The sequence below is a fragment of the Actinacidiphila sp. bgisy160 genome, assembly GCF_965342435.1.
Lineage (GTDB): Bacteria > Actinomycetota > Actinomycetes > Streptomycetales > Streptomycetaceae > Actinacidiphila.
This window is the reverse complement of sequence record NZ_CBDRCM010000039.1, coordinates 1-57,671: the sequence shown is the minus strand read 5'-3', so window position 1 is coordinate 57,671 and position 57,671 is coordinate 1. Positions and strand designations below refer to the sequence as shown.

At 72.3% G+C, this 57,671-nt stretch carries 40 protein-coding genes, 1 tRNA gene and 3 pseudogenes (1 of these 44 running past the window's edge); 15 read left to right on the top strand and 29 right to left on the bottom strand.

Annotation, left to right across the window (positions count from 1 at the left end):
• Positions 1 to 1,153, bottom strand: partial view of an ABC transporter substrate-binding protein gene (locus ACRWNP_RS26270; RefSeq protein ID WP_431965467.1) — the 5' portion only. The gene continues 8 nt to the left of window position 1, outside the view; 1,153 of the gene's 1,161 nt are visible here — the first part of the coding sequence; its start codon is at positions 1,151 to 1,153; the stop codon falls past the left edge of the window.
• Between the two features lie 278 nt (positions 1,154 to 1,431).
• Here ACRWNP_RS26270 and ACRWNP_RS26265 point away from each other — a divergent pair, with 278 nt between their 5' ends.
• Positions 1,432 to 2,199: a GntR family transcriptional regulator gene (locus ACRWNP_RS26265; protein ID WP_431965465.1), complete on the top strand. Its 768-nt coding sequence runs from the start codon at positions 1,432 to 1,434 to the stop codon at positions 2,197 to 2,199.
• Here ACRWNP_RS26265 and ACRWNP_RS26260 read toward each other — a convergent pair.
• Together ACRWNP_RS26260 and ACRWNP_RS26255 are read right to left on the bottom strand one after the other, a co-directional pair.
• Positions 2,174 to 3,562, bottom strand: a complete 1,389-nt coding sequence (locus tag ACRWNP_RS26260; protein WP_431965463.1) for an ATP-binding protein — start codon at positions 3,560 to 3,562, stop codon at positions 2,174 to 2,176. The genes ACRWNP_RS26265 and ACRWNP_RS26260 overlap by 26 nt on opposite strands.
• 14 nt (positions 3,563 to 3,576) lie before the next feature.
• Entirely contained in the window at positions 3,577 to 4,287 is a 711-nt protein-coding gene (locus ACRWNP_RS26255; RefSeq protein ID WP_431965461.1) for a response regulator transcription factor, read from the bottom strand.
• A gap of 289 nt (positions 4,288 to 4,576) precedes the next feature.
• Here ACRWNP_RS26255 and ACRWNP_RS26250 point away from each other — a divergent pair, with 289 nt between their 5' ends.
• From ACRWNP_RS26250 to ACRWNP_RS26230, 5 genes are all read left to right on the top strand, one after another.
• A complete protein-coding gene (locus ACRWNP_RS26250) occupies positions 4,577 to 5,353 on the top strand; it encodes an amino acid ABC transporter ATP-binding protein (RefSeq protein WP_431965459.1) in 777 nt (258 codons plus the stop codon).
• Positions 5,354 to 5,392: 39 nt separating this feature from the next.
• Complete coding sequence (locus tag ACRWNP_RS26245) at positions 5,393 to 6,316, top strand: glutamate ABC transporter substrate-binding protein (protein ID WP_431965457.1); 924 nt, start codon at positions 5,393 to 5,395, stop codon at positions 6,314 to 6,316.
• A 111-nt stretch (positions 6,317 to 6,427) separates the two neighbouring features.
• Positions 6,428 to 7,075 (top strand): amino acid ABC transporter permease, encoded by a 648-nt coding sequence (locus ACRWNP_RS26240; protein ID WP_431965455.1) that lies wholly within the window; start codon positions 6,428 to 6,430, stop codon positions 7,073 to 7,075.
• Complete coding sequence (locus ACRWNP_RS26235; RefSeq protein ID WP_431965453.1) at positions 7,072 to 7,920, top strand: amino acid ABC transporter permease; 849 nt, start codon at positions 7,072 to 7,074, stop codon at positions 7,918 to 7,920. The genes ACRWNP_RS26240 and ACRWNP_RS26235 overlap by 4 nt, the downstream gene beginning before the upstream one ends.
• 105 nt (positions 7,921 to 8,025) lie before the next feature.
• Positions 8,026 to 9,681 carry an FAD-dependent monooxygenase gene (locus tag ACRWNP_RS26230; RefSeq protein WP_431965451.1) on the top strand — a complete coding sequence of 552 codons (1,656 nt, stop codon included), beginning with the start codon at positions 8,026 to 8,028 and terminating at the stop codon, positions 9,679 to 9,681.
• 5 nt (positions 9,682 to 9,686) lie between these two features.
• Here ACRWNP_RS26230 and rny read toward each other — a convergent pair whose 3' ends face one another.
• From rny to ACRWNP_RS26205, 5 genes and pseudogenes are all read right to left on the bottom strand, one after another.
• Positions 9,687 to 11,174, bottom strand: coding sequence for a ribonuclease Y (gene rny / locus ACRWNP_RS26225; RefSeq protein WP_431965449.1), 1,488 nt, complete (start codon positions 11,172 to 11,174; stop codon positions 9,687 to 9,689).
• Positions 11,175 to 11,267: 93 nt separating this feature from the next.
• Positions 11,268 to 11,972, bottom strand: a pseudogene (gene recX / locus ACRWNP_RS26220) (recombination regulator RecX); the annotation flags it as partial.
• On the bottom strand, positions 11,867 to 13,003 hold the full coding sequence (gene recA / locus ACRWNP_RS26215; RefSeq protein WP_431965447.1) for a recombinase RecA: 1,137 nt from the start codon (positions 13,001 to 13,003) through the stop codon (positions 11,867 to 11,869). The gene recA and the pseudogene recX, both read right to left, overlap by 106 nt.
• 191 nt (positions 13,004 to 13,194) lie before the next feature.
• Positions 13,195 to 14,385, bottom strand: a complete 1,191-nt coding sequence (locus ACRWNP_RS26210) for an AI-2E family transporter (protein WP_431965499.1) — start codon at positions 14,383 to 14,385, stop codon at positions 13,195 to 13,197.
• A gap of 134 nt (positions 14,386 to 14,519) precedes the next feature.
• Positions 14,520 to 14,714: a DUF3046 domain-containing protein gene (locus tag ACRWNP_RS26205; RefSeq protein WP_431965445.1), complete on the bottom strand. Its 195-nt coding sequence runs from the start codon at positions 14,712 to 14,714 to the stop codon at positions 14,520 to 14,522.
• A gap of 338 nt (positions 14,715 to 15,052) precedes the next feature.
• On the opposite strand from ACRWNP_RS26205, the gene ACRWNP_RS26200 reads away from it, so the two are divergent.
• The gene (locus ACRWNP_RS26200; RefSeq protein WP_431965443.1) at positions 15,053 to 15,634 is read left to right on the top strand and encodes a TMEM165/GDT1 family protein; all 582 of its coding nucleotides are present in this window, start codon (positions 15,053 to 15,055) and stop codon (positions 15,632 to 15,634) included.
• Positions 15,635 to 15,696: 62 nt separating this feature from the next.
• Here the strand turns inward: ACRWNP_RS26200 and ACRWNP_RS26195 are convergent, their stop codons facing one another.
• From ACRWNP_RS26195 to ACRWNP_RS26175, 5 genes and pseudogenes are all read right to left on the bottom strand, one after another.
• Complete coding sequence (locus ACRWNP_RS26195; protein WP_431965441.1) at positions 15,697 to 16,308, bottom strand: HdeD family acid-resistance protein; 612 nt, start codon at positions 16,306 to 16,308, stop codon at positions 15,697 to 15,699.
• 55 nt (positions 16,309 to 16,363) lie between these two features.
• Positions 16,364 to 16,783, bottom strand: a complete 420-nt coding sequence (locus ACRWNP_RS26190; protein ID WP_431965439.1) for a PLDc N-terminal domain-containing protein — start codon at positions 16,781 to 16,783, stop codon at positions 16,364 to 16,366.
• A 93-nt stretch (positions 16,784 to 16,876) separates the two neighbouring features.
• Complete coding sequence (locus ACRWNP_RS26185; RefSeq protein ID WP_431965497.1) at positions 16,877 to 17,053, bottom strand: hypothetical protein; 177 nt, start codon at positions 17,051 to 17,053, stop codon at positions 16,877 to 16,879.
• Positions 17,054 to 17,319 (bottom strand): annotated as a pseudogene (locus ACRWNP_RS26180) (ATP-dependent Clp protease ATP-binding subunit); the annotation flags it as partial.
• A 136-nt stretch (positions 17,320 to 17,455) separates the two neighbouring features.
• The gene (locus tag ACRWNP_RS26175) at positions 17,456 to 20,095 is read right to left on the bottom strand and encodes a Pls/PosA family non-ribosomal peptide synthetase (RefSeq protein WP_431965437.1); all 2,640 of its coding nucleotides are present in this window, start codon (positions 20,093 to 20,095) and stop codon (positions 17,456 to 17,458) included.
• 317 nt (positions 20,096 to 20,412) lie between these two features.
• Here ACRWNP_RS26175 and ACRWNP_RS26170 point away from each other — a divergent pair, with 317 nt between their 5' ends.
• The gene (locus tag ACRWNP_RS26170; protein ID WP_431965435.1) at positions 20,413 to 22,260 is read left to right on the top strand and encodes a Na+/H+ antiporter NhaA; all 1,848 of its coding nucleotides are present in this window, start codon (positions 20,413 to 20,415) and stop codon (positions 22,258 to 22,260) included.
• 267 nt (positions 22,261 to 22,527) lie between these two features.
• Here the strand turns inward: ACRWNP_RS26170 and ACRWNP_RS26165 are convergent, their stop codons facing one another.
• Positions 22,528 to 22,836: a hypothetical protein gene (locus ACRWNP_RS26165; protein ID WP_431965433.1), complete on the bottom strand. Its 309-nt coding sequence runs from the start codon at positions 22,834 to 22,836 to the stop codon at positions 22,528 to 22,530.
• A gap of 167 nt (positions 22,837 to 23,003) precedes the next feature.
• Between ACRWNP_RS26165 and ACRWNP_RS26160 the strand changes: the two genes are divergently transcribed.
• Together ACRWNP_RS26160 and ACRWNP_RS26155 are read left to right on the top strand one after the other, a co-directional pair.
• Complete coding sequence (locus ACRWNP_RS26160) at positions 23,004 to 23,669, top strand: response regulator (RefSeq protein WP_431965431.1); 666 nt, start codon at positions 23,004 to 23,006, stop codon at positions 23,667 to 23,669.
• Positions 23,666 to 24,766 (top strand): sensor histidine kinase, encoded by a 1,101-nt coding sequence (locus ACRWNP_RS26155; protein ID WP_431965429.1) that lies wholly within the window; start codon positions 23,666 to 23,668, stop codon positions 24,764 to 24,766. The genes ACRWNP_RS26160 and ACRWNP_RS26155 overlap by 4 nt, the downstream gene beginning before the upstream one ends.
• A 171-nt stretch (positions 24,767 to 24,937) precedes the next feature.
• Here ACRWNP_RS26155 and ACRWNP_RS26150 read toward each other — a convergent pair whose 3' ends face one another.
• Together ACRWNP_RS26150 and ACRWNP_RS26145 are read right to left on the bottom strand one after the other, a co-directional pair.
• Positions 24,938 to 27,031, bottom strand: a complete 2,094-nt coding sequence (locus tag ACRWNP_RS26150) for a SpoIIE family protein phosphatase (RefSeq protein ID WP_431965427.1) — start codon at positions 27,029 to 27,031, stop codon at positions 24,938 to 24,940.
• A gap of 123 nt (positions 27,032 to 27,154) precedes the next feature.
• The gene (locus ACRWNP_RS26145) at positions 27,155 to 29,602 is read right to left on the bottom strand and encodes a SpoIIE family protein phosphatase (RefSeq protein WP_431965425.1); all 2,448 of its coding nucleotides are present in this window, start codon (positions 29,600 to 29,602) and stop codon (positions 27,155 to 27,157) included.
• 273 nt (positions 29,603 to 29,875) lie between these two features.
• On the opposite strand from ACRWNP_RS26145, the gene ACRWNP_RS26140 reads away from it, so the two are divergent.
• Positions 29,876 to 30,778 carry a hypothetical protein gene (locus ACRWNP_RS26140; RefSeq protein ID WP_431965423.1) on the top strand — a complete coding sequence of 301 codons (903 nt, stop codon included), beginning with the start codon at positions 29,876 to 29,878 and terminating at the stop codon, positions 30,776 to 30,778.
• Positions 30,779 to 30,784: 6 nt separating this feature from the next.
• Here the strand turns inward: ACRWNP_RS26140 and ACRWNP_RS26135 are convergent, their stop codons facing one another.
• Both ACRWNP_RS26135 and ACRWNP_RS26130 read right to left on the bottom strand, forming a co-directional pair.
• A complete protein-coding gene (locus ACRWNP_RS26135) occupies positions 30,785 to 32,038 on the bottom strand; it encodes a PucR family transcriptional regulator (RefSeq protein WP_431965422.1) in 1,254 nt (417 codons plus the stop codon).
• Positions 32,039 to 32,072: 34 nt separating this feature from the next.
• Positions 32,073 to 32,258: pseudogene (locus ACRWNP_RS26130) on the bottom strand (AzlD domain-containing protein); the annotation flags it as partial.
• A 126-nt stretch (positions 32,259 to 32,384) separates the two neighbouring features.
• Between ACRWNP_RS26130 and ACRWNP_RS26125 the strand changes: the two are divergent.
• The 3 genes from ACRWNP_RS26125 to ACRWNP_RS26115 all read left to right on the top strand — a co-directional run bounded on the left by ACRWNP_RS26125 (position 32,385) and on the right by ACRWNP_RS26115 (position 38,757).
• Positions 32,385 to 37,094, top strand: coding sequence for an ATP-dependent helicase (locus tag ACRWNP_RS26125; protein WP_431965421.1), 4,710 nt, complete (start codon positions 32,385 to 32,387; stop codon positions 37,092 to 37,094).
• An 18-nt stretch (positions 37,095 to 37,112) separates the two neighbouring features.
• Positions 37,113 to 37,922, top strand: a complete 810-nt coding sequence (locus tag ACRWNP_RS26120) for a DNA-formamidopyrimidine glycosylase family protein (RefSeq protein ID WP_431965420.1) — start codon at positions 37,113 to 37,115, stop codon at positions 37,920 to 37,922.
• A gap of 655 nt (positions 37,923 to 38,577) precedes the next feature.
• Positions 38,578 to 38,757 (top strand): SDR family oxidoreductase, encoded by a 180-nt coding sequence (locus ACRWNP_RS26115; protein WP_431965418.1) that lies wholly within the window; start codon positions 38,578 to 38,580, stop codon positions 38,755 to 38,757.
• Positions 38,758 to 39,287: 530 nt separating this feature from the next.
• On the opposite strand, the gene ACRWNP_RS26110 is transcribed toward ACRWNP_RS26115, so the two are convergent.
• The 9 genes from ACRWNP_RS26110 to ACRWNP_RS26070 all read right to left on the bottom strand — a co-directional run bounded on the left by ACRWNP_RS26110 (position 39,288) and on the right by ACRWNP_RS26070 (position 53,457).
• Positions 39,288 to 39,758 (bottom strand): Dps family protein, encoded by a 471-nt coding sequence (locus tag ACRWNP_RS26110; RefSeq protein WP_431965416.1) that lies wholly within the window; start codon positions 39,756 to 39,758, stop codon positions 39,288 to 39,290.
• Positions 39,759 to 39,918: 160 nt separating this feature from the next.
• Positions 39,919 to 40,302, bottom strand: a complete 384-nt coding sequence (locus tag ACRWNP_RS26105; RefSeq protein WP_089228334.1) for a helix-turn-helix domain-containing protein — start codon at positions 40,300 to 40,302, stop codon at positions 39,919 to 39,921.
• A gap of 94 nt (positions 40,303 to 40,396) precedes the next feature.
• Positions 40,397 to 40,939: a CinA family protein gene (locus tag ACRWNP_RS26100; RefSeq protein WP_431965414.1), complete on the bottom strand. Its 543-nt coding sequence runs from the start codon at positions 40,937 to 40,939 to the stop codon at positions 40,397 to 40,399.
• Positions 40,936 to 41,673 (bottom strand): CDP-diacylglycerol--glycerol-3-phosphate 3-phosphatidyltransferase, encoded by a 738-nt coding sequence (gene pgsA / locus ACRWNP_RS26095; protein ID WP_431965412.1) that lies wholly within the window; start codon positions 41,671 to 41,673, stop codon positions 40,936 to 40,938. The genes ACRWNP_RS26100 and pgsA overlap by 4 nt, the downstream gene beginning before the upstream one ends.
• Positions 41,670 to 43,154: a 30S ribosomal protein S12 methylthiotransferase RimO gene (gene rimO / locus ACRWNP_RS26090; protein WP_431965410.1), complete on the bottom strand. Its 1,485-nt coding sequence runs from the start codon at positions 43,152 to 43,154 to the stop codon at positions 41,670 to 41,672. Before rimO ends, pgsA begins: the two co-directional genes overlap by 4 nt.
• 114 nt (positions 43,155 to 43,268) lie before the next feature.
• A complete protein-coding gene (locus tag ACRWNP_RS26085) occupies positions 43,269 to 44,069 on the bottom strand; it encodes a helix-turn-helix domain-containing protein (protein ID WP_431965408.1) in 801 nt (266 codons plus the stop codon).
• Between the two features lie 220 nt (positions 44,070 to 44,289).
• A complete protein-coding gene (locus ACRWNP_RS26080) occupies positions 44,290 to 46,926 on the bottom strand; it encodes a DNA translocase FtsK (RefSeq protein ID WP_431965406.1) in 2,637 nt (878 codons plus the stop codon).
• A 114-nt stretch (positions 46,927 to 47,040) separates the two neighbouring features.
• Positions 47,041 to 47,721 (bottom strand): response regulator, encoded by a 681-nt coding sequence (locus ACRWNP_RS26075; RefSeq protein WP_431965404.1) that lies wholly within the window; start codon positions 47,719 to 47,721, stop codon positions 47,041 to 47,043.
• Between the two features lie 258 nt (positions 47,722 to 47,979).
• Positions 47,980 to 53,457: a HAMP domain-containing protein gene (locus tag ACRWNP_RS26070; protein ID WP_431965402.1), complete on the bottom strand. Its 5,478-nt coding sequence runs from the start codon at positions 53,455 to 53,457 to the stop codon at positions 47,980 to 47,982.
• Positions 53,458 to 53,741: 284 nt separating this feature from the next.
• Here ACRWNP_RS26070 and ACRWNP_RS26065 point away from each other — a divergent pair, with 284 nt between their 5' ends.
• A complete protein-coding gene (locus tag ACRWNP_RS26065) occupies positions 53,742 to 56,345 on the top strand; it encodes a SpoIIE family protein phosphatase (protein WP_431965400.1) in 2,604 nt (867 codons plus the stop codon).
• Between the two features lie 72 nt (positions 56,346 to 56,417).
• Here ACRWNP_RS26065 and ACRWNP_RS26060 read toward each other — a convergent pair.
• Positions 56,418 to 56,490: transfer RNA gene (locus tag ACRWNP_RS26060), tRNA-Thr, on the bottom strand.
• A gap of 83 nt (positions 56,491 to 56,573) precedes the next feature.
• The gene (locus tag ACRWNP_RS26055; RefSeq protein ID WP_431965398.1) at positions 56,574 to 57,548 is read right to left on the bottom strand and encodes a DegT/DnrJ/EryC1/StrS family aminotransferase; all 975 of its coding nucleotides are present in this window, start codon (positions 57,546 to 57,548) and stop codon (positions 56,574 to 56,576) included.
• Positions 57,549 to 57,671 lie beyond the last annotated feature (123 nt).

Below are 57,671 nucleotides of genomic sequence, written 5' to 3'. Positions count from 1 at the left end.
AGACGGCCTTGCCCCAGCCCTGGGCCAGCACGCCCTTGGCCTTGTTCTGCTGGTCATCGGTCGGGAATGACGGGGTGCCGGTGACCGGGGGGAGCTTGGCGGCGGCGGTCCTGTCGAGGGTGCCGGCCTTGTCCATGGCGGGCATCAGCACGGGACGGGCAAAGCCGGCGAGCCACAGGTTCTGGCCCTCGGCGCTGTACAGGTACTCCTGCCACAGGCGGGCGGCCGCCGGGTGCGGGGCGTCCTTGTTGATCGCCTGCGCGTAGAACTGGGCGTACTGGCCGTCGCTGGGGACGGAGACCTTCCAGTCCACGCCCTTGCTCGCGAACTCCTCGGCGTAGCCGGCGTTGAGGTAGTCCCAGTCGATGCTGATGGGCGTCTCGCCCTTCTCGACCGTGGCCGGGGTGGACTCGACGGGGTTGTAGTTGCCGTTCTTCTTCAGCTTGCCGAAGAAGTCGATACCGGGCTGGATGTCGTCGAAGGAGCCGCCGCCCGCGAGCGCCGCCGCGTAGACGCCGCCGAAGGCGGAGCCGGACTTGGTCGGGTTGCCGTTCAGCGCGACCTGGCCCTTGTACTCGGGCTTGAGCAGGTCGGCGAAGGTGGTCGGGCAGTTCTTGACGCGCTTGGCGTCGCAGCCGATGGAGACGTAGCCGCCGTAGTCGTTGTACCAGCGGGCCTGGGCGTCCTTCTGGGCGGCCGGGATGTCGTCGTAGGAGGCGACCTTGTAAGGGGCGAACAGGCCCTGCTGCGCTCCGCTGATCGCGAACGCCGCGCCGAGGTCGAGGACGTCGGGGGCGCGGTCCTGGCCCTTGCGGGAGGTGACGGCGTTGATCTCGTCCTGGCTGGAGGCGTCCGGGGTCTCGTTCTGGACCTTGATGCCGTACTTCTTGGTGAAGCCGTCGATCAGCGCGCCGTAGTTGGCCCAGTCGCGGGGAAGGGCGATCGCGTTGAGCGTGCCCTCCTTCTTGGCGGCGGCGACCAGGGCGTCCATGCCGCCGAATTCCTCGGCGGAGGTGGCGGTTGCCGCGCTCTTGCCGTTCTTGCCGTCGGCGGAGGTCTGCGTGGTGGGGGCCGAGCCGCAGGCGCTGAGCGCCAGCGCGGTCACGGCGAGGCCGGCGGCGACTGCGGCCGCCTTCGGGAGGGACGCGGGCACGGAAGTCTCCTGGAGGGGAAGTCGGGTCCTGAAGGCCAGGGAGGTCGGGAGCGATTCGACTTGTCCGAACAAGTTGGCCTCCAGTAGGCCGTGCGTCAATGACCTTTCCGTAAACGGCAGGAAAACCTCGGCAAGCCCGCAGAGGGCTGTCGTCCCTTTTCGGCCAAGGACTCGGTGACCACCTGCCGGGGCCGTGAACCCATGCGCGCGATCGGTGCCCGGCTCGTCTACCCTGAGCGGTGTTGTGCGCAGACAGTGAATGAACGGAAGGGGGCACGGTGGCGGCGCGGCACGAGGAGATCGCCGAGGAGCTCCGGCGGGCCATCGACGACGAGGAGTACACGGTCGGTGCGCTGCTCCCCCCTGAGACGGAACTGGCCGCCCGGTACGCCGTCTCCCGCGGCACCGTCCGTCAGGCCGTCGCCGCGCTGACCGCGGAGGGGCTGATCGGCTCCCGCCAGGGCGCCCGCCGTGTCGTGCTGGCCAGCCGGCGCAGCCAGAGCTTCGCGGAGCTGCGCAGTTTCGCCCAGTGGGCACGGGCGATGGGCCGCGCCGCCTCCGGCGCCGTGGTCCGCACCGAGATCCGGCCGGCCACCGCGGAGGACGCCACGCGCCTGCACCTGCGCGCGGGGACGGACGTGCTGTACGTGCTACGGGTGCGCGAACTGGACGGCGAGCGCGTCCTGGTGGAGCGCACGGTCTACGCCGACTGGATCGCCCCCGCGGTGCTGCGCATAGAGCCGGATTGCGAGTCGGTCACCCAGCGGCTGTACGACGACACGGGCCTGGTCTTCGCCTACGGGGAGCACCTGATCGACGCGGTCGCGGCGGGCACCCGGGACAGCGAACTGCTGGGCGTGCGGCGCGGCAGCCCGCTGCTGCGGGTACGCCGGGTGACCACCACGCAGAAGGGCCGCCCGGTGGAGTGGTCGGACGACCGCTACCGCTCGGACGCGGTCAACTTCAGCATCCACAACTCGATCGGCTCCAACCCGCTGGCCCGCCAGGCCGGCCCCGGGCTCAGGGAGCCGTACGCGGCACCGTGAGGGTGACCCGCAGCCCGTGCGGCTCGTTCGGCGCGTAGGCGATGCTGCCGCCGCCCTGGGTGAGCAGCACCCGCGCGATGGACAGTCCGAGGCCCGAGCCGTCGACGTTCTGATGGCGCGGGCTGCGCCAGAAGCGGTCGCCGATGCGGGCGAGTTCCTCCTCCGTGAGCCCCGGGCCGCCGTCGGCCACGGTCACGTCGATCGCTCCGGGGCGGCCCGGCAGCTCGGTGGTGACCCGTACGCACTCACCGTCCGGGGTGAACTTCACCGCGTTGTCGATCACGGCGTCGAGGGCGCTGGACAGCGCCACCGGGTCCGCCCAGCCGGTCACGGCCGCGGCACCCCCGTAGGTGAGCTCCACGCCGTCGCGCTCGGCGACCGGCCGCCACGCCTCGACGCGTTCCGCGGCGAGGGCGGCGATGTCGGTGAGGGCGAGGTTGGCCTCCGCGTGCTCGGCGGTGGCGAGGCCCAGCAGGTCGTCCAGGACCGAGGCCAGGCGCTTGCCCTCCTCCCGGACCGAGGCGATCTCCTCGTGCCCGTCGGGCAGTTCCAGGCCCAGCAGCTCGATCCGCAGCAGCAGCGCGGACAGCGGGTTGCGCAACTGGTGGGAGGCGTCGGCGACGAAGGCCCGCTGCTGGTCGAGGACCTCTTCGACGTTGTCGGCCATCTCATTGAACGACCGCGCCAGGCGCCGCAGTTCGGGCGGTCCACCGGACACCGCCACCCGGGACTTCATGCGGCCGGTGGCGATGTCGTGGGTGACCCGGTCCAGCACCCGGACCGGGCGCAGCACCCAGCCGGTGAGCCGGAAGGCGGCCATGACGGCCACGATCATGGCGGCCAGTTCACCGGCCGCCAGCAGCAGCCAGCCGCGCAGGATGCGCGAGCGCATGGCACCGGTGGGCGAGTCGGTGAGCACGACCGCGACGACGTCGCCGTCCCGGACGACCGGGGAGGCGACCGGCAGCGAGCGGTCCTGCCAGGGCCAGATCTGCTTGGGGTCGTGGCTGCGCCGCCCGGCGAGGGCCTCGCTGTACGCGGCGAAGGCCTCACCGCCGGTGGGCAGCTTCCAGCCCTTCGGGGCCGAGGCGATCGGATGGCCGTCGCGGTCGAAGACGCCGGCCCTGATGCCGTACACCTTCTGGTACTGCAGCAGCTCCGTCCTCAGCGTGCTCTCCCGTTCACCGCCGCCGTCGGTGCTCACGTACTGCGCCAGCGCGGCGAAGCGCGCGGTGTCGTCGATGCGGTCCACGACGACCCGCTGCTGCTGGGTGGCGGCCAGGCTGGCGGCGAGCGGGAAGCCGAGGGCCAGCAGCACACCGGCCATCAGCACGATGAGCAGTGGCAGCAGCCGGGTATGCACGGAGCGACGGCCTCCTAGCCGGAGGGCACGACGAGGCGGTAACCGACCCCGCGCACGGTCTCGATCAGGGACGGCAGGCGCAGTTTGGACCGCAAGGACGCCACATGCACCTCAAGGGTGCGTCCGGTCCCCTCCCAACTCGTCCGCCACACCTCACTGATGATCTGTTCACGGCGGAAGACCACTCCGGGCCGCTGCGCGAGCATCGCGAGCAGGTCGAACTCCTTGCGGGTCAGCGCGACCGGCTCGTCGCCGACGGTGACCTTGCGGGTCTCCAGCTCCACCCGGACCTGCCCGAGGGCGATGACGCCGCCGTCGGCCTCCGCACCCTCGGCCTCGGGCCCCGCGGGCGCCTCCTGCGCCTTGCGGCGGCAGACGGCGTGGATGCGGGCGAGCAGCTCCCCGGTGTCGTACGGCTTCACCACATAGTCGTCGGCGCCGAGGTTGAGGCCGTGGATGCGGGAGCGCACGTCGGCGCGGGCCGTCACCATGATCACGGGGGTGGCGGTGCGCAGCCGGATGCGGCTGCACACCTCGAAGCCGTCCTGGTCGGGCAGGCCGAGGTCGAGCAGGACCACGTCGAAGCCGGGACCGTGGTCGGGCAGCAGCGCGTGCAGCGCCTCCTCGCCGCTGCGGGCGTGGGTGACCTGCAGCCCGTGCTTGGCCAGCACGGCCGACAGCGCGGCGGCGACCCGGTGGTCGTCCTCCACGAGCAGCAGTCTCATCCGTTCACCTCCCACGGCTCGGCCCCGCACGCCCCCACGGCGTGCTCTACCACGGAATACACGCCGATGGGCCGCCCGCGCGTCAAGCGCAGCCCGGCCCTGTGTGGCGACTGTTACGGAGCCGGTACGCTGCACAACCGGCCGGGCTCACCCACGGTGCCGGATTTGCGCCAGTCGGTGACCGGATCGTAATGCTCAAGTTCCCCTCAGATGTACTGACTCGGTTTGCCAAGCGTCAATAGGGTGATCACCAAGGTCTGGTCAACCGACGAGGATGGAGCACACGCCGATGACCGAAGTCCCGGTGACCGAGGACGCCGCTCCGGCGGCCGACGACCTGGTCGTGCTGAAGGACGTGAACAAGCACTTCGGCGCGCTGCACGTGCTCCAGGACATCAACCTCAGCATCGGCCGCGGCGAGGTCGTGGTCGTCATCGGCCCCTCGGGGTCGGGCAAGTCCACGCTGTGCCGGGCCGTCAACCGCCTGGAGACGATCGACTCCGGTCTGATCACGATCGACGGGAAGCCGCTGCCCCAGGAGGGCAGGGAGCTGGCCCGGCTGCGCGCCGACGTCGGCATGGTCTTCCAGTCGTTCAACCTCTTCGCGCACAAGACGGTCCTGGAGAACGTCACGCTCGGCCAGGTCAAGGTGCGCAAGGCCGGGAAGAAGGCCGCCGAGGACCGCGCGCGCGCCCTGCTGGACCGGGTGGGCGTGGGCAGTCAGGCGGACAAGTACCCGGCACAGCTTTCCGGAGGCCAGCAGCAGCGCGTGGCCATCGCCCGGGCGCTGGCGATGGAACCGAAGGTCATGCTCTTCGACGAGCCGACCTCGGCGCTCGACCCGGAAATGATCAACGAGGTGCTGGAGGTCATGCAGCAGCTCGCACGCGACGGGATGACGATGGTTGTCGTCACCCATGAGATGGGCTTCGCCCGGTCCGCCGCCAATCGCGTCGTCTTCATGGCGGACGGACGGATCGTCGAGCAGGCGACGCCCGACCAGTTCTTCAGCAATCCCCGGAGCGACCGGGCCAAGGACTTCCTTTCGAAGATCCTTCACCACTGAGAGCGACACCGACGGTTCGCCGACCTAAGGATGATCACGATGAGGTTCCGTACCACTGCCGCCGCCGCTCTGGCCGTCCTGGCGCTGACCGCCACCGCCACCGCGTGCGGCAAGGAGGGCTCGCCCTCCTCCTCCGGCACCCCTGACAAGGACGGGTCCAGCAGCGCGGCCACCGCCGAGCTGCCCAGCTACACCGTCAAGACCGGTGTGGACCTGGCCGGCTCCAAGACCTGGGACCGGATCAAGAAGAACGGCAAGCTCGTCATCGGCGTCAAGGCCGACCAGCCGAACCTGGGTTACCAGGACCCCGGCAGCAAGAAGTACTCCGGCTTCGACATCGAGATCGCCAAGATGATCGCCGCCGACCTCGGCTTCGACGAGAGCAAGATCGAGTTCAAGACGATCCAGTCGGCCAACCGCGAGACCGCCCTCTCCGGCGGCCAGGTCGACTACTACGTCGGCACCTACACCATCAACGACGAGCGCAAGAAGTCCGTCTCCTTCGCCGGCCCGTACTTCGTCGCGGGCCAGGACCTCCTGGTCAAGAAGGGCAGCAACATCAAGAGCACGGACGACCTCAAGGGCAAGAAGGTCTGCTCGGCGACCGGCTCCACCTCCATCCAGCGCATCAAGGACGGCGGCTACGGCGCCGAGCCGGTCGAGTACGACTCGTACTCGCTGTGCGTGCAGAACCTCGCCTCCGGCCAGGTGGACGCGGTGACCACGGACGACGCCATCCTCAAGGGCTACGCCGCTCAGGACCCGGCCAACCTCGAGGTCGTCGGCAAGCCGTTCTCCGAGGAGCCCTACGGCGTGGGCCTGCTCAAGGACGACAAGGTGCTGCAGGACGCGATCACCAACGCCCTGAAGAACCACGAGGACAACGGCGACTGGAAGAAGGCGTACGACGCCACGCTCGGCAAGTCCGGCGTGAGCGCCGAGATTCCGCAGCTCCAGTCCTGAAGCGGTCGGGACCCGGCCTGACCCGGGTCCCGACCCCCTTCCCCGGCACAGCCCGAGCCTGATGCGCCGGCGGCCTGGAGCGGCCGTCGGCGCACCCCTTTCGGAGAATCGATGAACGTACTGCTGGACAACTTCGCGCTCTTCCGCGAGGGGTTCCTCGGCACGGTGGAGCTGACCGCGCTCAGCGGGGCGATCGCCCTGGTGCTCGGGGTGATCATGGCCGCGTTCCGGGTGTCCCCGGTTCCGCCCCTGCGTGCCTTCGGCACCGCGTGGGTGACGCTGCTGCGCAACACCCCGCTGACCCTGCTCTTCTTCATCGCGGCGCTGGTGCTGCCCCGGCTGGGGCTGAACACCTGGAGCTTCTTCCGGCTCGCGGTGCTGGCCCTGAGCTGCTACACCTCGGCCTTCATCTGCGAGGCCGTGCGCTCGGGCATCAACACCGTCCCGCTCGGGCAGGCCGAGGCCGCCCGCAGCCTCGGGATGACCTTCACCCAGACCTTGCGGCTGATCATCCTGCCGCAGGCCACCCGGACGGTGCTGCCGCCCATCGGCAGCCTGCTGATCGCGCTCACCAAGAACTCCGCGATCGCCGGTGGCTTCAGCGTCTTCGAGCTGTTCAGTGTCCAGAAGACGCTCGGCGAGGAGGGCTACAACATCTTCGCGATCTTCATCTGGGTGGCGCTCGCCTACCTGATCATCACCCTCTTCATCAGCGCGGTCTTCCGACTGCTCGAGAACCGGCTGGCGGTGGCCCGATGAGCGCGAACGTCCTCTTCGACGCGCCCGGCCCCCGGGCCAGGATCCGCAACCGGGTCGTCGGCGCGGTCGCCGCCCTGGCGATCCTCGTCCTGCTCTGGTTCGTCTACCGGCGGCTCGACGAGTCGGGGCAGTTCGCCTCGTACCTCTGGGAGCCCTTCCAGTACACCGATATCCAGCAGCGCATCGTCGACGGCCTGCTCGCCACGCTGAAGGCGTTCGCGCTCGCCGCGGTCTTCTCGCTGGTGCTGGGCGCGGCGCTGGCGGCGGGCCGGCTGTCGGACCACGCCCCGGTGCGCTGGGTGGCGACCGTCGTCGTGGAGTTCTTCCGCGCGATGCCGCTGCTGATCATGATCTTCGCGCTGTACGTCGGCGTCTTCACCTCCGCCCCGCTGTGGGCGCTGGTGATCGGCCTGACCCTCTACAACGGCTCGGTGCAGGCCGAGATCTTCCGGGCCGGCATCAACGCCGTACCGAAGGGGCAGCGGGAGGCGGCGTACGCGATCGGGCTGCGCAAGACGCAGGTCATGGTCTTCGTGCTGATCCCGCAGGCGACCCGGGCCATGCTGCCGTCGATCATCAGCCAGCTGGTGGTCACCCTGAAGGACACCTCGCTCGGCTACATCATCACGTACGAGGAGCTGCTCTACACCGGCAACCTCATCGCGAAGAACAGCGCGGGCTTCCCCTTCATCCCGATGATCATCATCGTGGCGCCGATCTACATCCTGATGTGCCTGGCGCTCAGCGCGCTGGCCAACTGGATCGAGCGGCGGGGCCGCCGCAGCCGCAAGGGCGCGCCGCCGAAGGCCGGCGACATCAAGGCGGTGGAGGCCGCCGCGGAGTGACGGTGCGCCAGGCGCGCCGCCGCGCGGCAGGTGTCGTCACTTGACGCACGCACGCGCAGTAGGTTGCATACGCAATGTGACTGCACAACTTCCCGGGACCGCGCAGTGGACCCGGTGATCATCGCGGGGGCGGGTCCGGTCGGGCTCGCCCTCGCGCTCTGCCTGGCCCGGCACGACGTGCCGAGCATCGTCCTGGACGAGCACGACCACGCGCCCGCACTCTCCGCGGAACGCACGGCCGTCCTGAGTCCCGAGACCGCCGGGCTGCTGGTCCGGCTGGGCCATCGAAGGCTCTACGAGTCCGGCGCCACCTGGGACGCGTGGCGGACGCTGCGCCGACGGCAGGAGACCGTCCGCGTGGAGTTCGGAGACCGCGCCTCCGGCGGTCAGGGGCCCTCCCCGCTGCACATCGGGCAGGAACGCCTGGAGCACGGGCTGCGCGGGGCCCTCGCCGAGCAGGCGCTGGCACGGATCGTCCCGGGGGCGCGCGTCGACTCTGTGGAGCCGGACGAGCGCGGGGTCAGCGTCCGCACCAAGGGCGCCAACGCCACCTGGTGGCGCGGGAGCTACCTGATCGGCTGCGACGGCCCGCGCTCCACCGTGCGCAAGCTGCTGGGGGTGCGCTTCCCCGGCCGCACGGCCGTCGACCGGCACGCCGTCGCCGCCCTGCGGGTCGCACTGCCGGACGAGGGCGTGGCGCTGCTGCACCGCGAGCCGCCGGGGCCGGGCGCGGGCCTGGAGGTGACGGCCCGTCCGCTGCCGGACGGAGTGTGGCGGCTGGACTGGCTGCTGCCCGCGCGCGGTGAGCCGCTCACCTCCGACGAACTCGTCTCGCGCATCCGCGGCACCCTCACGGCCTGGTGCGGAAGCGTTCCGTCGTACGAGCTGCTGGGCTCCGCCGAGTACCCGGTGCACCAGCGGCTGGCCCGGCGCTGGCGCGCCGGACGCGTCTTCCTGGCCGGCGACGCGGCGCACCTCATGGGCGCGCTGGGCGCGCAGGGCCTGGAGGAGGGCCTGCGCGACGCCGACAACCTCGCCTGGAAGCTCTCCCTGGCCTGGCACCACGGGGCCTCGGACACCCTTCTCGACAGCTACCAGGCCGAGCGGCGCGGCGCGGTGGGCGCCCGGCTGCGGGCCACCGACCAGGTGCTGCCGCTGCTGCGGGCGAGCGGAGTCTGGCACACGGTACGGCGCTCCGTGCTGTCCGGCTCGGCCCGGCGGTATGCCGAACTGCTCACCGACGGCCACCTCGGCCGCGGCCCGCTCGGCGCGCCGCCGGTCTACGCCCGCTCACCGCTCGCCCTTCCCGCCCCCCGCGGGGCGGGGGCGGCGGCCTCGGCCTCCTCGGCGGCCGCGCCATCGCCGCTGCTGGGGTCCTGTGCCACTCCCCCGGGCGGTGCGGTCGTCGACGTGCCGGTCACGGCACTGGACGGCTCCAAGGCGCGGCTGTACGAACGCCTCGGGCGTGACCTGCTGGTCGTCCTCGTCGCGCCGGGCACCGGTGTGTGGGAGAGCCGGCACTGGCTCACCGCGGGCCTGATGCCCCGGCTGGCCAAGGCGGTGGCGGCCCTGCCCACCCGGGCGGAACTGCTCGTGGCGGAGGCCTATCCGGGGTCCACGGCGCACAGCGTGCTGCTGATCCGCCCGGACGGCCACCTGGTGACGGTGATGACCGGCTGCCGCCCGACCGAGCTGTACGCCTACGCCGACCTCGCCCGCGGCGGCCCTCCGAGCCCCGTCCAGGACCGCGTCGCCCACTGACGGGCTCAGCGGGCGAACTCCGTTGCGCGGGACTCCCGGACGACGGTGATGCGGATCTGGCCGGGGTAGGTGAGTTCCTCCTCGACCTGCTTGGCCACGTCGCGGGCGATGACCTGCGCCTGGATGTCGTCGACGTCCTCCGGGTGCACCATGACCCGGACCTCGCGTCCAGCCTGCATGGCGAAGACCTTGGCCACGCCCGTGTGCGCGGCGGCGATCTGCTCCAGGCGCTTGAGCCGGCGGACGTAGCTCTCCAGGGACTCGCGCCGCGCGCCGGGACGGCCCCCGGAGATGCCGTCGGCGGCCTGGGTGAGGACCGCCTCGACGGTCCGGGGGGCGACCTCGTTGTGGTGGGCCTCGATGGAGTGGACGACGTCCTCGGACTCGCCGTGCCGCCGCGCCAGGTCCGCGCCGATGATGGCGTGGCTGCCCTCGACCTCGTGGGTGAGGGCCTTGCCGATGTCGTGCAGCAGCGTGCCGCGCTTCACCACGACCGGGTCGATGCCGAGTTCGGCGGCCATCATGCCCGCGATGTGCGCGGACTCCAGGAGGTGGCCGAGCACGTTCTGGCCGTAGGAGGTGCGGTAGCGCAGCCGCCCGAGCAGCGTGACCAGTTCGGGGTGCATCTCGGTGATGCCGATCTCGGTGAGCGCGTCCTCGCCGTGGCGTACGCAGAGCTGCTCGACCTCGGCCTGCTTGCGCTCGTACACCTCCTCGATGCGGTGCGGGTGGATGCGGCCGTCGGTGACGAGCGCGTCGAGGGCGAGCCTGGCGACCTCCCGGCGCACCGGGTCGAAGCAGGAGAGCAGCACCGCCTCGGGGGTGTCGTCGATGATGAGGTTGACCCCCGTGATGGCCTCGAAGGCACGGATGTTGCGGCCCTCGCGGCCGATGATCCGGCCCTTCATCTCGTCGCCCGGCAGTTGGAGCACCGAGACCACGGACTCGGCGGTCTGCTCGGTCGCCACGCGCTGGATCACCCCGGCGACGATCCGCCGGGCGCGTTCCTCGCCGCGGTCGCGGGCGGCCCGCTCGATGTCGCGGACGATCAACGCCGCCTCACGCTTGGCCTGTTGCTCGGCGGAGCGCACGAGGTCGGCTCGGGCCTCGGCGGCGGTGTAGGCGGCGACCCGCTCCAGGACGTCACGCCGCTCCTCCTCCAGCCGGTTGAGCTCGGCGCGGCGGCGCTCCAGTTCCTCGCGTTCCTCCGCCAGTTCGCGGCGACGCCGGTGGAGTTGCTCGGATTCGGCGTCGATACGGGACTCCCGGTCGGCGAGCCGCTGCTCACGCCGCTCCAAGTCGGCCCGGACCTCCTGGACTTCCTCCTTGGCGGTGGCCCGGATCTCCCGGGCCTCACGCTCGGCCGCCGCCCTGAGCTGTTCGCGTTCCGCACGGAGCCGTTGGAGCAGCACCCCCGCGGTGACGGCCACGACCACGGTGACGGTCACGGCCACGACCGTGAACACGGATTCGGTCCCCAGCGCGATGCCCATGGCACCAACTCCCGTATCTCTGAGGACGCGATCCCTCACCCGTTGTGAGGCTAGGTCGACTCAGAGGCACGGTCAAGGAACCTCAGCGGAGGTTCAGTCGGGCAGGTAGTGCTCCAGCAACTCCGGGTCCTCGCCCTCCTCCTCCAGGGCGCGGCGAACCACCCTCAGGGCGAGCCCCTCCGCGTACCCCTTGCGGGCGAGCATCCCGGCGAGCCGGCGGATCCGCTTCTCCTTCTCCAGGCCACGGGTGGCCCGGAGCTTGCGGTCGACGAGGGCACGGGCCGTCTGCTCCTCCTGCTCCGCGTCGAGCTGCCCCACGGCGTGGCCGATCGCCTCGGCGTCCACTCCCCGGGTGCGCAGTTCCTGGGCGAGGGCGCGCCGGGCGAGGCCTCGGCCGTGGTGCCGGGACTCCACCCAGGCATTGGCGAACGCCTGGTCGTCGATGAGCCCGACGTCCTCGAACCGCTCCAGCACATGCTCAGCCGCCTCCTCCGGGATCTCCCGGCGGCGCATGGCGTCGGCCAGCTGCTTGCGGGTGCGAGGGGTCCCCGTGAGCAGGCGCAGGCAGAGCGCCCGCGCCTGCTCCACGGGGTCGAGCGGGCGCTCCTGCTCCGCCCTGGGCCCCTCCTGCCCGGGAACGGGCGAGGAGGGGGCGAAAGAGCCGCCTCGATCCTTGTGCCCGTACGCCACCGTCAGGCCTTGGCGGCCGCGGCCTTGGTCGCCTTGGCGGCCTTGGGCGCCGGGACGGTCGCGGCGTCGGCCTTGGCCGGGTCGGCCGCTGCGGCGGCGGGAGCGGCCGCCTCGGTGCCGGCCTCATCAGCCGGGGCCTCCGGCCGGACGCCGATGCCGAGCTTCTCCTTGATCTTCTTCTCGATCTCGTCGGCGAGGTCGGGGTTGTCGCGCAGGAAGTTCCGCGCGTTCTCCTTGCCCTGGCCGAGCTGGTCGCCCTCGTAGGTGTACCAGGCACCGGACTTGCGGATGAAGCCGTGTTCCACGCCCATGTCGATCAGGCCGCCCTCGCGGCTGATGCCCTGGCCGTAGAGGATGTCGAACTCGGCCTGCTTGAAGGGCGGCGCGACCTTGTTCTTGACGACCTTGACGCGGGTGCGGTTGCCGACCGCCTCGGTGCCGTCCTTGAGGGTCTCGATGCGGCGGATGTCCAGACGCACGGAGGCGTAGAACTTCAGCGCCCGGCCACCGGTCGTGGTCTCCGGGGAGCCGAACATCACGCCGACCTTCTCGCGGAGCTGGTTGATGAAGATCGCGGTGGTCTTGGACTGGCTGAGCGCACCGGTGATCTTGCGCAGCGCCTGGCTCATCAGGCGGGCCTGCAGACCCACGTGCGAGTCGCCCATCTCGCCCTCGATCTCGGCCCGCGGCACGAGGGCCGCCACGGAGTCGATCACGATGAGGTCCAGCGCGCCGGAGCGGATCAGCATGTCGGTGATCTCGAGAGCCTGCTCACCGTTGTCCGGCTGGGACAGCAGCAGCGCGTCCACGTCCACGCCGAGGCGGCGGGCGTACTCCGGATCGAGGGCGTGCTCGGCGTCCACGAAGGCGACCTTGCCGCCGGCCCGCTGGGCATTGGCCACCGCGTGCAGGGTCAGAGTCGTCTTGCCGGAGGACTCCGGGCCGTAGACCTCCACCACGCGGCCGCGCGGGAGACCGCCGACGCCGAGGGCGACGTCCAGGGCGGTGGATCCCGTCGAGATGACCTCGATGGGCTCGTTCGGCCGATCGCCGAGGCGCATGACGGCACCCTTGCCGAACTGCCGTTCAATCTGTGCGAGCGCGGCGTCGAGCGCCTTGTCGCGGTCGGTTCCTGCCATGGGTTCCACCCTGGGTGTCTGAGTCGTTCGCTTCACGTCCATGACGCTACTGCCTGCCACTGACAATGCGTCCCGACGCCGCCCCCGGCCTGTGGACAACCCACGGAAGTCCGTGAAAACCATTGGGAAACCGGGCCCGGGACATCCATGAGAATGGATGTTCGATTTTTGTGTCAAGCGACTCGCGAACCTCAGTCGCCCCCGTCGCCCGCCCCGTCCCGGCGGTCCCGGCCGTCCCCGGCGGCCCCCTCAGGACCGTTGCCGTTGCCCGGACCGTCGCCCCGACCGCTCCCCCGGCCGGCCCGCGACCACCACCGGAACAGCGGCCGCCGCTGCGGCCCGTGCGCCCGCGGGTCCGTGACGGCGTACCGCTTCACGTAGGCCCCGAGGAAACCCTGCAGCGTCGCGGTCGCTGGGATCGCCACCAGCGCGCCCACCGCCCCCAGCAGCGCGGTGCCGGCGATCACCGACCCGAAGGCCACCGCGGGGTGGATGTCGACGGTGCGCGCGGTGATCCGCGGCTGCAGCACGTAGTTCTCGAACTGCTGGTAGACCACGACGAAGCCGAGCACCCACACCGCGTCCCACGGGTCCTGCGTGAACGCGATCAGCATCGGCAGCGCCCCCGCCAGGTACGTACCGACCGTCGGCACGAACTGCGAGACCACGCCGACCCAGACCGCCAGCGCCGGCGCGTACGGCACCCCGATGACCACGAACAGCACGTAGTGGGCGACGCCCGAGATCAGCGCCATCAGTGCCCGCGAGTACAGGTAGCCGCCGGTCTTGGCGACCGCGATCTCCCAGGCCCGCAGCACCTCGGCCTGCCGGGCGGGCGGCAGCACCGAGCACACGGCGCGCCGCATCCGGGGCCCGTCGGCGGCGAAGTAGAAGGTGAACAGGCTGATCGTCAGCACCTGGAAGACCCCGCCGAGGACCGTCGCCGACAGCCCCCACACATTGCCCGCCTGCCGCTGCACGTAGTCGCGCAGCCAGTCGGAGTGCAGCACGTTCTCCTGCAGCTTGCCGACGGACAGGTCGGTGCCGAAGGTCTGGTTGACCCACACGACCACGTCGTCGACGTACTCCGGCAGATTGCGGCCGATCGAAGTGATCTGGTCCACCAGCAGGGAGCCGAGCAGCACCACGAAGGTCCCGCCCGCGGCGAGCACGAGCAGGAACACCAGCCCGGTCGCCCACCCCCTGCGCATGCCGCGCGCGGCCATCCAGTCCACCGCCGGCTCGATCGCCAGGGCGCCGAAGAAGGCCAGCAGGATGTTCACCAGCAGTCCGATGACCTGGTGGAACGCCCAGTTCGCCAGTTGGAAGGCGGCCAGCAGCGCGAACGCCAGCAGCATCGCCCTCGGCAGCCAGCGCGGCATCGCGGAACCCCGCACGCCCTCCCCTGCCCCCGTTCCGTCTCCCGGCTCCCCGGGCTCCCCCGGCGACCGCGGACCCGCGGCCGCCCCGGCTATCGTCTCGTCGCTTCCCGCCACGGCCTCAGTCCCACCCCCGCTCAGCGGCGCGCGGCCGGTACGTCGACGGCCACGCACACCGCCCGCCACACGTCCTTGGTCTCCCAGCCCTCGTCCAGTGCCTGGTGCACGGTCCGACCGCCGAGCTCGGACATGACATGATCGCGCGCGAAGGAGTCGGCGTAGGTCTCGCCGAAGTGCGCGCGCATCCGTTCCCAGAACACCGTGAGCTTCATGCGCCCAGTATCCCGCGCCGCCAACCGAACGGGCAGGCGTCGCACTGGGGCGCACGCCTGCGCGGCCGGGGCGGCGGGGCCGATCGGGGCGTTGGGTACACTGGGTGCAGCGAAGGGGAGTAGTCCCGCGATACCGGCTGGTCGACACACTGGACGTCCTGGACGTCCCGGCCACCGGGCCGCCGCACCGGGTGCGGGGGTGGACGAGACCTTCGGCCAAGGCAAGACGTGGTCCGCATCACCGTGCGGGCTGCTCCGTCGTGCCGGGCCGATGGCGCTTCCCGTCGCCCCCTGGGTGTCGCCGAGTCCGCGGTCCGGCCCCAGCAGAAAGCACCGGAATGACCTTCGACCCCCTGGCGCTCGTCACCGCCTTCGGGCTGATCTTCCTCGCCGAGCTCCCGGACAAGACGATGTTCGCCTCGCTGGCGATGGGCACGCGCATGCGCCCGCTGTACGTCTGGTTCGGCACCTCGACCGCCTTCATCGTGCACGTGGCCATCGCCGTGGGCGCCGGCAGCCTGATCAGCCTGCTGCCGGGCATGGCGGTGAAACTGGTCTCCGCCGCCCTGTTCGCCTTCGGCGCTGTGGTGCTGCTGCGGGGCGGGGGCGACGACGACCACGACGAGGCAGGCAGGACCGTGACTGGGTTCTGGCCGGTGTACTCCACCGCGTTCACGGCCGTCTTCATCAGCGAGTGGGGCGACCTCACGCAGATCACCACCGCCAACCTCGCCGCCACCAACGGCTGGCTGCCGACGGCCGTCGGCTCGGCCGTCGCCCTGATGTCGGTCTCCGCGTTGGCCCTGGTGGTGGGCCGGTTCATCGCCAAGAAGGTCCCGCTGAAGACCATCCAGCGCGTCGGCGGTGTCTGCATGGCGGGTCTGGCCGCCTGGACCCTGGTCGAGGCGTTCACGGGCTGACGGGCCCCGGCCTCCGGGCCGGGCGGGCCCCGGCCCCGCCCGCGCAGGCCGCGGACGCCTCATCACACGGGTGGGCGGGGGGACGCCGGACGTTTCGCGAGCGAGCGCAAGGCGAGCGCCAGCGCCGCCTCGGCCAGGCCCAGCAGGACGAGCCACAGCCCGACCAGCCGGGCCAGCGCGACCGCCGACTGCACGGGGAACGCGAGCACCACGATCCCGGCGACGACCCCGAGCGCGGCCACGGCGAAGGCCGCCCCTCGGTACGGCATGTCCCGCCCCGCGACGGCGATGAACGCCACCAGCAGCCCGGACACCAGCCAGTACGCGCCGAGGACGAGGGAGAGCACCGCGGCGGTCTGCAGCGGGTGCCGCAGGCACAGCACCCCCGCGAGCACGGCGACCACCGCGACGATCACAGCCGTCACCCTGCTCCCGCCGTCACGGCGGGAGAACGCCGTGACGAACCGGAAGACCCCCGTGACCAGCAAGTAGAGGCCTATGACGATCGCCAGTACGTGCAGCGTCTCGTCCGGCCAGGCCAGCACGATCACCCCCGCCACGAGCGTCGCGAGCGCGAAGCCCAGGGACCATCCCCAGGAGCCGCCCAACTTGCCGAGCACCTCGTCGGGGTCGGCCGGCCCTCGCGTCGTGGCGTGTCCGTACGTTGCGTTCATGGTGTTCTCCCGGCGCTGCGCGCGGCGGCGTGGGCCGCCGCGCGACGAGGACGGCTCAGTGCAGGACCTTCTCCTTGAAGCGCTGGAACTCCTCCTCCGTCAGGTCGCCCTTCGCCTTGAGCTCCGAGAGCTTGGCGAGTGCGTCGGCCTCGCCCGCCGCCGTGCCGGCGCCGCCCGCGGTCTGCCGGACGTAGTCGTCGAACGCCTTCTGGCGGGTGCGCATCTGCTCCGCCTCGCGCTTGCCCATGCCCGCGCCGCGGAACAGGAGGTAGGCGAGGATCCCGACGAAGGGGAGGACGAGCACGAAGAGCAGCCATGCCGCCTTGGCCCATCCGTTCATGGCGTCGTCACGGAAGACGTCCATCACGACGCGGACGATGAGGAAGATCCAGATGACCCACAGGAAGATCCACATCATCGTCCAGAACGCACCCAGGACCGGGTAGTCGTAGGCGAGGTACATGTGACCGGTCATTTCCGTCTCCTCCCGGCGCCCGCCCCGTACGGTTGCGGGGAGGGCGCGGGCCCGGGGCGGATGCCCGCCCGTGAGCTGCTTGGTGGGCCGGGGTCAACCGTCCGACGCGGCCGCCTCCTTGGCCGGCTCCCGCGATTGGCCCTCCTTGAGACCGAGGGACAACCGCCCGTCCTTGATGTCGGCGACGACGGTGTCCCCGGGGTTGAGGGTGCCGTCGAGCAGCATCTTGGAGAGCCCTTTGTCGAGTTCGGTTTGGATGGTGCGGCGCAACGGCCGTGCGCCGGCCGGCAACTGCCTGCCCGCCGGTAAGCGGGTGGCCGCCCAGAGCAGGTGCTCGGCGCCGAGGTCGGCGCCGTCCGCGGCCGCGCGGCTCGCGGCTGCCGCCAGCAGTTCGTCGGAGGAGTCGCCGAGCAGTCGCCCGACGGGTACGCGCTGGACGGCGGCGGCGAGGCCGCCGGGCTCATCCCGAGGAAGTGGTCGAACAGGTCGGAGAACGGGTCGCCGGACCCGAAGGGGGAAGTCGTCACCTTGCCCATCCGTCCGGCGGGCCCACAACGGCTGAGTGGCGCCCGCCGCAGTCGATTTGCCCGTACTCCACCAGTTTTGGCCCGATCGGACGCGCGTGCCACCGCAGTGCCCGGAGGGTCACGGAGCGCGGCGCGGCGCCGCCGCTCAGCCGGTCCGGGCGGTGGCCGCGGCGTCGCGGTGCGCCGGGGGCACCGGCAGTTCGTCCGGCATCTCCCGGGCGGGGTTTCCTGCCCAGCGGGCGCCAGGCGGCATCTCCTCGCCCTTCATCAGGAAGGAGTCGGGCGCGAGGACCGCCTCGTCGCCCATCGTCACGCCGTAGTGGACGAGGGCGCCGACGCCGACGGTGCAGCCGGCCCCGAGGGCGCTGTGATCGGACTTGAAGGTGCCGTCCTCCTGGGAGTGGCACTGGATCCGGCTGCCTTCGTTGAGGACGCACTCGTCCCCGATGCTGACCAGGGAGCGCTCCGGGAAGTAGCAGCCGTCGTCGAAGACCCGTCGGCCGACCCGGACGCCCATCCAACGCCAGACGACGCTTTTGAAGGGTGTGCCGTTGAAGACCATGATCGCCTCGCTCACGCTCGTGACCTTCCAGTACCGCTCGTGCCGCCAGAAGGGACGTTCGTAGATCGAGCAGTACAGCGGCCGCAGCCCCCGGAAGCCGGTGGCGACGCGTTCGGACAGCACCATGTCGGCGACGGTGAAGACGAGCGTGAGGAGGTTGGCGAGGGCGATCACCGACACCCCGAGCGCGTCGTACAGGTCCGCGGCCACCGACACCACCAGGGCCACCCAGAAGAAGAAGACCCACCGCGCGAGCAGGTGCAGCGCCATGGTGAAGACGTTGTGCTTGTTCTTCGCCGCCAGGCGGCGGCGGAAAATCTCGCCGTCCTTGAGGTGGTCGAACTTGCTGTCCCGCAGGACGGACCTCGGGATCTCGAAGCTGGGCGAGCCCAGCAGGCCGACGTCCTCCCGTACCTTCCCGTCCACCGGGACCATGACCTTGGTCGCCAGCAGGCAGTTGTCCCCCGTCCTGCCCTGCGACGGGTAGGCGACGTAGTTGCCGACGAAGTTGTGCGCCCCGATGGTGACCCGCGAGACGCAGAAGGACGAGCTGGAGAAGTCGGCGTTGATGATCGACAGCCCGTCGGCCACCATCGTGCCCCGGCCGACGGCACTGAGGAACGGGTTGTCCTGCTTCATGATCGTGCCGAAGTTCGACCCGGTCTGCTCCACGCGGGAGAGCCGGTAGCCCAGGCCGCCGAGGTAGTGGACGATGGCCGAGCTGTCGCCGAACAGGGTCTTGAAGAAACGCCGGTTGCTCAGGAAGCCGATGGTCCGGTGCATGCCGTACCGGAAGCCGAACAGGGGGTAGACCGTGTCCGGCCGGACGGCGAGGTTCAGCACGCGCGGGACCGTCACCGTGAACAGCAGGCCGAGCACCACGGCGCCGAAGAACAGGGCGATCGAGGTGACCAGGGCGTCGGCGTAGAAGTCCCAGGCCGTCAGCGCGGTGGGACCCGGCTCCACGAGCGAGGCGAACTGCGGCACGGCGGCGAACAGCAGCACCGAGCCGGCGACGGCCAGCGGCACGTGGACGAGGACCGCTCCCAGCAACTGCGAGAGGGAGTAGCCCGCCCTCCGCGCGGCGCCGCAGCGGGCCGGGCCGACGGCCCGGTAGTCGACGTCGGCCGGCTGGGCCGGGGATCCGTGCCAGTGCTCACCGTCGGGCACGCGCTGTCCGGCGTGCAGCGAGGAGGCGTGCCCGAGCTGGGTACCGTCGCCCATGGCCGTGTCGATGTCGATCACCGTCACCTCGCCGACGAGCACATCCTTGCCGAGCGTGACGGGGCCGGTCCGGATCACCCCGGATTCGGCGCGGTAGCAGGAGAAGAACACGTCCTTGCGGATCACCGTGTCGTCGCCGACGGTGAGCAGGTCGGTGCAGACCGGCACGCGCCGTGACAGGACGGTGACCCGGCGCCCGATCCTCGCGCCGAGGGCCCGCAGGTACAGCGTGTACAGCGGCGACCCGTGGAAGAACACCAGCGGATCCGACCGGATGAGCGTCTTGACGCACCAGAAGCGCAGGTAGTCCATGCTCCAGATGCGGATCTGCCGGGGCCGCCACCGGCCGACGAGCACCCATTTGGCGACGATGGGCAGCACGCAGACCGCGGCGAAGGCCACGCCGCCGAAGGCGATCGCCCGCAGGTAGGTGTCGACCAGGCCCGAGGCCCCGGCGATCCAGTCCACACCCTTGGTGAGGACGAGCGCGGCCCCGAAGGAGTACGCCACGAAGAAGGCGAGCTGCAGCGTCGCGCACAGGACGTAGTGCGGGCGGCCGGACGGCGGCGCCATCACCGATCCCGGCACCGCGGCGCGCGAGGCGCCGTCGCCGTTCTGCCTCTGCGCGCCTGCCGCGGACGAGGCGCGTACGGAGCCGGGAGCGGCCGCCGGGGAAGGGGCGGAGGCGGCCGGTGCGGCCTCCTCGAGGGCGGCCGCCAGGCTGCGGATCGTGGGGTGCCGGTAGATCTCCTTCATCGACACCGACGGCGCGTCCGGCCGTTTCCTCAGCCGTGCGCAGAAGTGCGCCATCACCAGCGAGTCGGCGCCCAGGTCGTCGAAGAAGTGGCTGTCGACGCATACCTGCTCGGTGTGCACGACGCCGGCCAGGGTCTCCGCCAGAATCCTTGTCGTGCCGGTCCCAGGACCGGCACGATCACCCCCGGTGGTTGAGGCTTCATCCTGTTCGCACCGACGGACCTCGGCTGATTTGTCCATCATGTAATCCCTGAGGGTTCACGACCGTCCACGTCCCAGCGGCCCGCTGCCACAAGGTCGTGGGCGCTTGTCCGGCCGTACGGGAAGAAGTCGTCTCCTTGCAGTCTCGAACGTCCGGCGCCGAGGCGCCAACCGCCGGGCCCGCGACGGCCGGAGCGGTCGCCGTGCGTAGGCGGGCGGGCTCCACGCGGCGCCCCCGCAGTCGCCCGACGGGCCCGTACGCCGTGCGACGGGCCGCCGGGGCGGGCTCGTGCCACGATGTGCGGGTGAGTGGGTTCTCGTCACTGCGAGCAGCGGAGCAGACCCCGCGCCATCTCGGCGTGACCACTCCGCGTCTGCGTTTCCTGCGCACCGAGACCGCGGGCGCCGGTTTCCTGCTGGCGGCCACGATCATCGCCCTTGCCTGGGCCAACCTGGCGCCGGGGAGCTATGAGTCGGTGTGGCACACCCATCTGTCGCTCACTCTGGGCTCGCGGGGCGTCTCCCTCGACCTGCGGGAGTGGATCAACAGCGGGCTGATGACGCTGTTCTTCTTCATCGTCGGCCTGGAGGCCCGCCGGGAGTTCGACCTCGGCGAGTTCCGCGAACGGACCCGGATCACCCTGCCGACGACGGCCGGGCTGGCCGGGATGCTCGTGCCGCTCGCCCTCTACCTCGTCTTCACCCACGGCACCCCCGACGCACGCGGCTGGGGCACGGTCATCTCCACCGACACCGCGTTCGCCCTCGGGCTGTACGCCCTGCTGGGCCGCAGACTCCCCGCGGCCACCAGGGCGTTCATCCTGACCGCGGCCGTCGTCGACGACTTCATCGCGCTCAGCGTCATCGCGTTCGCCTACACCAGCGGCATCTCCTGGCCCGAACTGTTCGTCGCCATCGGCCTCTTCGCCGTCGGGCTCGCGGCGTCCAATTCCATCGTGCGGACCTGCGGCGAGTTCCGCGGCGCCGCCTTCGCGCTGACCGGCGTGGCCGTCTGGTTCGCCCTGCTCGGCTCGGGGGTGGACCCCGTCGTCACCGGGCTGGCGCTCGGTCTGATGGCCTGCGACCACCCGGCGCGCGGCGCCGACCTGCGCCGGGCCAGCACGCTCTACCTGCGGTTCAGGGAGCAACCCACACCCGCGCTGGAACGCGACGCCCGGCGGGGCCTGGCGCTGTCGGTGTCGCTCAACTCCCGGCTGCAGGAGTTGTTCCACCCCTGGAGCAGCTATCTGATCGTCCCCGCCTTCGCCCTGGCGAACGCAGGCATCACCCTCGACGCACGACAGTTGACGGCCGCGTTCACCTCCCCTGTCGCCCTCGGCATCCTCGTCGCCTACGTGCTGGGTAAACCCCTCGGCATCGTGGGCGCCTCGGCGCTGACCACGCGGCTCAGCCGCGGCCGGCTGCGCCCGCCGGTCGGCTGGGGGGCGGTGACGGCCGGGGGCACCATCTCCGGCATCGGCTTCACCATTGCCCTGCTCATCGCCGACCGCGCGTTCCAGGGCGGGCGGCTGGCCGAGGCGAAGGTCGGCATCCTCGCCGCGGTGCTCGTCTCCTTCCTGCTCACCTGGTGTGTGACGCTCGTCCTGTCCCGGCTGCCCCGGACGATGCGCCGGCGGGCGCTGCTCGGCAAGGCGCAGCAGCTGGAGGACCTGGCCGTCCCCGTGGACCCGGAACGCGACCACATCCGCGGCCCGCACGACGCCCTGGTCACCGTGGTCGAGTACGGCGACTTCGAGTGCCCCTACTGCGGCGAGGCGGAGCCCGTCATCCGCGACCTGCTCGCGGACTTCGGCGACGTCCGGTACGTGTGGCGCCATCTGCCGCTCGCCGACGTGCACCCCCACGCCGTCCAGGCCGCCCGCGCCGCGGAGGCCGCGGCCGAGCAGGACCGCTTCTGGGAGATGCACGACCAGATCTTCGCCCACCCGCAGGCGCTCGACATCCGCGGACTGGAACGGCTGGCCGCGGCGATCGGGCTCGACATGGAGCGCTTCCGGCACGACCTGGAGACCCGCGCCGTCGCGGTCCGGGTCGCCGAGGACGCCGAATCCGCCGACCTGAGCAATGTGTCGGGAACGCCGACCTTCTTCATCAACGGCCGCCGCCACTACCGTGCGTTTGACATCGAAACCCTGTCGGCGGCCGTTCGCGTCGCCCTGGAACACGCCAAGGCCGCCCACTACTGACGCCCTCCGGGCGGCCGGATCCGGGTCGGCGTCCCCGCTACCGGTTGGCCCGCATCCGGGCGCGGCACCGCCTGGACGTAGGCGGACCGCTCGTCGTCGTGGCCCAGGGCCGCGAGCACGTCGGCAGCGGTCTCCGCCTCGTCCCCGCCGCCCACAAGCCCTCCCGCACGCGCAGACGGCACTCGTCCCGCGCCGTCCGCGCCGTCCGCGCCTCGAGGACGGCCCCCACCATCGGCGGAACGTGCTCCGCCCGGCGACGTCGGTTGATCAGCCGGGTGGGCAGGATGAGGAGACCCGTACGGCCAGGCGCCGCAGCACGGCGCGGCGGCCGACGAGGACGACGAGGGCGACGCCGGTGTTGCCCAGGGTCGGGAAGGCCGTCCGGCCATGCTGGGCGACCGGCGAGGGGCGGCCGCGGGACGTCTCCATCGCCCGGCCCACCGGCCCGCCCCCGGGAGGCCGGGGCACCGCGGGACCGCGGGCGAGGTGGAGGGCGACCCGGCGCCCCGCAGAAGGGCCGGGCGGCGCCACCGCGCCCGCCGCTGCGGGCGGCGCGGCCGGTGCTACGTTGGTCATTGCTCCAGCGTTGTGCCCGCGGCGCCCCATCCGGCAGTCGTCCGGAACCGCATCCGCCTCCTGACCCGCGCACCCCCGTCACCTGGCCGGACGCGGCCCGGGTCCCTGCCGGACGGCCCGCGGCGTGATAGGAATCGGGCAGGGGTCCGGTGGCGAGTGGAGCACACGTGATCCGGGTATTGGTGGTCGACGACGAGGCCCTGATCCGTACGGGCTTCCAGCGCATCCTCGACACGGCGGACGACATCGAGGTCGTGGGTGCGGTGCCCGGCGGGCAGGCGATCCGTACGGCGAAGGAGACCCAGCCGGACGTCGTCCTGCTGGACATCCGGATGCCGGACGTGGACGGACTCACCGTCCTGGCCGGGCTCCGGCGGCTGCCACAGCCTCCGGTGGTGGCGATGCTGACGACCTTCGACATGGACGAGTACGTGACCACCGCGCTCCGCTCGGGCGCGGCCGGTTTCCTGCTGAAGGACACCGACCCCGAGGAACTGCCCTTTCTGGTGCGGGCCCTGGCCGAGGGCGGCGCCGTGCTGTCGTCCAAGGTCACCCGGACGGTCGTGGACGGGTACCTGGGCGCGGGCCCGCAGGAGTCGGCGACCCGCGGCGTGGCACGGCTGACCGATCGCGAGCGCGCCGTGCTGCTCCTGGTGGCCGAGGGCCTGTCGAACGCGGACATCGCCGGGCGGATGCACCTGGGGACGGGCACGGTGAAGGACCATGTGAGCGCCATCCTGACCAAACTGCAGGTGGGCAGCCGGGTGCAGGCCGCGCTGCTCGCGGAGCGCGCGGGGCTGCTCAGGCGACCGCAGGACGGTGAGGGCGGATGAGGTTCAGGCGTCCGTCGCCCGTGGTGGTGGACCTCGCCGTCGTCGCGGTCGCGCTGTTCGACATCTGGGTCAACGTCGACCCTTGGGAGCCGGTGCGGCTCGGCTGCGCCCTCGGCGGCGCCGTCGCCCTGATGCTGCGCCGGCGCCTGCCTCTGGTCACCTTCGTGCTGGCGCTGCCGGCGGTGCTGGTGTCGGACGCGGCCTTCGCCACGCTGGCCGCGCTCTACACCCTCGCCTCGCTCTCTCGGCGCCGCTGGCTGCTGGCGGGGGGCGCGCTGGCCTTCACGATCGCGGACATGGCGCCGTGGCCCGCTCCGAAGTTCGACCTGTCCGAGCCCTCGAACCTGATCACCCTGAGCTACACGGCGGCGACGGCCGCCGCCCCGGTCTTCCTCGGGCAGCTCGTGCAGGCCCGGCGGGACCTGTCGCTGCGGCTCACCGAGATCTCCAAGGCCCGCGACCACGAGCGGCTGCTGACCGCGCAGACCGTGCTGGCCAAGGAACGCGCCCAGCTCGCCCGGGAGATGCACGACGTGGTCTCCCATCAGGTCAGCCTGATCGCCGTGCGGGCCGGCGCGCTGCAGGTCGGCACGCAGGACGCCGAGGTCAAGGAGGCCGCGGCGACGATCCGGCGGCTGAGCGTGCAGACACTGGACGAGCTGCGGCACATGGTGAGCGTGCTGCGCGCGGCCGGCGGCAGGCCCACCGAGCTCACCCCGCAGCCCTCCCTGGCGGACCTGGAACGGCTGGTCAGCGGCAGCGGCATCGAGGCCGAGCTGCAGCCGGAGCTGCCGGACGGGCTGCCGCCGACGGTGCAGCGCGCGGTCTACCGCACCGTCCAGGAGGCGCTGACCAACGTGCGCAAGCACGCGCCCGGGGCCTCGGCGCGGGTCCGGATCCGCCACCAGGGCGGCACCGTCCGGGTCACGGTCACCAACACCGCCCCCACCCGGCCCGCGCTCCCCCTGCCCAGCGCCCATTACGGCCTGGTGGGCCTGCGGCAGCGCGCCGCGCTGCTCGGCGGCACCGTCACCTCGGGCCCGACGGCCGACGGCGGCTACGAGCTCAGGCTGGAACTGCCCGCCGCCGGAACCTGAAACGGCGTCGCCCGGCCCCGCAACGCGGCCGCCGCGCTCCGTCGCCCCGGAGGGTGCGTCAGACAAACCGGGTCCGTTCGCTTGAGGGGGCGGCGGGCCGCGGTGGCGTCAGGGGCTTCGAGGGTGCCGGAGGCCGTGGAAGCGGCGGAACGCCGCGAGGGGCGGCCGAAGTCAGCCCGGTGGCGGCGCGGGGAGGGCCTGCTCGGTCCAGATCGTCTTGCCGTCCTCCGCATAACGCGTGCCCCACATTTCGGCGAGCTGGGCGATGATGAACAGCCCGCGGCCGCCCTCGTCCACGGTGCGCGCGTGCAGCAGGTGCGGGGCGGCGGGGCTGGCGTCCCGGACCTCGCAGGTCAGCATCCGGTCGTGGATCAGGCGCAGCCGCATCGGAGGGCTCCCGTAGCGGATGGCGTTGGTGACGAGCTCGCTGACGATCAGCTCGGTGTTGAAGGCGGTGTCCTCGTCCGCTCCCCACATGGCGAGCCGGTCGCGGACCAGGGCCCGCGCGGTGGCGACCGCCGTGAGGTCCTCCCCGAGCGGCCAGGCGGCGACGCGGTCGGCGGGGAAGGGGCGCGTGCGGGCCAGCAGGAGCATGGGCACACCCCGGTCGACGCCCGCGGGAAGCGTGTACATGATCTCGTCGCACAGGTCCTGGAGCGGACGGCCCCGCCCCGGCGGGCGGCCCTTGAGCAGGGTGGAGCCGCCCGCCAGGTGCAGGGACAGCACAGGCGAGCTGGTGAAGGCCAGGACGCTGCCCTCCGGGATGTCGAGCTCGGCGGCAGCGAACGGCGTCCCCCCTGCGGTGCCCAGCCGCGGCCCGTCCGGGATGTCCGGGATCTGAGCGCTGCCGTCCGGCCGTACGATCACCGGCGCCAGATGACCGGCGCGGGCCATCGTGCATCTGCCGGTCAGCGGGTCGTAGACGGCGTAGAGGCAGGCGGCGGTCAGCGCCTCCCGGTGCAACGGGTCGGCGGGCGGCAAGGAGGCCCGCTCGGCGGCGAGGTGGGTCGTGATGTCGTTGAGCCGGGCCAGCAGTTCGTCGGGCCCCAGGTCGAACGCGCTCAGCGAGCGGATGACGGTGCGCAACTGGCCCATGCCGGCGGTGGCGTGGATGCCCTGTCCGGCGACGTCCCCGACGACGAGGGCGGTACGGGCGCTGGACAACGGGATCGTGTCGTACCAGGACCCCGCGGCGATCTCTTTGGCCGTCGACAGGTAGGCCGTCTCCAGCGCGGTGTGCGAGACGGGGCGACGGGGCAGCAGGTGCCGCTGCACCGTGGCGGCGATGCTGTGCTCCCGGGTGTAGCGACGGGCGTTGTCGATGCACAGGGCGGTGTGGTCGGCCAGTTGCAGCGCGATCTCGACGTCGTCCTCGGTGAAGGGCTCCAGCCGTTCCGCGCGGTAGAGGCTGATCAGCCCCAGCACCGTCCCGCGCAGCGCCAGGGGCACCGTGAGCAGCGTCCGCACCCCAGAGGCACGGATCGCCCGGGCGCGGGCGGGGTCGGTGGCCAGCCAGGGCAGTCCGGCGTGCAGCCGCAGGACACGCGGACGCAGGTCGGACAGGGCCTGCGTGTACGGGGTCGGGTCGGGCAGGCTCCGCACGTCGCCCACCGGGTACGCCTGGGGCTGCCCGGGGCCTGCGCTGCTGCCGAAGGCGGCCCGCCTCAGCGGGGTGCCCCGGGGCAGCGGCGACAGTGGCGGGTCGTCGCCGCGGACCACGTCGTCGACGACCTCCACCACGACGGCGTCGGCGAAGGCGGGCACCAGGGCGCCGACGAGCTCCTCGCAGGTCACCACCACGTCCAGGGTGCGCCCCACGCGATCGCGCACCGTGTTGAGGACGCGCAGCCGGGCACGCCCCTTCTCCCGCTCGGTCACGTCCACCACGGCGAGCGCGACGCCGAGGACCGTGCCGTCCGGATCCTCCAGACGGAAGACGGAGACCGAGTAGGAGTGCTCCGCGCCGTTCCCGGAGATCGGACGTGTCCGCACGACGTCCTCGATCAGGGGCACTCCGGTCTCCAGCACCCGGCGCACGCGCTCCTCCACGTCGTCGGGCGAGACAACGGGATAGGCGTCGCGGAAGTACCGCCCGAGGAGGTCCTCCGCCCGCACCCCGCGCATGGCGGGGGTGCCCATGTTGACGCGGACGACGCGCAGCTCCGGGTCGAGGACGTGCAGTCCGACCGGCGACTGGGTGAAAAGGGCACGCAGGATCGCCGCCTCCGCGTCGCCCAGGGAAGGGAGCGGGCCGTCGTGCGCCACTGGAACCACCTCCGTCGGCGTACGCGCGGTGCGCCGCGCGGCACCACCTACAATCGTGCTCCCAGGTTTAGTGCGAACCACCCGAACCGGCGACCCGGGCGGCCCGGACGCTTGACGCGAACCTCAGGACTCGGAGAGCGGCTGCTCCGCCCAGATGGTCTTCCCGCCCGCGGTGTACCGGCTGCCCCAGCGGCTGGAGAGCTGGGCGACGAGGAACAGTCCGCGGCCGCCCTCGTCGGACAGCCGGGCGCGGCGCAGCCGGGGCTGGGTCTGGCTCGGGTCGGACACCTCACAGACCAGGGTGTCGTCACGGATCAGGCGCAGTCCGACCGGGGCGCCGCCGTAGCGGATCGCGTTGGTGACCAGCTCACTGGTGATGAGTTCGGTCGTGAACGCCAGGTGCTTGAGGTCCCACAGCTGCAGCTGGCTCTCCACCGCGGTCCTGGCCCGCACCACGACGGCGGGATCGGCGGGGAACTCCCAGGTGGCGACGGATCCGGGCGGCAGGGGGCGCAAGCGGGCCACGAGCAGCGTGACGTCGTCGCCGGGCGGCTCGGCGAGGAGTTCCTCGAGGATCGCCCGGCCGGTCCGGGCGGGGCTGCGCGTTCCGGTGGGGTCCGCCGCCAGCACCGAGCACAACCGGTCCAGCCGCTCCCGCGCGGAGCCGTCGGGGTGGGAGATGAGCGGTTCGTTGAAGAACGCGAGCACGCTGCCAGGGGGGACCTCGAAGCCGACCGGTTCGAAGGGCAGGCTGTCCACGCCCAGCGCCGGACCGGGCTTGAGGCCGATCACCTCGGCGCGGGCGCCCGGCGCGGCGTACACCGGCGGCGGATGCCCGGCGCTCGCCATCTCGCAGCGGCCCTCGACGGGGTCGTAGACGCAGTACAGGCAGGTGGCGCCGACCGCGCTGCCGCGCGCGGTTCCGTTCTCCTCCTCACCGGGCGGCGGGGCGACGTCGCCGAGCCTGACGACGAGGTCGTCCAGATGGGCCAGGAGTTCGCCGGGCGGCAGGTCGAGGTCGGCCAGGGTCTGCACCGCCGTGCGCAGCCTCCCCATGGTGGCCGCCGCGTTCAGGCCGTGGCCGGTGACGTCTCCGCTGACCAGCGCCAGCCGGCTGGAGGACAGCGGGATCACGTCGAACCAGGCGCCGCCGACGGCCTCGGTCGTGCTCGCCGGCACATAGCTGCCGGCGGTCAGCACCCCGCTGGTCTCGGTGATCGACGGCGGGAGCAGGCTGCGCTGCAGCGCCTCGACGGTGCGGTGCTCGCGCGTGTAACGGCGGGCGTTGTCCAGACCCAGGGAGGCCCGCGAGGCCAGTTCCTCGGCGAGGTCGGCGTCGCCGAGGCCGTAGGGCGGGAGGGCGGCGGTCCGCCACATCACCAGGACGCCGAGCACCAGGCCGCGCGCGATCAGCGGCACGCTCAGGAAGGAGGTGGCCGCGTCGGGCAGCAGCAGCCGGCTGCGTTCCAGGTCCCCGGCCAGGCCCTCGCGCCAGGAGGTCAGATCCGCCCTGTAGACGGCCGCGCCGCGGCGCAGGTGGTCACTCTCCAGGCTGCGCAGGCGGAAGCCGGCGCCCCGGGGGTGGATCTCGGGGGGCCACGAACCGTCGGAGGAGGCCACCGCGACCCGGCGGAAGGGGGCGCCGAGCCGGAACTCGCCCGGCTCCTGGCCGATCAGCACGGTGTGGGTCAGGTCGACGGCGGCCAGGTCGGCGAAGCGGTGGGAGACGAGCACGTCCACGAGTTCCTGGGCCACCCTGGCGACGTCCAGACTGCGGCCGATGCGCTCGGCGGCGGCGTGCATCAGCTCCATGCGCTGGCGGGCGGCGTGCTCCTGGGTGACGTCGGTGAAGATGACGGCGACCCCGACGGGGCGGTCGTTCGCGCCGTGCAGCCGGAAGGCGGAGAAGGAGGCCAGCCGCTTCACGTCCGGCGCCTCCCGGCGCCGGGCGCTGTGCACCCAGTCGACGAGCGGCTCCCCGGTCTCGGCCACGCGCTCGAGCTGCTCGCGCAGGGTCTCCGCGTCCTTGGGCAGGAGGACGTCCTCCAGGCCCCAGCGCGCGGGATCGACATGGAGGTCGTCGAGCGTCGCGGACAGGCCGAGGGCGCCGGGGAAGACGTTGAGCCGGGTGGTCTGCAGCGCCATGTCGTGGATCGCCAGGCCCACGTGCCGCTGCTGGAAGAGGGCCCTGAGCAGCGCCTCGTCCTCCTTGCGGCGTTCCGCCACCGCGCGGGGTGTGGCCGTCACGACCAGGCCGCCGGCCGGCCCGCAGGCCGCGGCCACCGACTGCACCCGCAGTCGCACCGGGACCGCGGTGCCGTCGGTGTGCCGCAGTTCGGCATCGCCCTCGGCGTCGGCGGCACCGGCCGCGGGAAGGTGGCGTGCCCACGCGTCAGGGGTCGTCAGGAGTTCGGCGACCGGACGTCCGCACACCGCCCCGGGGGGCCGACCGGTCAGCTCGCGGACCGAGCCGGTGCACATGAGGACGTCGCCGTGCCCGTCGATGACGAACAGGGCGCAGCGGCCGTCATGCGGCGAGCCGAGGTTGTCCGGCTCGGTGTGTGTAGTCACCCGGTCGTCCGATGTCGTGGTTCCCCCTCCCATTCAAACCCTTGGGAGCCCGCGCGCGCATCGCCACCGGGCTCGGCCGGGCGGTACCGCCACCCGCGATGGATCGTCCACGACGCCCCTCCCCCGCGTTTTCCGGCACATTGAGTCCGGGGCGCGCCGGGCCGTCAACTTTCGTCGGCCTGTGACCCGTACTGGGGGGCGCGTGGTCGCACGCCCGGGTGCTCCCTACGCACTTCTGTGTGCAGAGCGCTTACGGAGGCCTACTGTGCGCACATGCCAGCAACCCCGCTAGAACGCGCCGAGCATTTCGTGTGGCTGACCGCACGCGTGCTCGAGCAGCGCAGGTTCGCGTACCACTTCCGGAACGGCCCCGCGGACGCGGTGGAGACCGCGCTGTCCGCCTACCGCAACGGCGACGACGGATTCGGTCACGCCCTGGAGCCCGATCTGCGCGGCACGGTCAGCCAGCCGCTGCACGCGGCCCACGCGCTGCGCGTGCTCGACGAGATCGGCAGGTGCGGCGGCCAGCGCGCCGAGCGCATCTGCCGCTATGTGACGGCCGTGTCGACCCCGGAGGGCGCGCTGCCCGCGCTCCACCCCTCGCTGCGCGGCTTCCCGGTCGCGCCCTGGCTGCCGCTGGTGGACGACCCTCCGGGCGACCTGCTGGCCACCGCGCCCGTGGTGGGCACGTTGCACCGAAACGAGGTGTGGCACGCCTGGCTGTTCCGGGCCACGGACTTCTGCTGGGCGGCGATCGAGACGCTGGACAAGACCCACCCCGGCGAGGCCGTGGCCGCGATGGCGTTCCTGGACCACGCGCCCGACCGCGCGCGGGCCCGGGCGGCGGCGGCGCGGCTGGGACGGATCGTGCGCGAGCAGCGGCTCGTCGTGCTGGACCCGGGGCGGCACCCGGAGCCCGCGCTGCCGTCCGGCTCCCCCGACGGTGAGCACCGTTTCGCCTACGACTACGCCCGCACGCCGGACTCCCCGGCGCGTGAGTGGTTCACGGACGCGGAGATGGACCGCGCGCTGGACTTCCTGGCGGCCGCCCAGCAGGACGACGGCGGCTGGCCCGCGCGCCGGCCCGCGTGGGCGCCCGGCACGCTGCTGGAATGGCGGCCCCTGGTCACCCTCGACGCGCTGCTCATCCTGCGGGCGTACGGACGCCTGGTCTGAGCCGGCTCACCCGGCGGCGTCGCGCAGCAGCAGCGCGGCCAGTGCCAGGGCCGTGCCGTGCGGCGCGGCGAGGTCGAGCCCGGTGAGTTCGCAGATCCGGGCGAGCCGGTTGTCGACGGTGTTGGGGTGCAGCCCCAACTGCCGTGCGGTGCTGCGGCGTTCCTGCCGGCTGCCGAGGTAGGTCCGCAGCGTCTCGACCAGGTCCTGGCGGCCCGCGATCGGTTCGAGCAGGGCCGCTATCCGGTCGCTGCTCTCGTCGCGCCGTGACAGGTGGTACTCCAGCAGCACGTCGTCGAGCCGGTGCAGCCCCGGCGGCAGCCCGCCCGCGCGCGCCACCCGCAGCACCTCCGACGCCGTGCGGGCGGCGGCGGGGATGTCTGCGGGGCCGGCGGCCGTGACGACGGCCAGGCGCAGGCCCGCGGAGCAGACGCGGCGCAGCGGGACGAGCAGCGCGTCGTCGCCGCCCGGCAGAGCCGGGTGCCCGGGGACGACGGCGTGGCCCCCGGTGTCGTCGAGCAGGGCCGGCACCTCGGTGCCGAAAGCACGGTCGAGCGCCGCCTGGGCGCGGCGCGGTCTGCGGTGCGCGCCCGCCGGGTGGCGGCCGGCGGCGTCCTCGGGCGGGAAGTGGAGGGCGAGCACCAGGCCGCCGTCCGTCAGGCCCAGCCGCTCGGCGGGGACACGTTCCGGCGGGAGCGAGCCGTCCAGCAGCGCACGCAGCAGGACGCGGCGCTCCGCACGGCGTTCGGCCGCGAGCGTGCTCTGCTCGTCCAGGTACGTCTCGGAGACGGCACCGACGATGTCCTCCTGGATGCCGATGAGGACGTCGGCGAGTTCGGCGAGCGCGGCTTCCTCACCCGGCCGGGCCACCTCGCGCAGCGCCCGCCACAGCACGGTGGTGCCGCGCAGATGGCCGCGCAGCACCAGGTGCAGGGGCAGCCCTTCCTCGGCGCGCTGGGCGGCGCGTTCCCTGAAGCGGTCGAGGTCGCCCCGCTCCGGCCGTTCGGCGGGAGTGCCGTGGACGACCCGGCGCAGGAAGAGCCGCAGGCCGTGGCGTGCGGTGGCGGCCAGCTCCCCGTCCTTCACGTCGGCGGGCAGCTCGGCGCAACCGGGGAGGTCGGCGCAACCGGGGAGGTCGGCGAAGGCGCGGACGGTCATGGAGCGGGCGATCTCGTTCACCTTGTGCTCGCAGCGCGCCGCGAGGGCGCGGGCCGCGTCGGAGAGGACCGGCAGGGAGTCGACGGCCATAATCCCACCCCTCACTCGCGCATCCTTTGTGACCGGTCACACTAACCCGTCATCCGGTGACGGTCCGCGGCGCTCCGGTCACCACCACCGCCACGGTGACGGCCACCAGGAAGGGGGCGCGGCAGCAGGAGGGCGACGCCGGCCGCCGCCGGACCCGCGGCACGCGCGTCGAGCACGAGCCCGCGGCCGTCCCGAAGGTCTGCGGAGCGGTGAAGGCCGCCAGCAGGGGCGCTGGGCGGCAGCGCGGCCGGCCGCCGTCTGCGCCCGCACCCGCCCCGCTCCCGGCCGCCTCCGCCCGGTAAGGGCGCTGCGCTCACGGAGTGCGGGCGGTTTGTCAGTGCGGCGAGGCAGGATGGATGGCATGTCGCGACGGAGCACCGGGGGCACCCCGCAGGAGCAGGATCCCGCGGGGGCCCTCCACGCGTTCGCCCCCGCCACTCGCGCGTGGTTCACGGGGGCCTTTCACGCGCCCACAGCCGCCCAGGCGGGGGCGTGGCGCGCGATCGCCGGCGGGTCCGACGTACTCGTGGTGGCCCCCACCGGCTCCGGGAAGACGCTCGCCGCGTTCCTGGCCGCCCTCGACCGGCTGGCCTCGGCGCCGCCGCCCGCCGACGCCAAGCGCCGGTGCCGCGTGCTGTACGTGTCGCCGCTGAAGGCACTCGCCGTCGACGTGGAGCGCAATCTGCGCAGTCCGCTGACCGGACTGCGGCACGAGTCCGTGCGGCTCGGCCTGCCGGAGCCGGAGGTGCGGGTGGGCATCCGGTCGGGCGACACCCCGGCCGCCGAGCGGCGCGCGCTCGCGACCCGCCCGCCGGACATCCTGATCACGACCCCCGAGTCGCTGTTCCTGATGCTGACCTCCTCGACCCGGGAGTCACTGCGCGGCGTCGAGACGGTGATCCTGGACGAGGTGCACGCCGTCGCCGGGACGAAGCGCGGCGCCCACCTGGCGCTGTCGCTGGAGCGGCTGGACGAGCTGCTGGAGCGCCCCGCGCGCCGCATCGGCCTGTCGGCGACGGTTCGCCCGGTGGACGAGGTGGCGCGCTTCCTGTCGCCGCAGCGCAAGGTGACGGTCGTCCAGCCCCCGTCGCAGAAGGAGTTCGACCTCTCGGTGGTCGTCCCCGTCGAGGACCTGGGCGAGCTGGGCGGCTCCCCGGCCACCGAGGGCGACGACCCGCGGCCCTCGATCTGGCCGCACGTCGAGGAGCGCATCGCCGACCTGGTGCAGGACCACCGCTCCACGATCGTCTTCGCCAACTCGCGCCGTCTGGCCGAGCGGCTGTGCAACCGGCTCAACGAGATCGCCTACGAGCGGGCCATGGGCGAGCCCCTGCCCGAGGGCGCACCGCCCGCGGAGATCATGGCGCAGTCCGGTGCGGCGCACGGGGCACCGCCGCTGCTGGCCAGGGCGCACCACGGCTCGGTCTCCAAGGAGCAGCGCGCCCAGGTGGAGGAGGACCTCAAGGCGGGGCGGCTGCCGGCCGTCGTCGCCACCTCCAGCCTGGAGCTGGGCATCGACATGGGCGCGGTGGACCTGGTCGTCCAGGTGGAGTCGCCGCCCTCGGTGGCCTCCGGACTGCAGCGCGTGGGCCGGGCCGGGCACCAGGTGGGGGCGGTGTCGACCGGCGTGGTCTTCCCCAAGTACCGCGGCGATCTGGTGCAGTCGGCGGTCGTCACCGAGCGCATGCGGGAAGGCGCGATCGAGGCGCTGCGCATCCCGGCCAACCCCCTGGACGTCCTGGCGCAGCAACTGGTCGCGATGACGGCGCTCGACACCTGGGACATCGACGATCTGCTGGCCGTGGTGCGCCGGGCCGCGCCCTTCGCGGCGCTGCCGCACTCGGCGTTCGCCGCGGTGCTGGACATGCTGGCCGGGCGCTACCCGTCGGACGCCTTCGCGGAGTTGCGGCCGCGCGTGGTGTGGGACCGGGTGGCGAACACCGTGGCGGGCCGGCCCGGCGCGCAGCGCCTGGCGGTGACCTCGGGCGGCACGATCCCCGACCGCGGCCTGTTCGGGGTCTTCCTGGCCGGCGCCGACCCGAAGAAGGGCGGCGGCCGGGTCGGCGAGCTGGACGAGGAGATGGTCTACGAGTCCCGGGTGGGCGATGTCTTCACCCTGGGCACGACCTCGTGGCGGATCGAGGACATCACCCGCGACCGGGTGCTGGTCTCCCCCGCGCCGGGGGTGCCCGGGCGGCTGCCGTTCTGGAAGGGGGACCAGCTCGGCCGCCCGCTCGAACTCGGCCGTGCGCTCGGCGCCTTCCTGCGCGAGGTCGCCGCCCTGGATCCGGAGAAGGGCCGGGCCCGGCTGGCCGCCGCGGGCCTGGACCCGTGGGCGGTCGACAATGTGCTGGCCTACCTGGAGGAGCAGCGAAAGGCCTGCGGCCATGTGCCCGACGACCGCACCATCGTGGTGGAGCGCTTCCGGGACGAGCTGGGCGACTGGCGGGTGGTCGTCCACTCCCCCTTCGGCGCCCAGGTGCACGCCCCGTGGGCGCTCGCGCTGGGCGCCCGGCTCGGTGAGCGGTACGGCTTCGACGCGCAGGTGATGCACGCCGACGACGGCATCGTGCTGCGCCTGCCGGACGCGGACCTGATGGGCCTGGACCTGCTCGACGTGGACCCGGCGCGGCAGGGCACCGAGTACGACGCCGACCAGTCCCCGGTCGGCGCCGCGGACGTCGCCTTCGACAAGGGCGAGGTCGAGCAGCTCGTCACCGACCAGGTCGGCGGTTCCGCGCTGTTCGCGTCCCGGTTCCGGGAGTGCGCAGCCCGCGCGCTGCTGCTGCCGCGCCGCGACCCGGGCAGGCGCACGCCGCTGTGGCAGCAGCGCCAGCGGGCCGCCCAGCTGCTCCAGGTGGCGTCGGAGTTCGGTTCGTTCCCGATCGTGCTGGAGGCCGTCCGCGAGTGCCTGCAGGACGTCTTCGACGTCCCCGGGCTGGTCGAGCTCATGGGCGACATCGAGTCCCGCAAGGTGCGGCTGGTCGAGGTGACGACGCCCGAGCCGTCCCCGTTCGCCAAGTCGCTGCTCTTCGGCTACGTGGCGCAGTTCCTCTACGAGGGCGACTCGCCGCTGGCCGAGCGGCGCGCCGCGGCGCTCTCGCTGGACTCCCGGCTGCTGGCGGAGCTCCTGGGCCAGGCCGAGCTGCGCGAGCTGCTCGACGCCGACGTGATGGTGGAGCTGGAGCGCGAGCTGCAGTGGCTCACCGAGGACCGGCGGATCAGGAGCCCCGAGGGGGTCGCCGACGTGCTGCGGGTGCTGGGCCCGCTGGACGACGCCGAGCTGGCCGCGCGTGGTGCCGAGCCGGGCTGGGCGGCCGCCCTGGAGGGCGCGCGCCGGGCGATCAGGGTGCGTGTCGCGGGCACGGACCGCTGGGCCGCCGTGGAGGACGCCGGGCGGCTGCGGGACGCGCTCGGCACCGCGCTGCCGGTCGGTGTGCCGGAGGCCTTCACCGAGCCCGTCAAGGACCCGCTGGCCGATCTGCTGGCCCGCTACGCCCGTACCCACGGGCCGTTCACCTCGGCCGAGGCCGCCCAGCGCTTCGGCCTGGGCACCGCCGTCGCCGACGGCACCCTGCACCGCCTCGCCGCGTCCGGCCGGGTCGTGCAGGGCGAGTTCCGGCCCGGCGGCGCGGGCCACGAGTGGTGCGACGCCGGTGTGCTGCGCAGGCTGCGGCGGCGCTCGCTGGCGGCCCTGCGGCACGAACTGGAGCCCGTGCCGCCGGCCACGCTGGCCACCTTCCTGCCGCAGTGGCAGCACGTGGGCACGCACAGCCTGCGCGGCCTGGACGGCCTGGTGCGGGCCGTCGAGCAACTCCAGGGCGCCGCGGTCCCCGCCTCGGCCCTGGAGAAGCTGGTCCTGCCCGCCCGCGTGGCGGACTACACCCCCGCGATGCTGGACGAGCTGACGTCGGCGGGCGAGATCGTGTGGGCGGGGGCCGGTGCCCTGCAGGGCAAGGACGGCTGGGTGTCGCTGTATCCCGCCGACACCGCGCCCCTGTTGCTGCCGCAGCCGCAGCCCCTGGAGCTCTCCCCGGTGCACCGCGCGGTCCTGGATGCGCTCTCGGGCGGCTACGGGCTGTTCTTCCGGCAGGTCTCCGAGCAGGTCCGCGCCGCCGGGCACGAGGTGTCCGATCCGGAACTGGCCGAGGTGGTCTGGGAGCTGGCCTGGTCGGGCCGGCTGACCAACGACACGCTCGCGCCGCTGCGCGCGCTGCTCGGCTCCGGCCGTACGGCGGGCTCCACCGCGCACCGGGCGCCGCGCGCGGTGCCCCGCGGCCGCTACGGCGCCTTCACGGCCCGTACCGGCCGGCCCGCGCCCCGGGTGACGGCGTCGCGGGGCGGGCCGCCGACGACCGCGGGCCGCTGGTCCCTCGTGCCGGCGGCGGAGCCCGACGCGACGCACCGGGCGCACGCCCTCACCCACACCCTGCTGGACCGGCACGGTGTGGTCACCCGGGGCGCGGTGGCCGCCGAGGGCGTGGAGGGCGGCTTCTCGGCCGCGTACCGGGTGCTGTCGGCCTTCGAGGAGACCGGCCAGGCGCGCCGCGGATACGTCGTGGAGGGGCTGGGCGCGGCGCAGTTCGCCATGGACGGTGCCGTGGACCGCCTGCGGGCCATCAGCAACGCGCGGGACCGAGAGGACACCCGGCACGAAAAGACCCGCACCGTGGTGCTGGCCGCGGCCGACCCGGCCAACGCCTACGGCGCCGCCCTGCCGTGGCCGGAGCAGCCCGCCGGGGTGACCCATCGGCCGGGGCGCAAGGCGGGGGCCCTGGTCGTCCTGGTCGACGGCGAGCTCACGCTGTACGTGGAGCGCGGCGGCAAGACGCTGCTGGCCTGGCCCGGCGCCTCCGGAGCGGAGGGCGACGGCCGCGAAGGCGACGGCGCGGACGAGGAGCGGTTGCAGGCGGCCGCCGACGCGCTCGCCCTGGCCGTACGGGACGGCGCGCTCGGCCGGCTGACGGTGGAGCGCACCAACGGCGAGTCCGCGCTCACCTCGGTGCTCGGCCGCACCCTGGAGGCGGCCGGTTTCCACGCGACGCCCCGCGGCCTGCGGCTGCGGGCCTGAACAGGAACAGGGGGATCGGTGCCCGAGGGCGACACGATCTGGCTGGCCGCGCACCGGCTGCACTGGGCACTGGCGGGGCACGAGCTGCTCCGCACGGACCTGCGCGTGCCGCGGCTGGCGACGGCCGATCTGTCGGGACGTCACGTGGAGGAGGTCGTGGCCCGCGGCAAGCACCTGCTGATCCGGGTCGAGGGCGGGCTGACCCTCCACTCGCACCTGCGCATGGACGGTTCCTGGCAGTTGTACGCGCCCGGTGAGCGCTGGCGGGGCGGCCCGGAACACCAGGTCCGGGCGGTCCTGGCCAATGCCGAGCGGGTCGCGGTCGGCTACCGGCTGCCCGTGCTGGAGCTGCTGCGCACCGCCGAGGAGGACCGGGCCGTCGGCCACCTCGGCCCCGATCTGCTGGGCCCGGACTGGGATCCGGCCGAGGCGGTGCGCCGGCTGACCGCCGACCCGGCCCGCCCGGTCGGAGACGCGCTGCTGGACCAGCGCAATCTCGCGGGCATCGGCAACGTCTACAAGTGCGAGCTGTGCTTCCTGCGCGGCATCACGCCCTGGATGCCGGTCGGCGAGGTCCCCGAGCCCGAACAGGTCGTCGCACTCGCCAGGAGGCTGCTGCAGGCCAACAAGACCCGGCACGGCCACATCACCACGGGCGACACCCGGCGCGGCCGGACGCACTGGGTCTACCGCCGCGACCGGCACGGCTGCCTGCGCTGCGGGACGGCGATCCGCGTCGCCGAGCTGGGTCCGCCCGGCCAGACCCGCGCGACGTACTGGTGCCCGCGCTGCCAGCGCGGCCCCGCGCCCGCGGCACGCTCACACTGATTGACGGCCTGTCAGATCCGGTCGTGCGGTCGCCGCATGGCCGTACCGGCGTACGACCTCACCGGGCGCACCGCCCTGGTCGCGGGTGCCGCCAGTGGCATCGGCCGGGCCTCGGCGCTGCTGCTCGCCCGGGCCGGGGCCACCGTCTTCTGCGCGGACGTGGGCGAGCCGCGCCCGGCACACCGCCGAGCCGGAGGTGCAGGCCGGCGGCGTCGCGCGGGCGCGCGCCGTGGACGTCACGACGCGCGCAGGCGGCCGAGGCCGTCGCGGGCGCCGTGGCCGCCCACGGACGGCTGGTCGTCCCGGCCGCCATCGCGGGCGTCATGCGCTCCGGCACCCTCCTGGACACCGACGCTGCGCCCGCGAGGCGGCCCGCCCGATGACCGGGCACGGTACGGGCAGCGTCGTCACCAGGTCACCATGGCCTCCGGCGCCATCGACACCGGCGCCCGCGGGCCGCTCTGCCACTGCGCCTCCAACGCCGCCGTCGTCCAGCCGACCCGGACCTCGCCGCGCGGCTGCGGCCCTACGGGGTACGGGCCAACGCCGTGGCACCCGGCTTCGGCCCGCCGTGGCACCCGGCTTCGGCCCGCCGTGGTGCCCGGCTTCGGCCGCACCCGATGACCAGCCCTACGGCACGGGCCCCGACGGCCTCTTGGACGAACGGTCCCAGGCCCGTGCCGAGGAGGCGCTGGCGCGCGCCGCGCCCCTGGGCCGTGTGGGCGACCCGCAGGACGTGGCGCACACCGTGCTCTTCCCGGCCTCCGACGCCTCAGCCTTCACGACCGGCCAGATCCTGCGCCCCAACAGGGGCGTCGTCATGCCCTGGCAGTGACTGATTTCGCGGTCCCGGGACTCTTCCCGGCAGCCCTCCCGGTGCCGGTTCCCCAACCTCACGGACACCCGCCCGAGCTGCGGATGACGATCCCCGTGACCACCTCGCCGAGTGCAGGGGGACGATGCTGAGCCCCCAGCCACCGGCGACGACCAGGCCCTCGAAGGAGCCTGCCTGCGCGGGCTGGACGATGAGCCTCAGCAGGGCCCACCACCACACCACACCCGCGACGAAAGCGATCGCCCAGCGGACCGGCCGCCGGGCCCACAGCTCGTGAAACAGGCGGAGAGCATGCATGGCCGCCTCCTTCGGAGCCCCGAGGTTGCGGCGGGAATCACCAAGGACCCAGTCCCGGGCTTTCCCCGTACACAGGTGCGATCCCCTGCGGACAAGATCGCTAGACCTCTGCCGCCCCGCCCCTCACAACGTTCACCCGAAAGGAGTACATGCACGGCTACTACCTGCGACATTCCCCGTCCGAAGACAACCCAGGGCGACCGGCCCGGGGCGCCGCCTGGCGCCCCGCCGGCCTACACGTTCTCGGCCTGGAACATCCAGTGGTGCTTCTCGAGCTCGGCCGCGAGGCCGATCAGGATGTCCTGGCTCACCGGATCGGGCTTCTCCGTCGCCCTGATCCCCTCACGCACCCGCCTGATCACGGCGTCCAGCGCCGTGACCATGATCGCGACCACCTTCTCGTCCTTGATCCACCCGTCCGGCACCTCGTCGATGCTGCTGCTCTTGGACACCGTCCCCGCGCGCCCGTCCGGCGTCACCCCGATCGCGGCCGCCCGCTCCGCGACGGTGTCGGCGTAGGTCCGCGCCGTGGTCACCACGTCGTCGAGCTGGAGGTGGACCGACCGGAAGCGCGTCCCGATCACGTTCCAGTGCACCTGCTTGGCGACGAGCGACAGATCGATGAGGTCGCTGAGGGTGTGCTGCAGGGCCTCACCCACGATGCTGCGGTCGGCCTCGGGCAGCGTGCTCTTCACGACGGTCATGCTGCTCCTCCTCGCGAATTGCCTGGCATCGCAGGACCGCCTCCACGACGGTCCGCCTCATGGGCGCCTTCCCCGGAGCAGCGGACCAAACGCGGACGCGCCGTGGCCCCGGCCGGTTGTCCACCGGCCGGGACCACGGTTCGGAACTGCTTGGTGTCGCTCAGGCCGCGACGACGTCCACGGCCTCGGTGGGCGCCTTCGGCGCCTTGATGGTGACTCGCTCGTCCGGACCGGACGGTACGGACGGAACCGCGCCCAGCAGCGGCCGCATAGGCGCGGCTGCCGACTCGACAGCAGCCGACTCGGCGAGCTCGGCAAGCGCCAGATCGTCGCTGACCTCCCGCATCACCTCGGACATCGGGACGTCCAAGGCGTCACAGATCGCGGAGAGCAGTTCGGAGGAAGCCTCCTTCTGCCCTCGTTCGACCTCCGACAGATAGCCCAGGGAGACCCGGGCGGATGAGGAGACCTCACGCAGGGTGCGGCCCTGACGCTGGCGCTGCCGACGCAGCACGTCACCGAGCAGGCGACGGAGCAGAATCATCGGTGGCTCCCTCCTCGGACCGCGAATTCGCAACCTTCTTGCCCCACCGTACCGCCTCCGACACCGGCCGTGCGGGGAGCGATGACGTGTTCACTCAGGGCTGCAAACATCCCTTCCCCCCGCTGTCTTCCCTACCCTTCGCCGTCGGGGATTCGCCGGGTGTTCCCCCGCCCGTCGGAAGCGTCTGCTGCAAGAGGGTCAGAACGGCGTTCACGGTGGTGGTACGGATCGCGGCACGGTCGCCGTTCAACTGCAGTCTCTCGCACCACGAGCCGGTCGGCCCGGCGACCGCCACGTAGACCGTCCCGACCGGCTGCCCGTCCTGCGGGTCGGGCCCGGCGACACCGGTGGTGGACAGCCCCCAGTCGGCGCGCAGGACGCGCCGCACGCCCTCCGCCATCCCCCGTGCGACGTCGGGGTCGACGGCCCCGCGTTCGGCCAGCAGGGCGCCGTCCACGCCCAGCACGTCCCGCTTCAGTTCGGTGGCGTACGCGGTGACCGAGCCGCGGAAGGACGCGGACGCGCCCGGCACCGAGGTCAGCTCGGCGGCGACGAGGCCGCCGGTCAGCGACTCGGCGACGGCGAGCGACTCCCGCCGCGCCTCCAGCAGCCCCAGAACCTCGGCGGCGACGTTCACGCGCCCTGTCCCTGCTCCTCCGGGAACTCCACCGGAGCGTCCTCCGCGATCTCGGCCTCCGGCTCGTCCGCCCCCTCGCGCGCCCGGCGCGCGGCGGCCGAGTGCCGCGCGGCCAGCCCGGCCCGGCGCATGACGACCGCCTGACGCACGTAGTCCAGGCCCGTCACGACGGTCAGTACCACCGCGGCGCCCATCAGGACCGCCCGCAGCGTCGCCAGCGGCCCGGTGAGGATCAGGATGTACATGCCGACGGCGACGCCCTGGGTGAGCGTCTTCAGCTTGCCGCCGCGGCTGGCCGGGATCACTCCCCAGCGGATCACCCAGAACCGCATCAGCGTGATGCCCAGCTCACGGAAGAGGATCAGCGCGGTGACCCACCAGGGCAGGTCCCCGAGGGCGGAGAGCCCGATCAGGGCCGCGCCCATGATCGCCTTGTCGGCGATCGGGTCGGCGATCTTGCCGAAGTCGGTGACCAGCCCGTAGCGCCGGGCCAGCTCGCCGTCGAACAGATCGGTGATCATCGCGATGGCGAACGCCGCCCACGCGAAGGAGCGCCACGCCGGGTCGTGCCCGTCGCCGTGCACGAGCAGCACGACGAAGCCTGGCACCAGCAGCAGCCTCACCATCGTCAGGACGTTGGCGATGTTCCACAGCGAAGGCCGCCGGGCCGCGGCCACCGGGGCTGCGGCTGCGGGCCGGTGGTTGCCGGCGGCGGACGCCGGGACTCCTGTCATCCGCGGGCCTCCTCCGTCGTGCCAAGCGGCTCCGCGACGAGGTCGACGCCTTCGGTGTCCACCACCTTCGCCGCGACGAACGTTCCGGGCACCAGGCCCGCGTGGGAGGTCAGGACGACCTGGCCGTCGGTCTCCGGCGCCTGGTGGGCACCGCGGCCGACCGCGCCCTCCTCCTCGTCGACGGACTCGACCAGCACGTGCACCGTCGAGCCCAGCCGCTCCTCGGCACGCTGTGCGGTCAGCTCCTCGGCCAGCCGCGACACGCGGGCCAGCCGCTCGGCGACGACGTCCTCGTCGAGCTTGTCCTCGTAGCCGGCCGCCTCGGTGCCCTCCTCGTCGGAGTAGCCGAAGACGCCGATGGCGTCGAGCCGGGCGGCGCCCAGGAAGCGCTCCAGTTCCTCCAGGTCCGCCTCCGACTCGCCCGGGAAGCCGACGATGAAGTTGGAGCGGACCCCGGCCTCGGGCGCCTTGGAGCGGATGGTGTCCAGCAGGCCCCAGAAGCGCTCGGTGTCGCCGAAGCGGCGCATCGCGCGCAGCACCCCGGGGGCGGAGTGCTGGAAGGACAGGTCGAAGTAGGGCGCGACCTTCGGCGTCGAGGTGAGCACGTCGATCAGGCCCGGGCGCATCTCGGCGGGCTGCAGGTAGCTGACCCGGATCCGCTCGATGCCGTCGACGGCGGCCAGCTCCGGCAGCAGCGTCTCCAGCAGCCGGATGTCACCGAGGTCCTTGCCGTACGAGGTGTTGTTCTCGCTGACCAGCATGACCTCCTTGACGCCCTGCTCGGCCAGCCAGCGCGTCTCGCCGAGCACGTCCGAGGGGCGGCGGGAGATGAAGGAGCCCCGGAAGGACGGGATGGCGCAGAAGGAGCAGCGGCGGTCACAGCCGGAGGCCAGCTTCACCGAGGCGACCGGGCTGTTGTCCAGACGGCGGCGGAGCGGGGCGCGCGGCCCGGAGGCCGGTGCGAGCCCCTCGGGCAGGTCCTGCGGGGCGGGGGCCGGCTCCGCGGCGGCCTGCGCGTGGCCGGGCAGCGCGACCTGGCTCGCGGCCTGCCGGGCGGCCGGGCTGATCGGGAGCAGCTTGCGGCGGTCACGCGGGGTGTGCGAGGCGTGGACGCCGCCGGAGAGGATCGTCCGCAGGCGGTCGGAGATGTTCGCGTAGTCGTCGAAGCCGAGCACGCCGTCGGCCTCGGGCAGGGCCTCGGCCAGCTCCTTGCCGTAGCGTTCGGCCATGCAGCCGACCGCGACCACGGCCTGGGTACGGCCGTGGCCCTTGAGGTCGTTGGCCTCCAGCAGGGCGTCGACGGAGTCCTTCTTGGCGGCCTCGACGAAGCCGCAGGTGTTCACGACGGCCACGTCGGCGGCGGCGGCGTCCTCGACGAGCTGCCACCCGTCCGCCGCCAGCCGGCCGGCGAGCTCCTCGGAATCCACCTCGTTACGGGCGCAGCCGAGCGTGACAAGAGCGACGGTACGGGGTTCGGACATAGGCTCAGCCTACTTTGTCCCTGGCCGGGCTCCGACGCGCAGCGGCGCCCGGCGCCGGGACGGGTGTCCCGCGCCGGGCGCCGCGGTGTCCGTGCGCGCCCGTGGAAGCGGGCGTCACCCCGCTTCCGGGTCGCCGGGGGTGAAGGTGAGGCGCTGGACCTGACCGGGGTCACCCGCCGGGCCGAGGTCCTTGCCGTTGACGAAGAGATGGACCGCGCCCGCGTTGCCGATGATGAGGTTGATCTTGCTCTTGTCGGTGAAGGTCTTGGAGGCGCCCGACTCCAGGCTCCCCTGGTAGAGCTGTCGCCCGTTGCTGTCCACCGCCTGGATCCAGCTCTTGCCGTTCTGGGCGGTGAGTTTGACCGTGACCTTGTCCGCCGGCGCGGCGGCGATCGCGCTGTCGGAAGCCTCGGGCCCCGGCGCGGTGCTCGTGGGGTTGCCGGAGGGCTTCGCTTCCGGGCTCGCCGCGCTCGGCTTGCCGGCCACCGGCTCCTTGCCGCCGTCCTCACCACCGTTGAAGAGGGTGAAGCCGACGAAACCGACGACGGCGACGATCGCCGCGACCATGGCGGCGGTCCAGTTGGGGCGGCGAGGCTCGGACCGCATCCGCTCCGCTTCGTACAGCGGCGCCACGGGGGTCGGGGCGGGCGCACTGCCGTGCTCCGCCGAGAACTGCTCGATCAGGGCCTCGGGATCGAGGCCGACGGCGCGCGCGAGCGCCCTGATGTGGCCGCGGGCGTACACATCGCCGCCACAGCGGGAGAAATCGTCCTGCTCGATCGCGTGCACGATGGGCGGGCGCACACGCGTTGTGGTACTGACCTCGTCGACGGTCAGACCCGCTGCGACGCGGGCCTGGGCGAGGGCGCGACCGACCGAGAGCCGGTCGTCGGGGGGCGGGTTGCCGATGGACACGGGGGCGCCTTTCGAGCGTGTAGCCACCTGCTGGGGACTCAGTCTAGGGGGGTGTGCAAAAGGACGGGCAAGCGGGCGGGCGTTGTTTGTCCGCCATCAGGATTGCCGTCTTTCGCGGCGCCGATGACAGTCGGCCATACGCCTTCCCCCTGCACTAACTTGACGTACGGGCGGGAGCAACGGTTGCGTCCAGCCCACTTACGAGTGAGCCACGGAATGGCTACGAACCGGCCTCGCCGCGGAGCAGGGCGAGCACTCCGTCCATCTCGTCCGGCTTGACCAGTACGTCACGGGCCTTCGACCCCTCGCTGGGCCCGACGATCCCGCGCGATTCCATCAGGTCCATGAGCCTGCCCGCTTTCGCGAAGCCGACACGCAGTTTCCGCTGGAGCATCGAAGTCGACCCGAATTGAGTGGAGACGACCAGTTCCGCCGCCTGGCACAACAGGTCCAGATCGTCGCCGATCTCTTCGTCGATCTCCTTCTTCGGCCCCGAGCCGACGACCACGTCGTCTCGGTACCTGGGGGTCAACTGCGCCTTGCAGTGGGCGACGACGGCGTGGATCTCCTCCTCGGTGACGAAGGCGCCCTGCATGCGGACCGGCTTGTTCGCGCCCATCGGCAGGAACAGCCCGTCACCCTTTCCGATCAGCTTCTCGGCGCCCGCCTGGTCGAGGATGACCCGGCTGTCGGCGAGCGAGGAGGTCGCGAAGGCCAGCCTGGAGGGCACGTTGGCCTTGATGAGACCCGTGACGACGTCGACGCTGGGCCGCTGGGTGGCCAGCACGAGGTGGATGCCCGCGGCCCGGGCGAGCTGGGTGATGCGGACGATCGCGTCCTCCACGTCCCGTGGCGCGACCATCATCAGGTCGGCCAGCTCGTCCACGATCACCAGCAGGTAGGGGTAGGGCGCGAGCTCACGCTCGCTGCCCTCCGGCGGCTTCACCTTGCCGCCCCGCACGGCCGCGTTGAAGTCGTCGATGTGCCGGAAGCCGTAGGCGGCCAGGTCGTCGTAGCGCAGGTCCATCTCGCGCACGACCCACTGCAATGCCTCGGCGGCCCGCTTGGGGTTGGTGATGATCGGGGTGATGAGGTGCGGGACGCCTTCGTACGCGGTCAGCTCGACGCGCTTGGGGTCGACCAGCACCATCCGCACCTCGTCGGGCGTGGCGCGCGCCAGGACCGAGGTGATCAGGCAGTTGATGCAGGAGGACTTGCCGGACCCGGTGGCGCCCGCGACGAGGATGTGCGGCATGCGCGCGAGGTTGGCCATGACGTAGCCGCCCTCGACGTCCTTGCCAAGGCCCACCGTCATCGGGTGCTCCTCGCCGGCGGCTTCCGCCGAGCGCAGCACGTCGCCGAGGTTGACCATCTCCCGGTCGCTGTTGGGGATCTCGATGCCGACCGCCGACTTGCCGGGAATCGGGCTGATGATCCGCACGTCCGGACTCGCCACGGCGTACGCGATGTTCTTGGCGAGCGCCGTGATCCGCTCCACCTTGACGGCCTGGCCGAGTTCCACCTCGTAGCGGGTCACCGTCGGGCCGCGGGTGAACCCGGTGACCCGTGCGTCGACCTTGAACTGCGAGAAGACACTCGTCAGCGACTCGACCACGGCGTCGTTGGCGGCGCTGCGGGTACGTCCCGGACCGCCGCGCTCCAGCAGGTCCAGGGACGGCAGGCCGTAGGTGATGTCGCCGGACAGCTGGAGCTGCTCGGCGCGCGGCGGCAGCGGCTGGCCCTGCTCGGGCGCCGCGGCCTTGGTGAGGTCGGGCACGGACCGGCCGGCGGGGTCCTCGGTCTCACCGCTGTCCCCGGTGTCCCGGGTCTGCGGCAGGGAGTGGCTGACGAGGTCCGCGACGACGGAGGAACCGGGCACACCGTAGGCGAGGGCGCCGTCGAGGTCGGCGGCCACGCCGTAGGCGAGGCCGACCGCGTCCAGGCCGTCGCTGGGCGTGAGATCGGGCAGCTCCGGCCGCTCCTGGCGGCGCCGGGAGCGGCGGCGCGGCCTCTCCCCGCCGTCCTGCGGGGCGGTCTCCTCCTCCAGCAGGTCGCTGAAGGGCACGGCGTCGTCCTCGGCCCCGGCGGTGTCCTGCTCCTCCACCAGGCCCAGCCGGATGCCGAGTTCGCGCAGCCGCCGGGGAATGGCGTTGACCGGGGTCGCGGTGGTGACCAGCAGCCCGAAGAAGGTCAGCAGCGCCAGCAGCGCCACCGCCAGTGGCGCGCCGACGGTGTAGTCGAGCGGCGCGGACGCCGCCCAGCCGATCAGACCGCCCGCGTCGCGGATCGCGTCGGCGCCCTGCCCGCGTCCTGGGGAACCGCAGCCGATGTGCACCAGGCCCAGCACGCCGACGGTGAGGGTGGTCAGGCCGATGACGATGCGCCCGTTGGCGTCGGACTTCTGCGGGTGGCGCATCAGCCGCCAGACGACGGCACCGACGAGGAACGGCACGAGCAGGTCCAGCCGCCCGAACAGACCCGTGACCAGTATCTCGACCAGATCGCCCACCGGGCCGCGCAGATCCGACCAGGTACCGGTGGCGACGACCAGCGCGAGGCCGAGCAGCAGCAGCGCCAGGCCGTCCTTGCGGTGCGCCGGGTCGAGCCCGCGCGCGCCGCGCCCGACGCCGCGGAAGAGGGCGCCCACGGTGTGCGCCAGTCCGAGCCACACCGCTCGCGCGAGCCGGTACACGCCCCCGGTCGGGGACGGCGCGGGTTTGGCGGCCGCCGCCTTGGCAGGCGGCTTCTTGGCCGCCGCCTTCTTCGCGGGGGCCTTCTTCGCCGCGGGCTTGGCCGCGGGTTTGGCCGCAGGTTTGGCGGCAGCCTTCTTGGCGGTGCCCGACGTACGTGAGGCCATGATGGTGAGGTTACCGTTCCGCCCCGTGCACGACACGCGTGGCCACGCATACCGCCATTCGTGTCGTGCCCCTGATGCGCCAGGGATGACACTGCATCAACCGGCGCACGCGCCTCACTCTTGCGGGGGAATCTTCTTGTCGCCGCCGCCCGTGCCCGGTTCCAGCGCGTCCAGCGCGCGGCGCAGTCCGGTCAGCTTGCGCTCCAGGTGGGCGGCCGTGGCCACCGCCGCCGCGTCGGCCGACTCGTCGAGCTGCTTGGACAGCGCCTCCGCCTGCTCCTCCACCGCGGCGAGCCGTGCGGAGAGCTCGGCGAGCAGCCCCACGGGCTCCTTGGCGCCGTTGCCGCCCTGCCGCGCGCCCTGTTCCAGCTGCAGCCGGAGCAGCGCGGCCTGCTCGCGCAACTGGCAGTTCTTCATGTAGAGCTCGACGAAGACCGAGACCTTGGCGCGCAGCACCCACGGGTCGAAGGGCTTGGAGATGTAGTCCACCGCGCCGGCCGCGTAGCCGCGGAAGGTGTGGTGCGGCCCGTGGTTGATGGCGGTCAGGAAGATGATCGGGATGTCGCGGGTGCGTTCGCGCCGCTTGATGTGCGCAGCGGTCTCGAAACCGTCCATGCCCGGCATCTGGACGTCGAGCAGGATCACCGCGAAGTCGTCGGTGAGCAGCGCCTTGAGTGCTTCCTCCCCGGACGATGCCCGCACCAGGGTCTGATCGAGCGCGGAGAGGATGGCCTCCAGCGCCAGCAGATTCTCCGGCCGGTCATCGACCAGGAGGATCTTGGCCTTCTGCACCATGGCCCGCCCTCCTCGCCCCGGCACTGCACCGGTCGCCGCCCCCATGGACGACTCCTGAGTGCCGCCCGTCCTTGTGCCGGTCATGGTAGCCGCACCCCGCTGTCCGCCACACCCTGTCACCGCCATGTCACTGTGCACGAAGCGGAAACGCAGGCGGGGACCAGAAGGTTCCCAGAATCCCGCACTCCCACACCTCTTCACACACGCCGAGTCAGGGACGTTCACCGTCCGTTGCCCGATCGGTCACCCAACGTGCTGTCACCTGGACTGCATCCACTGCTCCATCACCGCGAGGAGGTGGTCGGTGTCCACCGGTTTGGCGACGTAGTCGGACGCCCCGGACTCGATGCTCTTCTCCCGGTCGCCCTTCATCGCCTTCGCCGTCAGCGCGATGATCGGCAGCCCCGCGAACTGGGGCATCCTGCGGATCGCGGCCGTCGTCGCGTAACCGTCCATCTCGGGCATCATGATGTCCATCAGGACGACCGCGACGTCGTCGTGCTGCTCCAGGACCTCGATCCCCTCCCGGCCGTTCTCGGCGTACAGGACGGTCAGTCCGTGCTGCTCCAGCACGCTGGTGAGAGCGAAGACGTTGCGGATGTCGTCGTCGACGATGAGCACCTTCTCGCCGCTGAAGCCGCCCGAGAAGCCGGTGTAGGCGTCGCTGTGCGCGCCCTCCACCCACGACTCGGGCAGTGCGGCGCGCTCCATCGCCCCGGCGGCCGTGGCGGGCCGCGGTGCCGCGGAACGCCGGCGCAGCCGGGCCAGGCTGCTGCCCGCGCCCCGGCCGCGGACCGCCACGTGGCCGTGGGCCGGGGCGTGCAGCGGCTCGGCCGGCGCTCCCTCGAGTTCCCCGGCCTCGCCGCCGGGGAGCTGCGGGTAGCCCTGGGGCGGCAGTTCGGTGGTGTTGAGCGGCAGGTAGAGGGTGAAGGTCGAGCCGCGGCCGGGCTGGCTGTCGGCGTGGATCTCCCCGCCGAGCAGCCGCGCGATCTCCCGGCTGATGGACAGGCCCAGCCCCGTACCACCGTACTTGCGGCTGGTGGTGCCGTCCGCCTGCTTGAACGCCTCGAAGATGACCCGCATCTTGCTCGCCGCGATGCCGATGCCCGTGTCGGTCACGGAGAAGGCGATCAGCGGCTCGTCCGCGCCCCGCAGCGAGCCGGACTCCAGCAACTGCTCCCGGATCGCCTGCGGCACGTCGGGACCGGCCGGGCGGATGACGAGCTCGACCGAGCCGCTGTCGGTGAACTTCACCGCGTTCGACAGCAGGTTGCGCAGCACCTGCAGCAGCCGCTGCTCGTCGGTGTGGAGCGTGGCGGGCAGCTCCGGGGAGACCCGTACGGAGAAGTCCAGGCCCTTCTCCGCGGTGAGCGGGCGGAAGGTGGCCTCCACGTAGTCGACCAGCTGGACCAGGGCGATGCGGGTCGGGCTGACGTCCATCTTGCCGGCCTCGACCTTGGACAGGTCCAGGATGTCGTTGATGAGCTGCAGCAGATCGGAACCGGCGCCGTGGATCGTCTCGGCGAACTCGACCTGCTTCGGGGAGAGGTTGCCCTCGGCGTTGTCCGCGAGCAGCTTGGCCAGGATGAGCAGCGAGTTGAGCGGGGTGCGCAGCTCGTGCGACATGTTGGCCAGGAACTCGGACTTGTAGCGCATGGAGACGGCCAGCTGCTCGGCGCGCTCCTCCAGGACCTGCCGGGCCTCCTCGATCTCGGTGTTCTTCACCTCGATGTCCCGGTTCTGACGGGCCAGCAGCTCCGCCTTCTCCTCCAGCTCGGTGTTGGACATCTCCAGCTGCTTCTGCCGGTTCTCCAGCTCCGCCGAGCGCTCCCGCAGCTGCTCGGTCAGCTCCTGCGACTGCTCCAGCAGGTACTCGGTCTTGGTGTTCACGCTGATGGTGTTCACGCTGACCGCGATCATGTCGGTGATCTGGCCGAGGAAGTCCTTCTGGATCTGCGTGAGCGGCTGGAAGGAGGCCAGCTCGATCACGCCGAGCACCCGGTCCTCGAACACCACCGGCAGCACGATGACGTGGGCGGGCGGCGCCTCCCCGAGACCGGAGGAGATCCGCAGGTAGCCCGGCGGCACGTCCTCCACCAGGATCGAGCGCTTCTCGACCGCGGCCGTGCCGATCAGCCCCTCGCCGGGCAGGAACACCGTCGGCATCGTCCGCTTGGAGAAGCCGTACGAGCCGCTCAGCCGCAGCTCGTAGCCCTCCTCGGTCTCCTCCCCGCCGGCCGGCTCCTCCGCGATGAAGAAGGCGCCGTGCTGGGCGGAGACCACCGGGGTCAGCTCGCTCATGATGAGCGCCGCCACGTCGTTGAGGTCGCGGCGGCCCTGCATCAGACCGGAGATGCGGGCGAGGTTGCCCTTGAGCCAGTCCTGCTCCTTGTTGGCGAGCGTGGTCTCGCGGAGCCGGACGATCATGGTGTTGATGTAGTCCTGGAGCTCCAGGATCTCGCCGGCCGCGTCCACGTCCGTGCGGATGTTGAGGTCGCCGCGGGTCACCGCCGTGGCCACCTGGGCGATGTTGCGCACCTGACGGGTCAGGTTGTTCGCCATCAGGTTCACCGACTCGGTGAGGTCCTTCCAGATGCCGGACACGCCCGGCACACGGGCCTGGCCGCCCAGGCGGCCCTCGGTGCCCACCTCACGGGCCACCCGGGTCACCTGGTCACCGAAGGCCGACAGCTGGTCGACCATCGTGTTGATGGTCGTCTTCAGCTCCAGGATCTCGCCGTGCGCGTCGACGTCGATCTTCTTGGACAGGTCGCCGCGGGCGACGGCCGTGGTGACCATGGCGATGTTGCGGACCTGGCCGGTCAGATTGGAGGCCATGTTGTTCACCGACTCGGTGAGGTCCTTCCACGAGCCGGACACGCCCGGCACGCGCGCCTGGCCGCCGAGGATGCCGTCGGTGCCCACCTCGCGGGCCACCCGGGTCACCTCGTCACCGAAGGCGGACAGGGTGTCGACCATGGTGTTGATGGTCTCGGCGAGCTGGGCGACCTCGCCGCGCGCCTCGACGGTGATCTTCTTGGTGAGGTCGCCGTTGGCGACGGCGGTGGCGACGGAGGAGATCGAACGCACCTGACCGGTCAGGTTGTTGGCCATCAGGTTGACGTTGTCGGTGAGGTCCTTCCAGATGCCGGAGACGTCCCGCACCCGCGCCTGGCCGCCCAGCTGGCCCTCGGTGCCCACCTCACGGGCCACCCGGGTCACCTCGTCGGCGAACGCGGACAGCTGGTCGACCATCGTGTTGACGGTGGTGACCAGGGCGAGGATCTCGCCCTTGGCGTCGACGGTGATCTTCTTGGACAGGTCGCCCTGGGCGACCGCGGTGGTGACCTCGGCGATGTTGCGGACCTGCATCGTCAGGTTGTTCGCCATGAAGTTGACGGACTGCGTCAGGTCCTTCCAGGTACCCGACACACCCTTCACCTCGGCCTGGCCGCCCAGGATGCCCTCGGTGCCCACCTCGCGGGCCACCCGGGTCACCTGCTCGGCAAAGGAGGAGAGCTGGTCGACCATCGTGTTCAGGACGTTCTTCAGCTCCAGGATCTCGCCGCGCGCGTCGACGTCGATCTTCTGGGAGAGGTCACCGCGGGCCACCGCGGTCGCCACCTGGGCGATGTTGCGGACCTGCGCGGTCAGGTTGCCCGCCATGCCGTTCACGGAGTCGGTGAGGTCACGCCACACGCCGGCGACGCCCGGCACCTGCGCCTGGCCGCCGAGCCGGCCCTCGGTGCCCACCTCGCGGGCCACCCGGGTCACCTGCTCGGCGAAGGAGGAGAGCTGGTCGACCATCGTGTTGATGGTGTTCTTCAGCTCCAGGATCTCGCCGCGCGCGTCGACATCGACCTTCTGGGAGAGGTCACCGCGGGCCACCGCCGTCGTCACCTGCGCGATCTGGCGGACCTGCGAGGTGAGGTTGCCCGCCATGAAGTTGACGGAGTCCGTCAGCTCCTTCCACACGCCGCTCACGCCGTCGACACGGGCCTGACCGCCGAGCCGGCCCTCCGTACCCACGTCCCGGGCCATGCGCGTGACCTGCCCGGCGAACGAGGACAGCTGGTCCACCATGCGGTTGACGGTGTTCTTCAGCTCCAGCATCTCGCCGGAGACGTCCACCGTGACCTTCTGCGACAGGTCACCGTTGGCGACCGCCGTCGTCACCTGCGCGATGTTGCGGACCTGGCCGGTCAGGTTGCGGAACGCGGTGTTCACCGAATCCGTCAGGTCCTTCCACAGACCCGCCGCACCCGGCACCTGCGCCTGGCCGCCCAGCTCACCCTCGACGCCGACCTCGCGCGCCACCCGGGTCACCTCGGCACCGAAGGCCGACAGCTGGTCGACCATCGTGTTGACGGTGTTCTTCAGCTCCAGCATCTCGCCGGAGACGTCCACCGTGACCTTCTGCGACAGGTCGCCGTTGGCGACCGCCGTCGTCACCTGCGCGATGTCCCGCACCTGGCCGGTCAGGTTGCGGAACGCGGTGTTCACCGAGTCGGTGAGGTCCTTCCAGATGCCCGCCGCACCCGGCACCTGCGCCTGGCCGCCGAGCCGGCCCTCCGCGCCGACCTCGCCCGCGACACGGGTCACCTCGTCGGCGAAGGTGCGCAGCGTCTCGGTCATCGCGTTGACCGTCTCGGCGAGCTGGGCGACCTCGCCGCGCGCGCCGATGGTGATCTTCTGCGACAGGTCGCCGTTGGCGACCGCCGTGGTCACCTGGGCGATGTCGCGCACCTGGGCCGTCAGGTTGCCGGCCATCAAATTGACGGAGTCCGTGAGGTCCTTCCACACGCCGTCGACACCGGCCACCTTGGCCTGGCCGCCCAGTTGTCCCTCGGTGCCCACCTCGCGCGCGACGCGGGTCACCTCGGCGGCGAAGGAGGAGAGCTGGTCCACCATCGTGTTGACGGTGTTCTTCAGCTCCAGCATCTCGCCGGCCACGTGCACGGTGACCTTGCGCGACAGGTCACCCTTGGCGACCGCCGTCGTGACGAGGGCGATGTCGCGCACCTGGGCCGTCAGACGGGACGCCATGGTGTTGACCGAGTCCGTGAGGTCCTTCCACGAACCGGACATGCCGCGCACCCGCGCCTGACCGCCGAGCTTGCCCTCGGTGCCGACCTCGCTCGCCACCCGGGTCACCTCGTCGGTGAACGTGGAGAGCTGGTCGACCAGCCCGTTGACGGTGCGGCCCACCTTGAGGAACTCACCCCGCAGCGGATGCCCGGAACCGTCGGCGCCCTGCGAGCGCAGGTCCATCCGCTGGTCCAGGTCGCCCTCCGCGACCGCCGACAGCACCCGGCCGACCTCGGACATGGGGCGCACGAGGTCGTCCACGAGCGCGTTGGAGGCGTCGATGGCCGCCGCCCAGGCGCCCTCGCACACCCCCGTCTCCAGGCGTTCGGCGAGCTTGCCCTCGCGGCCCACGACCCGCCGCACCCGCGCCAGCTCACCGGTGAGGTGCTGGTTGCGGTCGGCGACCTCGTTGAACACCGCGGAGATCTCCGCCATGACCCCGTCACCGGTGACCGTGAGCCGCTTGCGGAAGTTGCCGTCCCGCATCGACTCCAGCGCCGACAGCAGCCTGTTCAGCGCCGCCGAATCGACCTCCACGGTCCCCGTACCGGGTCCGCTCCTACGCGACCGCGCGTTCTTCACCCGTGCGGAACCGCCCCGCTTCGCCGCGGATGCCGCGCCGCCTCGCGCCGATGCGCCAGACTCCACCGTGTCCCTCCCGGAGGGTCGACCGACCTGCAGGTGCCTCGTTCAGGCATGACCAGTGTTTCACCATGCCCGGGCCCGGCCATAACAGTTCGGCAGCATCGCATATGACCGGCGTCATGATCGGGACAGGAACACCCCCAACCGGCACACACACGGTCGCCGGGGGTAAGTAACCTGGCATGCGGTTGCCCACCTTGGGCCGGGCGTACACCTCGAAGTGGGGGCCGGTGGTGACAGTACAGCGGACGGCAAACGGTGACGTCCCCGGACAAACAAGGAGATCTGTGATCACGGCGCGGGCAGCGGCCACCTTCGAACCCGTGGGACGCTCGGTCGCCACCGCACGCGCGTTCGTCCGCGACACCCTCCAGGGCTGGGGCTTTTCCGAGGTGGTCGACGACGCCGTCGTGCTCACCAGTGAACTCGTCACCAATGCCGTGGTCCACGCCGGCACCGCCGCGGATGTCCAGTGCCTGCGCTACGAGTCCGCCGTGCGCATCGAGGTCGCCGACCGCTACCCAGAACGTGATCTGCCGCTCCACGACGCCAAGAAGCAGATCCACCCGGACCACGAGGGCGGCCGCGGCCTGCTGCTGTGCTCGGCGCTGGCCAGCCGCTGGGGCGTGGAGTACACCGCCGCCAACAAGCACGTCTGGTTCCGCCTCGACCTCCCCCAGCGCCCCGCGGGCACCCGCTCCGCGGGCCCGGCCCTGCCCGTCCAGGCGCTGCCGCTGGCCGACGAACGGGTCCGCGTCGCCGTCGTCCAGGTCGACCGCGCCGGCATCATCATCCGCTGGAACCAGGACGCCGCCGAGCTCTTCGGCCACCTCGGCGAGCAGGTCACCGGCAAGCCGCTCGGCGACTTCGCCGCCTGGCCGCAGACCCCGGGCACCGGCCACGGCATCGCCGAGGCGCTCAGGCTGTCCCGCTGGGAGGGCAGCTACGGCATCCGCGGCGCCGACGGCCGCACCCTCCCCGTCTACGGCACGCACCTGCGGGTCCGCGACTCCTCCGGCGAGCCGTCCACCGTGTGCCTGCTGGTGCGCGAGGACGAGCGCGCCGTCCTGCAGAACCCGGGCCGCGGCATGATCACCGTCGAGGGCGGGGGCGAGCGCGGCAAGGTCGTGGACCCCTTCGAGTCCTTCATCGGCTCCCCCGCCCCCGACGACCTCGACGGCCTGCTGCAGCGCACCGTGGAGCGGGCCCGCGACATGCTCGACGGCGACGCGGCATACCTGCTCCTCGCCACCGACGACGAGACCGAGCTGGAGGTGCGCGCCTCCACCGGCCTCCCCTCCGCCCGGCAGCGCTTCGCGCGGGTCCCCGTCGAGGCCGGCACCGGCCGGTACGGCAGTGCCCGCATGCCCGCCGTCCACGAGGACCTCACGGCGGTGCCCGGTGCCGTCCCGCTGCTCGCCGGCACCGGCATGCGCTCGATCGTCACCGTCCCCCTCAAGGTCGAGGGCCGCCTCACCGGCTCGCTCGGCGTCGCCGCGGAGAGCCCCGGCCGATACACCAACGAGGAGGCGCTGCGGCTGCAGTTCGCCGCCGACCGCATCGCGCTGGCCGTGGAGAGCGCCCGCCTCACCGAGCTCGAGCGGCTGCGCCGCGGCTCGCTGTCCTTCCTGGTGGAGGCCTCCGACCTGCTGGCGGGCACCCTGGAACGCGACCAGACGCTCGCCCTGATGGCCCAGATGACCGTGCCCACCCTGGCCAGCTGGTGCGCCGTCTACACCATCGCCGACCAGGCCTCGGAGCCCGAACTCGCCTTCGTCCTGCACGAGGACGAGGACCGCATCGACGGCATCAAGGCGCTGCTGTCCCGCGTCGCCCCGCCCGATCCCGACCCCACCCCCGGCGCCCGGGTGTGGACCGCCCCCGCCGACGCGGCGCACTCCACCGCTCTGCGCGCCTCCCTGCGCAGCCTGGGCCTCGGCGAGGCGGCCCGGCCCGGCACGGCCCTGGCGACCGCCGCCGCCGTCGGCGGCGAGACGGTCGTTTTGCCCCTCGTGGCCCGCAACCGCGTCATCGGCATGCTCACCCTCGGCAGGTCCGCCGATGAACGCTTCCGCCAGGAGATCCTGGAACTCGCCGAGGACCTGTCGCGCCGGGCCGCGCTCGCCCTCGACAACGCCCGCCTCTACAGCGAGCGCACGGCCATCAGCCAGTCCCTCCAGCGCAGCCTGCTGCCACCCGGCCTGCCGGCGATCCCCGGTGTCGAGGTCGAGGTCGTCTACCGCGCCGCCGGCGAAGGCAACGAGGTCGGCGGCGACTTCTACGACGTGTTCCCCATCCGCGACGGCTGCTGGGGCTTCGCCATCGGCGACGTGTGCGGCACGGGCCCCGAGGCCGCCGCCGTGACGGGTCTCGCCCGGCACGCGCTGCGCCTGCTCGCCCGCGAGGGCTTCAGCGGCCCCTCCGTCCTGGAACGGCTCAACGCGGCCATCCTGGACGAAGGAGCCCGCAGCCGCTTCCTCACCCTTCTCTACGGCGAGATGTGGCCGCAGAGCGACGGCAGCGCCGTCCTGAAGGTCGTCTGCGCCGGCCACCCGCTGCCGCTGCGGCTGCGGCAGAGCGGCGTCGTGGAACCCGCCGCGGAACCCCAGCCCCTCCTCGGCGTCATCGAGGACCTGGAACTCGTCGAGCAGACCGTCACCCTCGACCCCGGCGACGTCCTGCTCTGCGTCACCGACGGCGTCACCGAACGCCGCGAGGGCACTCGCATGCTGGGCGACGACGGCCTCGCCGACGTCCTGGCCACCTGTACAGGCCTCACCGCGGGCGCGGTCGCGGCCCGCATCCAGCGGGCCGTCGAGCGCTTCGCCTCCGACGCGCCCTCCGACGACATGGCCATCCTCGCGATGCGCGTCCCGGAACTGACCGCCTGAGCGCCGCAATCCACGGAATGGGTGGACAAACGGGAAAGGCCCCCGCCGGACGGCGGGGGCCTTTCTCATCAGAGCCCCAATACGGAATCGAACCGTAGACCTTCTCCTTACCATGGAGACGCTCTGCCGACTGAGCTATTGGGGCGCGTCGACGTGAAGGATCCTAGCTCATGCAGGGCCTGGTTCGGAAATCCGCTCGAGGCACGTACCGGCCCGCGCCGCACCGGCTCAGAGCAGGCCGCCGAGCGTGTTGCACGCCACGGCCATCCGCTCCAACTCCTTCTCCCTCAGGCCCGGGTGAACGGGCAGCGACAGCGTCTCGCCGACCGCCTTCTCCGTCCTGGGCAGATACGAGCTCGACCGGTACTCGGGCAGCCGGTGCACGGGCGTCGGGATGCTCACGTGCGCGCGTACCCCGCGCGCGGCCAGGGCCATCGCGAACGCGTCCCGGTCCGGCCTGCCGTTGCCCGGTATCCGCACCGTGTAGCGGTGGTAGACGTGGTGCGCGCCGGGCTCTACGTACGGCACGAGGACACCGGTCAGGGCAGAGTCCAGGTAACGGCAGTTGGCCCGCTGCCGGGCGACGGCACCGGCGCGCTTCGCCAGCGCTCCGCGTCCCACGGCGGCCTTGCCGTCGGTCATCCGGGCCTTGGCGTGGGCGGTGTCACGAAGCCGCTTGACGGCACCGGCCAGTTCGGGGTGCTCCGTGGTCACCACGGCCCCCTCCTCGACGGCGAACACGCTCAGCACGCCGTATGTGCCGACCCGGCGGCCCGCCAGCGTCGCCGCCTGGGCCTGGGTGGCGTCCTCGATGATCGCCAGGCCGTGCCGGGCGGCGATGCCGGTGATCTGGTCGACGGCCGCGGGGTGCCCGAAGAGGTGCACCGGCAGGATCGCGACCGTGAGCGGCGTGATCGCGGCCGCCACGGCCTCCGGGTCGAGGCAGAACGTCAGCGGGTCGATGTCCGCGAAGACCGGCACCGCACCGGCCCGCCGCACGGCGGCCGCGGTCTCCACCGGCGCGAACGACGGCAGGATCACTTCCTCGCCGGCGCCTATGCCGAGCGACAGCAGCGCCAGATGCAACGCGGAGGTCGCGGAGTCCAGGGCGACGGCATGACGCCCGTCCACCGCTGACGAGAACTCGTCCTCCAGCGCGGCTACTTCAGCACCCTGAACCAGGAACTGCTGCATCAGGCTCACCTCCACTTGCCCGTTGCGGCAAGGATCACCGCGGAGGGTGATGCGTTGCTGATCTGAACATGAACAGCGGGTGTGGATACGCCAAAGAGCCGTGCCCCCGGACTGGGTCCGGGGGCACGGCTT

Bases quoted from the DNA above. Each gene is read 5' to 3' on its own strand.
- ACRWNP_RS26255 (WP_431965461.1), bottom strand. From the start codon at position 4,287: ATGAGACTGCTGCTCGTGGAGGACGACCACCGGGTCGCCGCCGCGCTG.
- ACRWNP_RS26250 (WP_431965459.1), top strand. From the start codon at position 4,577: ATGACCGAAGTCCCGGTGACCGAGGACGCCGCTCCGGCGGCCGACGAC.
- ACRWNP_RS26245 (WP_431965457.1), top strand. From the start codon at position 5,393: ATGAGGTTCCGTACCACTGCCGCCGCCGCTCTGGCCGTCCTGGCGCTG.
- ACRWNP_RS26240 (WP_431965455.1), top strand. From the start codon at position 6,428: ATGAACGTACTGCTGGACAACTTCGCGCTCTTCCGCGAGGGGTTCCTC.
- ACRWNP_RS26235 (WP_431965453.1), top strand. From the start codon at position 7,072: ATGAGCGCGAACGTCCTCTTCGACGCGCCCGGCCCCCGGGCCAGGATC.
- rny (WP_431965449.1), bottom strand. From the start codon at position 11,174: ATGGGCATCGCGCTGGGGACCGAATCCGTGTTCACGGTCGTGGCCGTG.
- recA (WP_431965447.1), bottom strand. From the start codon at position 13,003: ATGGCAGGAACCGACCGCGACAAGGCGCTCGACGCCGCGCTCGCACAG.
- ACRWNP_RS26210 (WP_431965499.1), bottom strand. From the start codon at position 14,385: ATGCCGCGCTGGCTGCCGAGGGCGATGCTGCTGGCGTTCGCGCTGCTG.
- ACRWNP_RS26205 (WP_431965445.1), bottom strand. From the start codon at position 14,714: ATGAAGCTCACGGTGTTCTGGGAACGGATGCGCGCGCACTTCGGCGAG.
- ACRWNP_RS26200 (WP_431965443.1), top strand. From the start codon at position 15,053: ATGACCTTCGACCCCCTGGCGCTCGTCACCGCCTTCGGGCTGATCTTC.
- ACRWNP_RS26195 (WP_431965441.1), bottom strand. From the start codon at position 16,308: ATGAACGCAACGTACGGACACGCCACGACGCGAGGGCCGGCCGACCCC.
- ACRWNP_RS26190 (WP_431965439.1), bottom strand. From the start codon at position 16,783: ATGACCGGTCACATGTACCTCGCCTACGACTACCCGGTCCTGGGTGCG.
- ACRWNP_RS26175 (WP_431965437.1), bottom strand. From the start codon at position 20,095: ATGATGGACAAATCAGCCGAGGTCCGTCGGTGCGAACAGGATGAAGCC.
- ACRWNP_RS26165 (WP_431965433.1), bottom strand. From the start codon at position 22,836: ATGACCAACGTAGCACCGGCCGCGCCGCCCGCAGCGGCGGGCGCGGTG.
- ACRWNP_RS26155 (WP_431965429.1), top strand. From the start codon at position 23,666: ATGAGGTTCAGGCGTCCGTCGCCCGTGGTGGTGGACCTCGCCGTCGTC.
- ACRWNP_RS26140 (WP_431965423.1), top strand. From the start codon at position 29,876: ATGCCAGCAACCCCGCTAGAACGCGCCGAGCATTTCGTGTGGCTGACC.
- ACRWNP_RS26125 (WP_431965421.1), top strand. From the start codon at position 32,385: ATGTCGCGACGGAGCACCGGGGGCACCCCGCAGGAGCAGGATCCCGCG.
- ACRWNP_RS26110 (WP_431965416.1), bottom strand. From the start codon at position 39,758: ATGACCGTCGTGAAGAGCACGCTGCCCGAGGCCGACCGCAGCATCGTG.
- ACRWNP_RS26105 (WP_089228334.1), bottom strand. From the start codon at position 40,302: ATGATTCTGCTCCGTCGCCTGCTCGGTGACGTGCTGCGTCGGCAGCGC.
- pgsA (WP_431965412.1), bottom strand. From the start codon at position 41,673: ATGACAGGAGTCCCGGCGTCCGCCGCCGGCAACCACCGGCCCGCAGCC.
- rimO (WP_431965410.1), bottom strand. From the start codon at position 43,154: ATGTCCGAACCCCGTACCGTCGCTCTTGTCACGCTCGGCTGCGCCCGT.
- ACRWNP_RS26080 (WP_431965406.1), bottom strand. From the start codon at position 46,926: ATGGCCTCACGTACGTCGGGCACCGCCAAGAAGGCTGCCGCCAAACCT.
- ACRWNP_RS26075 (WP_431965404.1), bottom strand. From the start codon at position 47,721: ATGGTGCAGAAGGCCAAGATCCTCCTGGTCGATGACCGGCCGGAGAAT.